The organism is Acetobacterium bakii, assembly GCF_001263355.1.
Lineage (GTDB): Bacteria > Bacillota > Clostridia > Eubacteriales > Eubacteriaceae > Acetobacterium > Acetobacterium bakii.
In genome coordinates this window covers 115344-173014 of record NZ_LGYO01000033.1, presented here as the reverse complement: position 1 = coordinate 173014, position 57671 = coordinate 115344, and the positions used below count along the sequence as shown (strand labels likewise).

Genomic DNA, 57671 nt, shown 5'->3' with positions numbered 1-57671 from the left:
TGTCGGCTCGATTGTCTTCGATTTCCGTCTTTCTATCCTGTCGGTGCTGATGATGGGGATGGTCTGTGTTTTAGGAGCCGGGGGTTATGTGTTTTTAAGTTTCTTTATCTCGGGTTTATGCAAATCCGAAGCCCAGGCCAGCATCGCCACGAATTTAATCACCCTGCCCTTCCTGCTCTGCAGCTCGGCGTTTTATTCCCTGGAGAGCGCTCCGCAATGGGTCCAGCTCATCAGCGCGTTCAACCCCTTCCAATGGTTTGTAAACGGCCTGCGCACCGGCTTTTTAATGGATGTAACCGGCTGGCTGGCCAGCATTGGGGTGCTGCTGCTGATCCTGCTGATCACCCTGTTTTTGGCGGTTAAATCCTTTGGCTTCAGCGAAGCCTGATTTGCTGGCGGCCGTTGTTGGTGCAGAACCGTCCCGGGGACAATGGTAATATCAGCAGTCGGATGCACAACCCGGGGTTGCTGGCGATTGATAATCGCCCCTTGAACCAAAATTCACAGAGAACGACAAGCACCCAATTGAGAATAACAAGCATCATACAAGGGGCGGGTAGTACCCGCTCGCAACCTAAAGACGATATCCATCGCCTGCATTAAACCCAGCGACCATAGCATTGGCATTTACTTACCTCAATGCCATGATTGATCACATTTCCTTTTGATATTTGTTTATTAAATAAATACCAATGAAATGATAAATAAGAAACACGATAACCACTGCCAGGGTAACCCATAACGGTGCGGATATCAGAATGGTGATATAGGCAATGGCCATAATCAACCACTGGGTTATGTCCCCGGCCTTAGCCTTTGCCCGATTACGAATCATGGTGTTTCGTTCATCGTGAAAATCGATTTGAGACTGCTTTTCAAGGGCGGGATTATTAAGTTCCAGCTGCTTCATGACCAGATTTGCTAAACTCATCCCAATCAAACCAGCACCGATTCCGAGTAAGCTGCCGACGACGGGCTTCATCATGGCATCATTAAAAATAATGCTGATGCCAATGCAGCAAATACCAATAGTCAGCAGAACAATATAAAACGAGCGATTTTTCAACATGGTTTTTCCTCCTCATAAATAAATATTTCTTCAATGGTCTTATCAAAAAAGAGGGCAATTTTAAAGGCTAACAGGATCGATGGATTATATCGTCCGTTTTCCAGAGAGCCAATCGTTTGCCTGGATACCTCCAAAGCGGTTGCCAGTTCTTCCTGCTTGATGCCCCGTTGCTTGCGTATTTCTTCCAGCTTGTTTTTCACAGTATTACCTCGCTATCAAAAGAATGGAAAGTGCACTTTCCATAAATAAGATATCATGATTCGCGAATCATGTCAAGCTAACTTTCCATTCAAAAAAAACAGAGCAGCTCACGAATGTGCGCTGCTCTGTTTTTATGACTTGTAATTTTTTTCGGAATATTTACACTAAAGCTCATCATTTTATGGTTTAATGAGCTTAGTATTATATAAAGACCCTCATTTTTTCAATCAATCTAAGGAGTTTTACAATGGAGTCTCAGATCAAAATCATTCCCGGAAAAAGCTTCAGCCATGCCTTAACCCCGGATCTGTCCCCGGACGCGGTCCAGGCGGTGCTGGCCTTTCATCAATCCCTGCCGATGTATGAGCAAACCCCGTTAATCGCCCTCCCCTGTCTGGCGCAGAAACTGGGGATCGGCGGTGTTTTTGTCAAGGATGAATCCCGGCGTTTTGGGCTCAACGCTTTCAAAGCGCTGGGAGCCGTCTATGCCATGGCCAAAATCATTGCGGGACTTATTGATGCCGATGGCGAGCAGCTTAATTTTGCCGATCTCACCGCGGATGCGGTTCGGCATCAGACCAGGGAGCTGGTCTTTATCACTGCCACCGACGGCAACCACGGCAAAGCGGTGGCCTGGGCCGCCTCGATTTTCGGGTGCCAGGCCATTGTTTACATGCCCCAGGGCTCCCGGGCCTGCCGGGCCGAGGCCATCCGGGCGGTCAATCACACCCCGGTCGAAATCACCGATTTAAACTATGACGACACGGTGCGCCTGGCCTGGGAGACGGCCCAAAAAAACGGCTATCAGCTGATCCAGGACACGGGCTTTGCTGGCTATGAAGATGTGCCCAACCATATCACCCAGGGCTATACCACCATGGTCTGGGAGGCCCTTTCCCAATTATCGGATTTTGGCAAAAAAAAACCCAGCCATGTTTTTCTCCAGGCTGGGGTGGGTTCTATGGCCGGTGGTGTCCTCGGCTATCTGAGTCATTATTATCCGCACGATCCGCCCGTCACCGTCATTGTCGAACCGTCCACCGTGGCCTGTATCTATCAATCCGTGGCAATTGGCAATGGCCAGCCTCAAGCCATTGACGGCAACCCGGTCACCATTATGGCCGGCTTAAACTGCGGTGAGCCCAACCCGCTGACCTGGCCGATTTTAAGGGACTTCGCCGCCTTTTATGCCAGCTGCCCGGATAGGATCACCGAACTGGGGATGCAAACCCTTGGCAAACCCCTGGGCACCGATACAAAAATCATCTCCGGAGAATCCGGGGCGGTCGGGCTGGGGCTGCTGATGGCGTTGTGTGAGGATGAAAATCTCGCCGCCCTGAAACAGGAGCTGCAGCTTGACCAGTTTTCGACAGTTCTGCTTTTCAGCACCGAGGGTGACACGGATCCCGAGGGCTATGCTGCGATTGTAGAGAAACCGGAGTGAAAATTGATCGGGATTTTGTTGATAAAACCGTCCATGGCAATTGGCATGCGTTGGCTGGTTGCCCGAGGATGTGGGGTGTACAACCCGAGGTTGCGGGCGATTGATAATCGCCCCGAACCGGAACAAGCGTATGATTTTAAGCAAAGGTTAGTTTAATCCCGTCGGGGCGGGTATTAACCGACTGCATCCTATCATAAATAGTTTTGCGCCGTCGTTGCAATGTGAATGACGGCAAATATTACAGTTGGGATGAGCGCCGGATAATTTCCAAGATACAGGCCCACCCCGATGAAATAAATGGAGGGCAAAACGGCCATGCCTACCAGCAGCATTGGGGTAATGGCGGTGGAAAAATAAATAACCCAGGAAAGCAGATAACCGATGAAACAGATCACGGCTATTCCCCCAATCCATTTTTTCTGTGGTGACGCTTTCGCTTCTTTATTAATCAGCATGATCAGCATGGCAATCATCAGAACCTGGCAGACGCTGCCAAGCAAACCAATGACAGGGATCGCCGCATCATTGTCCTGAAGGGTCGTTGTTACCGGAGGCATGACCGCCCAGAAAATACTTGGCAGCATGGGCAGCAGTACGGCCATCAGTCCGGCGAGCGAAAAGCCTATTTTATAATTCTTTAGTATCATGGCGCTCCTTCTTTTTCAGTTTTTTCAGTCATTATTCTTCAACTCATCAATATAATCGCTGCTCCAATCACAATATAAGTGCTGCTGCCGGATGCCAAGCTCAAGCATTTTTAGTATATATTTGTGATTATGCATGTCTTCCAATCCCTGGAACGACTTCATAAACATCTCATAGGATTCCAGCCGCTCTCGGTTCTGCTGATGGAATTTCTCAAGATGATGGATGACATCCGCTTGGTTGCTGTCATTGGCAAGAAAGAATTTAAGGAAGGCTTCGCTTCGTACCGTGTCTTTTTCGCACTCCTCGGTCATCCAGTCATTAAACACCTGACGGCCTTTTTCGGTAATGGTATATCTGAATTTGACCCGATTACCGGACTGCTGATCCTCCCGGGCATCCAAAAGCCCATCATTTTGCATGGCATTCAGTTCGGGATAAATCTGTCCATAGCTTTCCTGCCAGAAAAATGACATTCTCCTGTCAATGCAGTTTTTAATTTCATATCCGGTCATGGCTTCATCTCTCAGTAAACCAAGGATGACGTAGCGTGTCTTTTTTTTCATTCTGGCTAGCTTACCTTTCCCGGGCAATCAGTTTTTGAATTTTTTCGATACTTTTATCGGTGCCTGGATCTTTCACAGTCAGGGGATTAACAAACTGAAAAGTTTCCACAATGACATTATCCTTTAAATATTCCTTCATCTTGGCAAAACATTTGTCCGCTCCACCGCCGGCATGGGTGGCGATCAGAATAATCTGTTTTCCTCTGATGCTGTAATCCTTAAGAAATGTATGAATGGGTGGTGCAAATGTTCCGGCCCAGACCGGGCCGCCGATGATCAGGGTATCGTATTTTTCCCAATCAATGGTCTCATTGACTAGTTTTGGTTTTTCCCCGAAGGTGGCACTTTTTCCGGCCCAAAAATACTTGCTGATCCTGCCGGTCGGGTACTCTTTTTGGGGAATGAGCCGGTATAAATCGGCAGTATGGGCACTACCAATTTTTTGTGCAATGCTGTCCATGTTTCCTTCCAGCGAATAATAGATAATGGCTGTTTTCATTTTTCGATTCTCCTTTTGAATATTTTTAGTATCTTTTAGATATATAGTACCATGTTTTTTTTATTTGTCAATGCGTGATTTTAAATAAAAAAAGCAGCGACATTGGCGTCGCTGCTTTTGGGGTTGTAGATAAAAACTTTCTGGGTAATTGGCATAAGTCGGGCATTTTCCCGTGGACCTTTGTGTATGTCCCAGGGTTGCGGGCGATTGATAATCGGCACGAAAAATCTTGAATACATGATTTAAAATGAAACAAACGAAAATTTTATATTTTTTCCCTATTCCTTCACTGATTAGCAGTAATTATTCAAGATACCGATCTTTCAATACTGTCAGGTCGTCATCAGTCAGTCCGATGGCATCTTTTAAGAAGCTGTCCATTGATCCGTATTTTTCATCGACGCTATCGAACATTTTTTCCATATAGCTTGAATTAACACCAACCAGGGCATAAACATCTTCAATGGTATTGGCATCAGCGGTTCTTTTTTTAGTTTCACTGATCAGATAATCAATGTCTTTCGCATAAAAATCATTGGTCAGAGCAAAATCTTCCATAATCGTCGCCTGGTCAACACCAAGAGCAGAAAGCAGTAATACGGCGGCGACACCGGTACGATCCTTGCCACCATTACAGTGAAACAGAAACGCACCGTCTTCATGGGCGAGTAATTTTTCGAAAAATTCGCGGTATCCCTTTTGCCCGTAAGTATCCGTTACAAGCCCTGAGTACATGGTCTCACTGAAGATTCCATTTTCTGCCGTTGCGATTGCATCAGCAATCGGATCGCCGGTACTCACATAGGATATCGTTGTTAAATAGGCCGGACTACTCTCATTAACAATGGAAATTTGTTCCGCAGTGGTGCCGGCAATGACAGGATCCAGAGCGCCTTTAATTTCAGCGGTTGTCCGCAAATCGATGATTTCCGTCAGGTGATACGTTTCAGTTAATCTGGCAATATCTTCGGTAACCGCTCCTGATAATTTCCCCGTCCTCAGTAAAACGCCATCTTTGATTTTTTTTCCGTCAGTTGTTACATAGCCGCCCAATTGACGGGCGTTGCCAACCCCGGTTAATCCGATGGTCTGACTTTCCGAGGTTACAGTATTTTCTATCTGCTTACTTTCGCCGGTATCTCCGGCCTCTTCTTCACCAGTGTTAGCACCACATCCGGCCAATGCCGGGGCACATGCCAAAGCCACTATACATAATCCCAAAAGAACAATTCGCTTATTTCTTTTCATTGTCATTTCTCCTCATTTATCTTAAATTTTAAAGCGTTCGCCCACTCGCCTGGGTTACCAAAGCGTATCTGAGCAGGTGAAGTTTAACCGCGCACTTTAGGTTTTGACAAACGCAGCATTTGTTTAATTCATATCAATTTCAATTGATGCATAGCCCTAAAAACGACAAGGCATTCCCCAATCACTACCCGACTGATCCGGGGATGTTCCCTTTTAATATCAGCAATCAGTCCGTCATCCGTTTCCCGTAGAACCGCGTCGCCACTCTTATAAAGAAAAAGGGAGATCGCTTTAAAATCGTCGATGCCGTCTTTATTTTTTAGAAGCCACTGGTAAACCAGATCGATATGGATGATCAACCTGTGGTGTGTGCTGATAAAGGCCTGCAGGTTATCAACGCTGTCAGGGTCATCGGAAGCCATCAGTTTGTCTTCGATCAGGGTGGTGGTCAGCATCAGATTCATAATCTTGAGTTTGAAGGCAGCGGTGTAATTGGCCGAGTTTTTGATATCTTCAAAGAAATTGACGATGATCTCATCATACATATCAAGCAGATCTTTTCGGGCATCTTTCTCAGTGTAGGGCAGCACAAATTTGCTCAACAGCATCACCAGAATGCCCCCAATGATCACATAAACAATGCGATCAAAGCTTAGATTGGTGGCATTGTCGATTAACGCCAGTGAACTGATGGCGGTGATGGTCGTAAAGATCATTGAATAAACGTACTGATTCATAAAGACAATCGTCAGAAACAGCGAGATGATCATCACGAGCAGGCCCGCATTCTGTAGATGCAGGATCGAAAAGATCACAACCACGATTGCGCCACCGATTATGGTGCCGACGATCCGCAATCCGGTTTTTTTGCGGGATATTTCATAAAAAGGATAGGTTAGCGACGAAATGGTAAATAGCAGCCAGCTGCCGTGTGCGAGCTGAAAGTAGCTGACTAAAAAAGCGCAGATCGTGATGGCAAAAGCCAGCCGGAAGGCATAGGAGAGGCTTAATGCATCGATTGAAAGCTTGACCCGATACCCTTTTACGACCTGATAATGACTGGCTGGATCGCGGCTCTTGGCGAGTCGGTATTTTGCCTGGGGATCCGGCTGACCGGAAGCCTCCAGGCCATCCTTTACAAATTCCAGCTGGCTGATTACACCAAGAACCGCCAGTTCAGCGGTTGACTCGTTCCCGTATTTTTCAAAAAAAGCAGCGAACCCGATATCGGCAGGGTCCGGTCGATTTTTTTCTTCAAAATAAGCACCGATTTGTTTCAGTAAAAGGCCCAATTCATCCAGCAGGGCATCGTTGTCCGAAACATCCGCAAGCTGGGGCAGGAGATCGTTGATCTGTTCAAAAGCGATGGCCAGATCGAGGTTTTTTTCGCTTTCTCCGGTGAAATAATAATGATCGATCCGGGCGTCGTAAAGGATCCACTTGAGCTGACTGACGGCCGCCCTGATTGCCTCATCGACGGGTTTCGTGTCTTCCCCGTTTTTGATGCCGGCAGTTTTAAGACCGAGGTTTTTTAAAATCTCCAGAAAAATTTTTCGACTCTGCACTGCCACCCGATTCCGATTGACCCGCCATTGAATGACCATGATGATGACCGCCCCGGTAACCAGCGCCGCCAGCCGCAGCGGCAGGGCTTCTAAGCTGACCGGAGACACAATCAGAAAGACGTACTGCATACTGAAGGGCGTCGAGATCGGTGAGCTGATGGTATAGCTTAAGGCGGCAGCAATGGTGAACAGGCTGATGAAATTGATGGGGATGGCCAGAAAGAGATTGAGCGAGGATACATAGGCAACCAGCCCCATGATGACATTAAACAGGATCAGTTTGATGGTAGTTTTGACCGGAGTGGCGGTCAGATCTCTTGACAGATACATCAGCACCGCCAGCACGGTGCTAATGCCAATGGTCACATTATCACTGCCGAACAGGAAGCCAAAGAGTCCAACAAACAGAATGATGATAAAAAACAGCATCATCGGTTTCCCTATTTTTTTAAGCATTTGTATTACCTCGCCAATCCCGGAATATTTATGGGTTTGCTTTCTTTGATGTATTTTGATTTTTGTATTAAGTTTCCCGGCACTAGGGGATCATAAATGGGGAAATAGCGTCAGTTTCAAGCAAACGCATCTGTTCACTGTTTGCCTCGATTTCATCCCCGGGCAGTGGTTTATAGTAGTAATATCCCTGGATTTCATCACAGCCTTCATCTTTGAGAAACTTTAGCTGCGCCTCGGTTTCCACCCCTTCGGCAATGATTTTAAGCCTCAGTCTTTTAGCCAGGTGAATCATTACCGCAATGATGGATTCATCTTTGCGGCTGACGCCAATGCGCTGAATAAACTGCATATCGATTTTTAGTCGATCCACCGGCAGGTCTTTTAACCGGCTCAGGGATGAATATTCGGTGCCGAAATCGTCGATGCTGATGGACACCCCCAGCTTTTTCAGGGCATGAAGGCTTTCCACTATATAACCGGATTCTTTCATGGCGATACCTTCGGTGATTTCAAGTTCCAGATACCGGGGTTCCATACCTGTTTTTTCCAGACAGCCTTTAACCATCTCAAGCACATTGCCGTTGCGAAACTGTTCCACCGACAGGTTAACCGCCATTTGCACCGGCTTAAGCCCGCGGTCCTGCCAGGCCTTATTTTGGGCACAGGCGTTTAGGAGCACCCATTCACCAATGGTGTTGATGAGTCCAGTCTGCTCTGCAATGGGAATAAACTCGACTGGAGAAATGGGCCCCAGATCCGGGTGATTCCACCGGAGCAATGCTTCAAAACCGATAATTGACTGCGTTTTGAGACAGACCTGGGGCTGATATTTGAGATGCAGCTCATTTCTTTCCAGAGCCCGGTGCAGGCAGTTGGAAAGGGTCATTTTCTTTAGCACCTCATCTTTCATTTCCGTTGAACAGAAGGCGACCTGACCCTTGCCGTTTTTCTTGGCAGCATACATAGCCAGATCCGCATTTTTTATAAGCACATTGACATTTTCGCCGTCTTCGGGATAAATGGCAATACCTCCGCTGGCGGTGACATAAAATTCCTGGTCTTCGACGATGGCGGGTTCCTGAAAGACGCCCATGATTTTTTTGACGATATTTTTCAGATCTGCTCTCGAGGATAGCTGGGGCACCATGATCAGAAACTCATCTCCACCGAACCGTGCCGCGGTGTCGTCTTTTCTAATACAGCCCAATAGTCGCTTTCCAATGTCGTTGAGTAAATAGTCTCCCCAATCATGTCCTAGCGTGTCATTGACTTCCTTGAGGCCGTCGATATCAATAAAAATCACGCCTAGAAATTTCCCGGTGAGTTTTGCTAATTCAACAGCCTGTTCCAGCCGGTTGGTAAAAAGAACCCGGTTGGGCAGGCCGGTGAGGGCATCGTAATAGGCCAGATAATTTATTTCTTTTTCGGTTTCCACTTTTGCAATGGCTTCAGCCAGAATATTGGAAAGCACCTTCAATAATTCATGATCGTCCACCTGCCAGTTCTTGCTGCTGATAACCTGATCAAATCCAATACACCCGATGATGCTGTCTTTGCTGCGAATGGGAATACAAATCAGCGACTGGACGTTTCGGGTTATGAGCAGGTCCCTTTCCATCAAGGCTTCGGGCCCCAGACACTCCGGTGACTTTATATATACAATGCAGTTGTTAAGCAACTGGTTCATAAGCCAGGTCAGGGATGAACTCTGGAATTTTCCGGGATTCCCGACAATTGGCTCTGCACCTTCCCCCAGCCACTGATGCGTCAGACCAATGCTTTTTTTATCGTCGGAAAACATGAAGACAAACCCCTGATCGGCATTGGTCTGAGTGCTGCTCATTCGCAGCATATCCGTTACTTTCTCATCAAAGTTGGCACTGGTTACGGCAACAAAGCTGGTGGAAATGCTTGACAGCATCTTCTGGAACCCGATTTGTTGATCATTTTCTTTTATTCGGACGATATAGACTTTATTGATATAGGCTGCCAACATAATGGCCATGGTATAAATGCAAAGTCTGGCCATATAATCCAGGGCCCCCACATGAATCGTCTGCTCTGGCTCACTTATATACACAAAAATACCGGTAAGTGTTGTCACCACTGCGATAACCACAAACATTTTAGGACGATTGAATATAATCGTCATTATGAAAAAAATCAGGGGCATCGGCCACAAAATATTAGTCATTTGAGTCCCGGTAAAGCTGCTTAAGCTAATGGGAATGGTAACCACCAGAACCAATGTCAATACCCAATCCTGATGTGGGACTGACAAGCTCATATATGGCAGGCTGTAAACAATGAGGCCCATTAAAACATAGATGGTGCTGAGCAACATGTCCGTCCAGAGCTCGGTGGTATAAAAAAAACACTGGCAGAGGATAACAATACTCATAATGAAATAAACGATGGCACAATATCGAATGAATGTTCGATGTGAATAATCGCTTAGAATCTCGGTGGAGCTCCATATTTTTTTTGAAGCTTCGGCTGTCATCAGACCATATTTTTTTATATTATAAGCAAATGTCAGTACCGGAATTAAAATAATCATTGGGGCCAGTGATGGGATTTTAATACTCAGATAGCTGTTCGCCAATTTTTCCGACAGTGTCCCAAATATCAAAGCCACAGCAAATCCCCAAAACAGCCATAAGGCCTGTTTTTTCTGATCCCTTTCATCGGCTGTTTTATACCATTTGAAAATTAGAAAAAGTGTCAGCAGGGAAAAGCTGATATAGTAACTATTAAAAACCATGCCCCAAAAATTATTTACCGAAATATTCCCCCACCCCGCTGCAGAATGGATTAAATTGTATTGCTGATTGGCTAGATTTCCGTAAAGTCCAAAAACAAGAACGGTGACCGCAGCCGGTAAATAAAGGGCAAAATAAATCCATTTAGACCTTAATACCTGATCCTCTTTGGTCAAAATTAAAGTAAAATGCAGAATTAAACTAAAGGCCACACCCCAGCCAAATGAAGCGAACCGGCGCCACATGAGCACGTCCTCATAATTATTTAATGAATTGGACAGCGCCAGTCCAAACGCCCAAATTGAAAAGCTCAGGCACATAAAGAAAAAAACCTGATTTAATCGGGCTTCTCTATTAAGAGTCAGACAATAGAGCCCCTGAAAAATATAAAGGATAAAGGTCAGATAAAATAAAATTGAAACGATATTCTGCAGCATCATTTATCCTCCTGTAGTTTTGGCTGATTGCGAAAGTTTGGTGAGCTTTGCAATCTGGTTACATAAGACAATTTTTCCACTTTACGGCGGACAGTCTTAGGACTGTTCGCCTAAACGTTACAAAATTGTTTATGAAACCAGACAACAAAGCAAGTAACTTTTGTGCATATAACAATCAAAATTGCTTATTCCGATGGCTATTTTCTTTTTTCACGCAGTATAAATAATCTCTTCAATCTCGGCGATGGACAGCGGCTTATAGTAGTAATACCCCTGGACTTCATCACAGTTTTCAAGTCTCAGAAAGTCAAGCTGGGCCACGGTCTCCACGCCTTCGGCAATGACTTTGAGCCCCAGTCGTTTGGCCAGATAGATCATGACCGCAATGATGGAGTCGTCTTTGGCGCTGACCCCGATGCGTTGAATAAACTGCATATCGATTTTTAGCCGATCCACGGGCATGTCTTTTAAACGGCTCAGGGATGAATACTCAGTGCCGAAATCATCGATGCTGATGGATACCCCCAACTTTTTTAAAGCCTCCAGGCTTTTTTCAACATACCGGGACTCTTTCATAGCAATGCTTTCGGTTATTTCCAGTTCCAAATATCGGGATTCCAGTCCTGTTTTTTCCAGACATTCTTTAACCATTTTTTCCACATTGCTACTGCGAAACTGTTCCACCGTCAGATTAACCGCCATCCGTACCGGCTTAAAACCGCGGTCCTGCCAGGCCTTGTTTTGGACACAGGCACTCGTGAGCACCCATTCACCAATGGTGTTAATGAGTCCGGTCTGTTCTGCAAGGGGAATAAAAACAGCCGGGGAAATAGCTCCCAGTCTTGGGTGGTTCCACCGCAGTAATGCTTCGAAACCAATAATCGATTGACTTTTGATGCAGACCTGGGGCTGATACTCGAGATGCAGCTCGTTCCTTTCCAGCGCCTGATACAGGCTATTGGTAAGGATCAATTTTTCCAATACTTCATCTTTCATTTCCGCTGAACAAAAAGCAACCTGACCCTTTCCCTTTTTCTTGGCGACATACAAGGCCAGATCTGCATTTTTTATGAGACTGTTCACATTTTCTCCGTCTTCGGGAAAAACGGCTATGCCGCCGCTGGCGGTGATATAAAATTCCTGGTTATTTACGGTGATGGGTTCCAGAAAAACCGTCATGATTTTTCTGGTGACATCTTCCAGATCTGTTCTTTGTGATAATTGGGGCACCATGATCAAAAACTCATCCCCGCCGAACCGTGCGACGGTGTCGTATTTTCGGATACAACCTGCTAGGCGCTTTCCAATATGTTTGAGTAAATAATCCCCCCAATCATGGCCCAGTGCATCATTAACCTCCTTGAAACCATCGATGTCAATAAAGATCACTCCCAGGTATTTCTCGTTATGTTTAGCCAATTTTATGGCCTGTTCCAGACGATTGCTGAAAAGAACCCGGTTGGGTAAACCGGTCAGAGCATCGTAATAAGCCAAATAGTTCATTTCATTCTCTGTTTCCACTTTTGCAATGGCATCGGCCAGGATATTGGAAAGAACTTTCAGTAATTCAAAATCATCAATCCGCCAGGCTTTGCTCCGGCTGATTTGCTCAAAGCCTATCAACCCGATGATTTTGTCCTTGCTGGGGACGGGAAGATAAATCAGCGACTGGATACCGCGATTAAAAAGCAGTGCTCTTTCAGCCTCTGCTTCCTGAGGCAAAGTAGTGAGGGCCTTAATATAAACAATGTGATTGTTGAGAAGCTGGTCGGTACTCCAGTTAAGCACCGAACTTTCGGATTTTTGATATTCTCCCATAATGAGATCGATGCCTTCAGCCAGCCATTCATGGGTAAAACAGATGCCTTTCGGATCATTAGAAAACATTGAAATATAGGCCCGGTCGGCGTTGATGTAACTCCCGCTTTTTTTGAGTAAATCATTAACCTTATTGTCAAAATCATTGAGGGTCATTGCCACAAAATCTGATGATATCTCCAATATCAGCTTTTGAAATTCTTCCTGTTTTTGATTTTCTTCAAGTCTGGTGCCATAGATTTTTTTGATCAATACCGTGAGACTAATTGCGATTCCATAAAATAATAAACGCAAACTATATTCCGCGGGCCCAATCAATACATCAAAACCAGGCATTCTTACCCAAAAAATAATTCCCATCAGCAGGCTTAAAATGGCAATACTATAAAACATGCGTTTATTATTGAATATAACGGTTATCATAATAACCAACAATGGAATCGGCCAGATAATATTACTGAAGGAACCATTAAAATAAAGAAGCATCAGCACCGGTAATACAATGACCACCAAAACCACCAGTAAGCTTTTCTGGGTCTTTACCGACTTCACAAGATAGGGGATTACAATACAGAAAGCCCCGGTCAGAACCAAGACAAGGCTTAGCAAAATACCGGTTACCCGTTCATCTGACTGGACGATCCTAATGAGAAAGTTAATCATACTGCCTGCTGCCAGTACGACTCCAGTATATTTAAAGAACTTTGTTCGACTGTCATAACTGAGGATGACACCTTCGCCTGACTCACTTTTTTTGTCTTTTGGAAGCATTAATCCATATTTATGAATGATATAAAAAATTGTTGCAGTAGGAATCATAATCACAACCGGTGCCAGTGATGGGATCCTATAGGTCAGAAAGCGATTGGCTAAAAGATCGGTAAAGCTTCCCAAAACCAGAGAGGCAGAAAATGAGAGCAACAGGTACAACGCCTTTTTTTTATTACGATCGCTGCCGCTTTTTCGATACCATCGCAGAAGCAGAATAATCGAAGCCAGGGAAAAGCCCAGGTAATAGAGATAAAACAGCATATCCAACCAATTATTAAACCCAATCATTGCCCAGCCTGCAACGGTACGAACCAGCAGAATCTGTTGCGTGGCGGTGTTGTGGTAAAGGCCAAAAATAAAAACCATAATGACAGATGGCAAATAAAGGGTCAGCAGCAGAATCGGGCGTTTCTCTTTCCGGCTCCAGTTTGATTCGGTTAACACAATTATAAAATGAAGGATAAGACTATAGGCTACACCCCAACCCAGGACGGAAATCCGCCGCCAAAACAGCACCTCTGAATAGGAAACCGCTGAGTTGCCCATTGCAAATGAAAATGCCCAGACAGAAAAACAAACGCAAAGAAGCGAGAACACCTGATTGAGTCTCGCTTCTTTATTTAAGGTTAAACTATACACTCCAAACATAATATAAATGACAAATGAAACATACAGTATAAATGACAATAAATTTTGCAGCATCATTTGCCTCCGATGACTATTTTTTGATTAATACATCGTTGTATATTCTGATTCTCATTGTAAAAAATCCGTATCGATGGACTTCCTGCCAAAGATTCGAACCATTTATTTTAATTATCTTTCTTTGAAATCAATAATCAAATTGGAATATAGGCATTATACTATTTGCTATATAAGAAATCAATTGCTTATTTTGCTTAACTTAGGTATTTTTAAAAATTGCAGACTATTAAATTAAAGTATTTTAACTAAAAATTCCATTATTTAATTGGGCTATCCCCTAGTATTTTAGAAAAACCCAGCAGCTTAAATATTTTTAGCCTGCTGCGCTAAGAATAAGCATCCAGAAAGGTTCCTGCACACCGAATTATAGTGTGACTTAATGCGTATTGTGTTTGACATTAGGAAAGCAAATAAGTTATAATTGAATCCATAACAATGCAGCCATTTCATGTGTATTTTTTAGCAATTCGATGAAGAAAGGCAGACTGACGATGCGTATTTTAAGAAGTCCAGTGTTTTTGTTTTCAACCATGGGGTTGATCTTTATGAATGCAGGTTTGTATTTTATTAAACCTGATGGATTGACGGTACTCCTGGTTAATTTTTTGGCCAGCGTTGCAATCCTTTACACCGCTTTGAGTTTTATGACTAAAGCCAAAATATCTCCTCCCCCGGAAGCAGTGTCTAACTCTGATACCGGCCAGCTTCTAAATCTGTTCACCAGTATGGATTGCAATATCCAGGACATCCGGGCACGTGCCCAGGACGATGCAGCATTATTAAATCAGGTGACCTTGATTTCCGAGAAAGAAGACGCCATCACTCTGGGCATACAGGGATTTTCAGAAACATCCAACGCCCTTAAAACCAATCTCACGGCCCTTGAAGAACATTCCACCGCCTCCGTAGACATCCTCATTGAAAACAAAACCACCATGGACAGCATTTTAAATCTACTGTTATCCCTTTCCGAAACTGAAAAAGCTTCAATACCAACCGACAATGCAAACGATGACGCTGACAGCATGAACAGTGAGCTCTTTGCCCTGCTGGAAACCATGGACTTTGACATTAAGCGACTGAGCTGGCATTCCGAAGAAAACGTCAAAGTGTTTAGCCGGATTGTGACCCAGGCCGATGAGGTCGCTTCCTTCAGCCAGCAGAACGCCGCCAGCACTGAGGAAATAAGTGCGGAAATCAATGAGTTTACACAGGTTTCCGACAAACTTAAAACTACAATTGTCCGAATTGAAGAAAGTTCCACCCAATCCATTGACATGCTCAATGAAAACCGAAACACCATCGGTGGCATCTCGACTCTGCTTCTGGATTTAATCGACGGCGTTAATCAGGCCTCCGGCACCAATGCCGAGCTGGATCAGTCATCTCAGCAGATCAGTACCTATGTGGACTACATCAAGGAAATTTCCCGACAAACCAATCTGCTGGCTTTAAACGCCAGCATCGAGGCCGCCCGGGCAGGCTCTGCCGGCAAGGGATTTTCGGTAATCGCCGAGGAAATTCGCCGGCTTTCCCAAAACACCGATAAATTTGTGACCCAAATCGAAGCGATTGTCGATCAGATTGTAGATCAGGTGCAGCAGTCCAACCAGGCCATTGACAGCTGTGTGGTAAAAACCAATGATATTGAGGGGGCGGCAAAAAAATCCGGAGATGTGATTCTTGAAATCCAGGATATTCTGGTTCATTTAAATGATTCCATCACTGAAATCAAGGAAATCGCAACCTTTCAGGTCACTGCCTCCCATGAAATCCAGTCAGCCATTTCCAATGTGGCGGATGCGGTGGAAAGCACTCATCACGTCACCAACGAAACTATTAACACCCTGGTCACCCAAAAAGACAAAAACATGGAGCTGCTGAACTACTGCACCAAGCTTTCGGAAATGGCCACCAGCGTTCAGAAACTCACCGCCCAGCATAAAAGCAAAGACGAAGTCATCTTCGGTGTCAATCCCTTCACCTCACCGGAAAATATTAAAACCATGTATGTTCCCATTCTCAATGCGGTGTTTAAATCCATTGGTTGTAAGGTGCGAACTATGATTGTCAAGGATTATGACGCCCTGAGCAATGGTATGAAAGACGGCATCATCGATGTGGCCTGGTTCTCCCCCTTTGCCTATGTCACCGCCCATAACAAAATCGGCATTGAACCGTTGGTTTCGCCAAAAGTCAACGGCAAGGTATCCTACAACGGATGCATTATCACCCGCCAGGACAGCGGCATTCACAGTCTGGACGATTTAAAAGGTCGAAGCTTTGCCTATGTGGATGAGGGCAGTGCCTCGGGGTATCTGTATTCACGACATCTCATCAAATCCGAAGGCATGAATCCCGACAAGCTGTTCAGCCGAAACGCTTTTATGGGCAGCCATGATGCAGTGATCAAAGCGGTGTTGTCCCGCGAATACGACGCCGGCGCCACCTACAATGAAGCCATGGAAGATGCGGCTAAAAACGGCATAAACATGGACAACTTCCGGATCATTGCCAAAACTCCGGACATCCCCAAAGATGCCATTGCCATTAACCCCAGTCTTTCCCAGGAATTCAGCGACACTTTGAAGAACGCCTTCATCGACTATGTTAAAACCAAAAATATCAACTCTCCGGTGGACGGCTTCGTTGAAAGCAACGACGCCAAATACGACGTCATCCGCGAAGTCATGTAATAGCTGTTCGTTGACAAACCCCGCTGCGGACATTTATTTATCGTTGTGTGCTTCAATTCGTACAGTCTGTCGACTGTTCGCCTTGATGCACACAACAAGATAAAATAAAAATCCGCAACGAGGTTTGTCTCATTACTTTATCGCAATCTCAAACGTCAGTTCAATCCTGTAGGGGCAGATAGTACCCACCCGCAACGTAAATGACAAAACAAAAAAGTAAATTTATAGGTACGGTTTGACACATTACGTGCCGCTAAAAAACAAAAGTAAGTCCTACATTTCAATCCGGGCGACGATTCTGTATTCCTTGTTGTCGGATTCATCTCTGATAAAACGCCAGATGGACGGAAAACTCATCTCTTTGGCTAATCCATGAAGGTTAAACATCATGATACCTGCATCCGTATAATTTTCCTCATTTTCAGGATTAATCACTGCCAGTTCGGCATAGCCGTCCTGGAGGATCAGTCGGCATGGCTGGGAGTTTTGAAATGAGGGTGAATTTCTTACATAGTACAAGATGTCTAAAACCCCCCGTTTCTCCATTTCCGAAAATGGCGCAACGGTTCCCCATTTTTTCAGATAAATGGTGTCAACCACCGAAAGCCGGTCTTCATCTATTTGGATAACAGCGATGCCATAGGGATCCTGATCATATTTGGACAGCCGATTGATAATCGCCTTAAATCGTTCGTTTTTCTTTATTTTTTTCAAGGGCTTTCCCAAAGCCAGCAGATGCTTGATGGTCCCGGGTTGATCTTTTATGAGTTTCACTTTCTGTTCCGGAGTGGTATTCAAAAGGGATATCCAGCAGCTGCCAATATTCATTTCATAGAGCTTTTTGACGATGCCCTGCATATAGAATGCCCCTAAAAACTCGATTTCATGATCAACCTTGTCAATCCGAAGACCGATGTAATGGGGACTTTTAATCATCAGGCCGCCATACCCCCCGAATCCCTGTAATTCCCTGTAGACCGCGGCGCCATTTTCCATCAGTATAAAGGAAAAGCCCATTTTTTTGCCAACCAGCTCATTTAATTCGTTTAAATAGGTTTTAATAGAACTGATGTCCTCTATTTCCAGGCTTTCATCCACGTATTCCCTGGTTGAGTGACTATTAATTGTAAAGTCTCTGAATTTCATTACGTTATTCCTCTCTTACTATTAGTTTATTTGGCAATTGCAAAACTCAAAAGCATTCTAAAGCTCACAGCACTTTTCCCAATCACCTAATTGTTTCTATATATATTTAGTACCCCCTATTATATAGATTAAACCACTTTTTTATCCATTTTCCAATCTGCAAAATATTCGGATGTTCATAAAAAACATGCCTTAAAAGCATAGTAAGTTGCTGTAAAAAATGTTACACTATTGGAAACCTTTACCTGATTTTAAAAATTGAAAGGAAATGAAGATGAAGAAGAGAACAAAAGGCGGACCATTATGGAAAATTGTTGTGTTTGGATTGCTGACGATGTTGCTGTTTCCAACCGGATTATTAGCCCAGGACGGACAACTGGCGACCTCAGTATCAATTGCAGCCACTCCCCCGACGGTAGAGTTCAATAGCTCCAGTACTGAACTGGACAGGATGGTTTACAAGGCCCTGAGCATTGTGGTTGTTGACGGAAACGGCAATAAGATTGACTTTACTCCCAATGATATCACCCTGGACTATACCCACCAGGTTGGCATCCAGAAAATAACCGTCACCTATGAAGGTTCGGATCAGTATCTGGGCAGTGCGGCAACCGGCACCATTACCATCACCGATACCGCCAAGAAAGAGGCTCGGCTGGTATTAAAGGCCAATCCCCCATCAGTTGGTTATTCAGCGGATATCCCTACCCTTGACAAATCCGTCTATGACGATTTGGCAATTTCGGTTGTGGACGAAAACGCCAACAAGATCACCTTTGCGCCCAGTGATATTGCCCTGGCCTATAACCATGCGGTGGGCTCACAGACTGTTGCCGTAACCTATAAGGGAAACGATCAGTACAATACCACCCTGGCCAATGCCAAAGTGGAAATCACCGGAAAACAAGATACTAAGATTTCTCTGGCAGCCACGCCCCCACCGGTTGCCTACACCAGTGATTCCGCAAAACTGGATTTGGCGGTGTATCAGGCACTGAGCATTGTGGTGGTGGATGCCGGAAACAATAAAATCAACTTTACCGCCTCAGACATTGAACTGAGCTACAACCGGGCGGTTGGCAAACAGGATGTCACCGTGAAATACAAGGGCAATGACCAGTATTCACCAAGCACCGCCACCGGCCATGTGGAAATCACTGGCAAGGTGGACCCACCTGCCCCAACCAAAGAGAATACCACAATAACACTGGCAAAATCTCCAGCTCCTGTGGAGTACAACCCGGATCCCGGAAAATTGGATACATTGGTGTACAATGCTCTTCAAATCCAGGTGGTGGACAGCAAGAACAATAAAATTACCTTTGTAACCACGGATATTGAGCTGAGCTACAATCGTGTGGCCGGAGATCAGCCGGTTACGGTTAAATTCAAAGGGAATGATAAATACAACCCCAGTGAAGCCACCCAAACCATAAAAATCACCCAGAAAGAAGATTGCTCCCTGGTGATTAACGCCAATCCACCCACGGTTGAATACAATGTAAATGAAAAGGCTCTAGATGATGCGGTATACAAAGATCTTGCCATTACCATTGTGAATGAAAACAACACGGTCATTAAGTTTACCCCGGACGACATTACTCTGGATTACCAGAAGGAAGTCGGCGAACAGGAAGTTGTTGTGAAATATAAGGGAAATGACAACTATAAAAGTGCTGTGGCAACCACCCGTATTGTGATTGTCGCTCCGACTCAGTCTAACTCCCTGGGAATCCCCGCAATCATCGGAATTGTTTTAGCCGTTGCAGCAGTTGCCGGTGTCATCGGATTTGTTATCTATCGGAAAAAGCACAGGGGTTGACGGAAAACCGTCCGAGGGACAATGGTAAATCGTTGTCTGCTGCAAGATCGTACAGGCTAAGGCCTGTTCGCCTTGATGCCGACAACTGATGTTACGATTGTCCCCGGGACTCACGTTTCTGTTTTGCCACCACTTGAGTCCGAAGACAAACTGTCCCAGGGCAATGGTAAATCGTTGTCTGCTGCAAGATCGTACAGGCTAAAGCCTGTTCGCCTTGATGCCGACAACTGATGTTACGATTGTCCCCAGGACTTATGTTTCTGTTCTATCTAAGGGGTAACTTGTTTATACAAATTTCCAGAGGGAGTTAAATGAAAAAAATCATTATTTATTACTTTAGTGGTACCGGAAACACCTGGTGGCTTGCCACCGGACTTCAGGCCCAATTAAAATTAAAAGGCCATTCCGTTGACTGTTATTCCATTGAAACTCTGGCCATCGAAGATCTGACCCAGCAGGCTGCTGCTGCCGACCACATTATTCTGGGGTTCCCTGTTTATGGCTCAACCGCCCCCGGACCGATGCTGGATTTCATTAACCTGTTCCCGGATTCTCATACAACCCAGGGCATCAGCATTTTTGCCACCCAGGCCCTGGCCTCCGGAGATACCGCCTATGAAATTGGTTTGAAATTTATCCGGAAGGGTTACGATTTAAAACAGACCCGACATTTTAGAATGATGAACAACCTGCACCTGCCGAAATTCAGATTCTACAAACCTAAAAACGATGCCCGTGTCGATAAGCTGCTTGAGCAGAACCGCCCCCTGGTTTCAAAATTCGCTGCGGCAATCAGCGCTGATTGCACCCATATTATTGGAAACAATCCTCTGGGTCATTTATTGGGCAATTTACAGCGAAAACATATTGACCGATTAATTGCTTCGGCTAGCAAAGAATTAAAAACGGATGCGTCCCGCTGTACCTTATGCGGTACCTGCCAGAGAATCTGCCCCACTGGAAACATTGAGCTGTCCGGGGACAGTGTCCGCTTTTATGATCAATGCGCCCTGTGTCTGCGCTGTTATTCCCAATGTCCCACCGCTGCGATTTTGCTGGGTGAAGGGTCCGAAGACGAAAAAAAATTTCCCCGTTACAAAGGTCCGGGAAAAGATTTTAATGTTGATTTGTTAATCCAAAAGAAATAGCAGCTATAACCGCCACGGGGACAATGGTAAATCGTTGTCTGCTGCAAGATCGTACAGGCTAAAGCCTGTTCGCCTTGATGCAGACAACTGATGTTACGATTGTCCCCGTGGCTTACTTTTTCTTTTTTCCCGTCCCTACGGTATTAAGCTAACGTATGCTTAAAATCGTAAGCTTGTCCCGGGAATTATTATTTCTATTATGCCACCAAACCCGTCATCAACCCAAAGCAGCCACTATTGTTTTTAAACAATAGTGGCTGCTTTTTTTGAAAGTTATTTATATTTGAGTGCGAATTTTTGGAGCTTCTATAATTTTTCTTCGGTGGGTTGTTCATTCATCCCGGCAATTTCGTTATTGTCAGTATCCACAGCGGCAAGTTCGGCATTATCGGATGCATCATTTTCTTGTATTTCTGTTAATTCTGCAACATTGATTTCAAGTGCGCCGACATTGATTTCTTCATTATTCGATTGATTCATGTAATTGGATACCTTTTGATAAATCGTACCCATGCAGATGAGAATCAAGGCTATTCCGCCATAAACACCGATGGCTTGAAATACACCGGGCAACAATTGGGAAGGCAGCAATTGCGCACTGACCTGAGCAGCATCGTACCCCGCGGCAACAGCCTGGGTATAGGTATCACTATAATATTTAACAGTGGTAATTAATAGTGCAACACCCATAATGGCAACAATAATGCCACCGATATAAAGGGCAATGGATAGGGAATTTTTTTTGTTCTCAGTTTTCATTTTGGACATTCTCCGTTTCTGCCTTTTTAGGCAAATGATTGATATAATTTTTAATGAAAAGTAACGTTGGGGCTGTCGACGGATTAATTGTAGCATTCCAAACCTGATAATTAGCTTAACATTAAGAATATTTAAGAATTTTTTATTAAGTAATTACGCAGGTAACCTGACCGTTGCGTTCAGTTTTCGCAATTGCCTGAATTTCTAACTATTGCAGTTCCGGTTTATTTATCGTCGCACATAACTGAGTTCAATCAGCCCATCGGTATTTTTTGTTCCTGTCAACCTTAGTTTAAGCTCCGGGTTTTGGCTTCGAAACAACGGAATCCCGTCGCCTAAAATGGTGGGAATGATGGTGATGATGTACCGATCGATGAGATCGGCCTTAATAAACTGATCAATCAGTTTGCTCCCACCCACAAGCCAGATATCCCGACCTTTCTGCTTTTTGAGATCTTTGATGAATTCGGTAATTTCTCCTGATATAAATGAAACATTACTGTCGCTTTCCAGGTTTCCAGTAGTTGCCACATAGCACTTTTTTCCCTCATAAACCCAAACATCCGGGGATAGCTCATGAATCACTTGTTCGTAAGTGATCCTTCCCATAATAACGGTATCGATGGTATCATAAAAATCCTGGTAACCATAATCCATATCCGCATCCTCACTTTCACCCATTAGCCAGTCCACGGTGCCATTGGTTTTTGCAATATAACCATCCAAGCTTTCTGCAATATAGAGGACAATATTTCTGCTCATATGCGTACCTCTCTTCCTTTCTGTTATTTTGATCAGTATATCAAGGAATCCGGGAAATATCAATTTTCAAATATGAGTGTCACAAGGGACCAGGTTGTTGATTGAAAGATGATTTTATTTTTTAGGTTTTATTTGTCCTAAAATTATAGTATAATATTAAAAAAGAGGTGGATAAAATGCAAATTAATACCAAAAATTTAGTATCGATTTCTGAAGCCAATCAGAATTTCTCTAAGGTTGCTCGTTTAGTTGATGAAAATGGTGCCGCAATTATTTTGAAAAATAATGTTCCTCGCTATGTTTTGATTGAATTCAGTCAATTTGAGGAAGAAGAATTAATTGGGGATGAAACTGTCCAGTCAATTGCAAAAAGCATTCTTCTTCGTCATAAAGAAGCCTTTATGGAACTGGCAAAATGAAACGGCTGACTTATCATCTGGTCATATTAATATAAATGAATTGCTCACCTGGATAATTGAGCATAGCTAGATATCCAGCAATTGCACAAAAGATAAAAAACGCTTAACAATCAGTGATTGTTAAGCGTTTTTTATTTAATCGGCCGTGAGCCTGGCCATTATGAATGTTAAGCCGCTTGGTTACTAAAATTCACTACAGCAATCTTAGTCAGTTTATTTTTCAATTTATCAAAAATTTCTTCGATTTTTTGCGCAATATCAGCTGAAAAAGATTCTACTCCACATTGGGAGCATCGATGGCAGGGTACGTTTTTTATAATCACAACACAGTTTTCAAGATCGGCCATATAAGTGGTTGTGCCATCAACCATATCGTCTTGACAAAAAAAACAATTCATATTAAGTCTCCTTTCGTATTCTTATATAGATAATTTATATGATATAAATTTTAATTATTGGATACATTATATAACAATCCCTTGTAAAATTCATTAAGAAAAGTCACACAATCTAGTATCCATTATATATTTTTTATCTAAAAAAAGATATGAAATACGTAAATATTTTGGTGCTGGGTTCCATGGCATCATATGCGTAGTTTCTCAACGGTTGATTTTATCAACTTAAATCAACTCCAAATCCATTGCCAAGTCATTGCTAACTTCGTATAATGGTAACAGATAAGAAATACCAATGAGGTGAAAAAATGAAAGAAATCAATATTGCATCCGCACTGTCCCAAAAACGCCATGAGAAAGGGATCACCCAGGAAGAGCTGGCCTCCTACATAGGGGTTTCCAAGGCTTCGGTTTCCAAGTGGGAAACCGGCCAGAGCTATCCGGACATTACCTTTCTGCCCCAGCTGGCGGCGTATTTTAATATCAGCATCGATGATCTCATGGGCTATGCGCCCCAGATGACCAAGGATGATATCAGGGCTTTGTATCATCGGCTGGCGGCTGAATTTGCCAGTCAGCCCTTTGCCGAGGTTTTGTCCGAGTGCCGATTCATTATTAAAAAATACTATTCCTGCTTTCCCCTGCTGCTGCAGATGAGCGGACTGCTGATGAATCACCATATGCTGGCAGCTGACAAAGACACAGGCATGGCCATTTTAAAAGAAGCGGCACAGCTCTGCCGCCGGGTGACCGACGAAAGCGATGATGTCCGGCTGTCCCGGGATGGGGTATCCTTTGAGGCCACCTGTTATCTGATGCTCGGTGAGCCGGAGAAAGTTTTTGATTTAATCGGCGATGACATCTGTCCCATTCCCCAGGACACCGAGATGATGGCTAAGGCTTATCAGATGATGGGAAATACGGTCAAAGCAAGGGAAGTGATGCAGGTCAGCATGTACCAGCATCTGCTGTATCTCCTGGGAACCTCCATCTCCTATTTAATGATCAATGGGGATCAGTTGGGCAAGGCCCAGGAAATATTAAAGCGAAGCTTTGGTTTGGCCCAGCTCTATGACCTTGAAAAGCTCCATCCCAATGCCATGCTGCAGCTGTACTACGCCGCCGCCCATATTTACGGCATGAACCGGCTAGGTGAAAAGGCGCTGGAAATGCTGAACCGCTACACCGATTTATGTGTTTCCGACTTTTTCCCCTATACCCTTCACGGCGATGCCTATTTCGATGCCATCGATGGTTGGTTTAAGGACTTTGATTTAGGGGATGCTGCGCCTCGCAGCGAAAAGATCATCCGGGAGAGCATGCTGCAGGGCATTACCGCCAATCCGGTGTTTTCAATTTTGGCAGACGATCCGCTTTATAAAAACATCATTAAAAAATTAACCGAAAATTTAGGAGGAAATCAATGAAACGTTTAGTTATTTTTCTGGGACTCGCTTTTGGACTCACCTGGGCCGTGGAATTTGCCTTAATGGCCAATGGGGGCTTGTCCAATCCCTATGCCATTCTGGTTTTAACCGGGGTTATGCTGATCCCCGCTCTTTGTGTGGTCATTACCCGGCTGATTACCAAAGAGGGCTTTAAAAACTTTGGTTTAAAACCCCACTTCAAGGGGAACATCCGCTATTATCTAATGGCCTGGTTTGTTCCGCCGCTGCTGATTTTTCTGGGGGCTTTGCTCTATTTTCTGATTTTCCCAGCCAATTTTGATCCGACCATGTCCGTCATGGCGGCTCAATATCAGGCCCAGGGCCTGGATGCTACCACCCAAATGATGACCGGGATCCTGATAAGCCAGCTGCTCATCGGCCTGCTGGTGGGTCCGGTGCTCAACATCATCACTACCCTGGGCGAGGAAATCGGCTGGCGTGGTTATCTGCTTCCCAAACTGATGGAAATGGTCAGCGCCCGAAAAGCCATTTTAATTTCCGGCGTGATCTGGGGTTTATGGCACGCCCCGATTATTGCCCAAGGACATAATTACGGATTGGGCTATTGGCTTGCCCCCTGGGGCGGTATTCTGGCCATGGTTGTTTTCTCTTTCTTTGCCGGTTCGTTTCTGTCCTATCTCACCATCAAAACCAACAGCGTCTTGCCGGCGGCCATTGGCCATGGCGCCATGAACGGTTTTGCCGCCTTTTCGGTCTTTTTTACCATTGGCCAAACCAGTCCCTTTGTTGGCCCGCTGCCGGTTGGCATCATCGGCGGCATCGGCTTTATCGTGGTGGGATCGATCTGCTTCTACTTAGCGGGGCGTGAACCCTCACCGGTGACAGCGAATGATAATCATGTTTCTTTTAAGACTGTTTCCTGATCTTACTGATGCATTTCTTCGCCATCATGCATACAAAATGATACAATAAAAATCTGCCAAAAGCTTTGCCGACACTTAAAAAGCTCGAAACCCATGGTCAAAAACCATGGGTTTCGAGCTTTTGTTAATCAGAACTTTTATGCAACTTCTCTGACCGGCTATCTTTTCACCTTAGTTCTGAGTAGTTCATCCAGTCCAAAATGTTTCTGCAGCGCATCATGGATCGCTTCATCCCCATCAAGCTCGGTGACCGTTTCCACGTCATTGGCAACAATCTTTAACTGACTGTCAAACACGGTAATACGGCCATCCTCGGTGGGCATGGTGCAGACCAGTGACTGAACAAACAGTGAGGACGGGTGTGTTGAGGTATAATGATTGGCGATGGCATAATCGGAAGAGCAACATTTTTCCGGAGTAAAAGCATAAACCGGCTGAAACCCATCTTTTATCTTATATTCAAGCACATAGCCATAGGTGGGATCAACCGTGATGCGGTGGCTTCGGCCAAAATGTTCCTGTTCCATCCCCGCTTTGATGAGAATGGGAGCCAGTGGTCCGTTTCCCCCGAAACCCACGTCACAAAGCCATAAGTCACCGTCAATTTCCACTAGCATTACCTGGTGGGTTTTTCCTGATTGTTCAAAGCCGTTTCTCCAGACTCTGGCAAAAAGATTACTCACCGAAAAGCCCAGCGTTTCCAGCACATAGGAAAAGAGCCCGTTCATTTCGAAACAATAGCCGCCTCTTCTGTTGGTGACAATTTTTTCAAATACATCATTGATATCAAGTGAAATCGGTTTTTTATTAAAGGCATCGATGTTTTCAAAGGGTATGTTCATAACATGCTTCGTCTGCAGTTCCGTTAATGTTTCAATGGAAGCATCCCTGCCGCCAGTGTAACCGATGCGTTTAAAGTACGCTTCAATGTCAAATAATTCGTTGCTCATATATTTCTCCATTTTCTTGATTGCCAGCTTTTCATCACACTGTTGCTTGCATTTTTACAGTATCTTACCATCAACTGATGGCAATTTCAAGGTGTTCTTGCTAAGTTAAAATGATAAGCTTATGATGCCCCTCTTATTTCATCACCAGAATTAAAACTAAAATGTCTTAAAATTAACGCACTTTTAATCTGGAATTAAAGACGAAACTCGAAATTTTTCATATAATCACAGTAAAATAGCCAGGAGGAATAGTGGGATGAAACAGTTGAATTTTTGCATTGATATTGACGGCACGGTTACCGAAGCCTATGACTGGATTCCAAGGGCAAATGACTATTTCAAAACAAGCATTGCGCCGGAAATGGTCAATGACTATGAAATTCATAAGGCTCTGGGGGTTGAAAGTGAATTATATGATGAATTTTACGGACTTTATGGGGAAATAATGCACGAAGAAGCAAGAATCAGAAGGGGCGTGAAAAAGGTTCTGGATATGCTGTACCAAAAACACAACATCCACTTCGTCACTGCCCGGGAAGCGAAAATGAAACCAGTGACTGAAAAATGGCTGGCCCATCATAAGCTGCCCATGGACAGTCTGTCCCTACTGGGATCCCATAATAAAGTCTCAAAAGCCATGGCATTATCCTGTGATCTGTTCATCGAGGATCGCTACGAAAATGCCGTCCAGCTGGCCGGCTATGGTTTTAATGTGCTACTCATTGACTGTAATTACAATCAGGGCTATTCATATCCGGGCATTACTCGGGTAAATGACTGGCTGGAAATAAACGATCATCTTGAGAACTTTCTGCTTAGCTCTCGCTTCTCGCAAATTGCCGTCTAAAAAATACTTCAATATTCAGAAAAGCAAATATCTCCGGGCAACCGTAGCCGACATCGCCGTGGGCAGTGTCCTGAAGATAACCTACAAATTAAATTCTGAAGAAATTGATTCCATCCAGATCATGAGCATGGCTCAGCCTGGGGGAACCCAGCCAACTGCGGCGGTAACCGTCTGAGCCCCTTTACCCCATAGAAAAGCAATCACTGGACGGTTAACCGTCCAGCGATTGCTTTTTCTTTCAAATTATTTCCCGCTGTTTATCACCTGTGAAGCGCTTAAACTAAACTGTTTTTATGAATGACGATTTTGATGTCGTTATAGCTAAAGCTTTCCGGCAGGGCCAGCTTAATCGGCTTCAGTGCGTCCAGGCCTACGCTTTCAATGGCCGCGAGGATCTGGGTTTCCTTTTCTGGATCAACAAAATCCGACCAGTCCACGTTTTTCCCCTGCTGGTCACAGCGCATTAAATGGCTGATGATGGTGCTCAGGGTCAGTCCTCTTGCGGCTGCGATTTCATCCAGGGGCTGGCCCTGAATAAAGGCTTCGTAGGTCTTTTCATAGGTGCCGCCCCGGGGTTCTTTTTCCACCGGTGTCGCTTCCCGGGGACTGCTGTCCGCTTCCGGTCGCGGTCTAATTTCGATGGGGTTCTCATCCGCAAAGATCTGAATTTCCTGGATAAAAAGATCCCCGTAGTTTTCGAATTTGGCCTGGCCGACACCGTTGATTTTCAGGAAGTCTTCCTTGTTTAAAGGAAAATAAGCGGCCATTTCCTTGAGGCTGGCATCGTGAAAAATCATAAACGGCGGCAGTTCTTTTTCCTGGGACAGGCTGTAACGTAAGGCCTTGAGCTGTAAAAACAAAGCTTCGTCACAGTCGATAACCGCTTTGCCGGTGACCTTGCTCTTGCTTTTAACCGCCTTCATTTCCACCAGATGCTTTTTATGAAAGACTTTTTCCTGGCCCTTTAAGACCTTGGTGGACGCGGCGGTGAGCTTCAATACCGGAAAGTCGTCAGCGGTAACCAGTACATAGCCCTTGGCCACCAGGGTCATGATGATTTCCCGGAGGCTTTCCAGGGTATGCTCCTTCAAGAGGCCATAGGTTGAAAGCTGATCAAGGTTCATGTCCATGATTTTTTTATTGCGTGATCCCCGCAGCACCGAAATCACCATGTTCAGCCCAAAGCGACTGTTCATCCGGTAAATACAGGACAGGATCTTCTGGGCTTCCAGGGTAATATCCATCATTTCCGACTGATCCAGACAGTTCCCGCAGTTCCCGCAATTATCCTCGATGGCGGTTTCGCCGAAATACTCCAGAATTTTCTTGCGCAAACATTCGTTGGTGTGGCAGTAGTCGACCAGGTACTGTAGGTTTTCAAATAACAGCTTTTCCCGTTCCGGAGACGTCTGGTTCATTTGGATCAGCCGTTTCTGCTTGACGATATCCGCCGGCGAATACAAAATGGTGCAGTGGCTGATTTCGCCGTCACGGCCTCCACGGCCGGCTTCCTGATAATAGGCCTCCATGTTCTGGGGCATGTTGTAATGGATGATAAAGCGCACGTCCGGCTTGTTGATGCCCATGCCGAAGGCATTGGTGGCCACCATAATATTGATTTTGTCATGAATGAAGTCATGCTGGTTCTGCTGCCGGGCCTCGGCGCCCATGCCGCCGTGATATGCGGCGGCTGAAAAGCCCTGAGCATTGAGCTTCTGGGCCAGGCCTTCGACGGTTTTCCGGGTGGCGCAGTAAATGATCCCGGAGGCGTTTTCGTAGTTTTTGCGGATGGCATCCCGGACATAGGTAAACTTGTCCCCGGTTTTAACCACCTGATAAATCAAATTGGGGCGGTCAAATCCGATGATGGACTCCACCGGATCCCGGAGCTTCAGCAACTCCTTGATTTCCTGGGTGACCTTGACCGTGGCGGTGGCGGTGTAGGCGGCCACCACCGGCCGGGGCGTCAGGGACTCGATAAAGTTGGGAATGGCTTGGTAATGGGGCCGGAAATCATGGCCCCACTGGCTGATGCAGTGGGCCTCATCCACGGCCACCATGGAAATATTAAGCTGGCGGGCCAGTTCGATAAAGGAATAGGCGCTGAGGCGTTCCGGGGCGATGTACACCAGTTTGTATTGGTTATCCCGGATGCCCGCCATCCGCTCTTCGTAGGTGTGATCGTCCAGGCTGCTGTTTAAAAAGGTGCTGGGAATGCCCATTTCCCCCAGGGCATCCACCTGATCCTTCATCAGCGAAATTAACGGCGAGATCACCAGGGTGACGCCTTCCATCTGGATGGCCGGAAGCTGATAGCACAGCGATTTCCCACCGCCGGTAGGCATAATCCCCAGGACATCCTCACCGCGTAACGCCGCGTTGACGATTTTTTCCTGGCCGTCTTTAAATGTATCGTAGCCAAAATACTGGCTTAGGTTTTGTTTCAGTGTCATATATTCTCCTCAGGACAATCCTAATAATGGATTGTCAGCTTCTATTATATGATAAAAGCCACGCAATGACAAGATTCGGACTCGGGAAAAGATGACCGACCTAAGAAACCAACCCTTTTCATAAATGACGTTTGCTATTCCATTTTTCTCAGCCGATCTACCAGCGATGCTTTATGAAACGCTCTTACTGAAGCACCGGATACAAACACTGGCACCAGCAATGTTACAAGGACATATCCCATAAAATACCAGCTTGGAAACCGATAGTGCATATATGTCGCACCAACGCTGCGCAGCAGATAAACCATCAGATAGCCTGCCCCAGTGCCCAGAATCAGCGTAATGACTAAGTTACCCAGAGCCAGGATTAATCCCTCTCCCTGTATCATCCTCATCAATTGCCGATTGCTCATGCCAATGGACTGAAGCATTGAAAACTCCTGCCGTCTCGAAACAATATTTGTTATCAATGTGTTGATGAGATTGATCAGGCTAAAGCCAATAATAAAAATTGAAAGTCCGAGAATCATCTTATTCAGGAGGGTAAATGATGTTTTATCCAAAATTAGCTGCTCGCTTAGGGTATCCATCGATCCGACAATTGTAAATTCTTTCTCCACTTCCTCAACGCCGTTGAAATAGCGGATGGTAACGATGTCTCCCATTTCAAATTTCCAGCCGAAAATTTCATCCGCTACGGTGTTGTTAGCAATCAGAATCTCATCTTTTGCAATCATCTCGTCATAGTCAAATGAGCCTTCCGCAAGAGCGTCTTTTACATTTTCCTGATTCTCCCTGGTAAACGGGGCAAGACTGTCCGTGGCATTGATTTCGTCCTTGTAATCATAGCTGATTTGGGTTTTATTAAAACTCAATACATCTTTTACGCCGTTAATTCCCTGGATGCTTGCGATGAGTTCATCATTCAGGGGATTGTTCATCTGAATGCCGACATTTCCGTTTTCTACCGTTTGCGTTGCGTTGTAGTCGTAATTTATAACAAATTCACCCCATTGATAAAAGCCCTGTCTTGAATAATCCTCCGGTGTCATCGATACGATAAAGGCAGCTCCGGTGAGTAATAAAACGCCGCCTACCCCCAGCGAGATCATGGTCAGCAGCGTTTTCTTGCGATTCCTCATGGCACTCATCACCGCAAGATTCAGGGGGGTCAGTTTTCTCAGGATCTTTTTGGATTCTTTTTCGCCATTCTGACGGTACTGTGAAAAACCCGATGCCTCAATGGCAGATACCGATGCGGCAAGCTTTGCCGGTTTTCGAATCGATACAAAAACGGTTATCAAATCGGCCAGAAAAATCACTAGGCTTAATATCAGGGTATGCTCCCAATTCCAGCCCTGGGGTTTAATGCAGTAGGCAATCAGCCAGGCGATTAAGAGACCGGATACCGCTCCGGCGATGCACAGGATAATGCCTTCGCGATTGACCAATGCTTTGATCTGTCTTTTTGTTGCCCCCAGCGTCCGCAGCTGCCCATACTGTTGGATTCGGCCAGCCACCGAAAGATAGAAAACGCTGTAGACAACCAACACGCTGACCAGCAGAATGCCGACGCCGACGCCGGCAATCACTAAGACATCGATTGCGGACATTGTTAACGAACTGGAAAAGTTATTATTCTCGTTAATGTTTTTCCGTTCAACCCCGGCATCAGCGCCGATTGTCCGAATAGTTTCGAGAAATGCCTGTTCAGACTGTTTTTCCGCTCCCTGAATTCGGCAAAGAGCCTGATAGGGAATATCCTTTAACTGCGACCCGGCTTCTGCGTATTCTTTTGAGAATAAAACAGGATAAACCTTTGTGACCTCGCCCCCTTCCAGAAATCCGGCAACCACAAACGCCTCTGATTCGCCATCCAGAAAAGTCAATGAAACAGTCTCTCCAATTGACGCCGACAAGCCCATCAAATTCATAAAGGATCGATTGACGGCAATCTCATGGATATTTTGAGGATAGGTTCCTTCACAAATTGAATTTGTCTGAATGGGTTCAGTGATTTCCTCATAATAAACGGGTCTGACCATCCCGCCGTTTATTTCAAATCCCTGGCCTAATTTAGCCAGCGTCAGAAAATCAATCTTTTTTGTGTTTTCCAGTGCTTTTATCTGGGGATCAGCTAAATTTTCATAGATGACATGCTGCATCACCGAAATTTCTTTGTTTCGTTCAACAACCGTTCCTGAATAGGCCAGCGTCATTACACCCAACAGGCCAACCGACAGTGCAATAGTCAGCAGGATGAATATGTTTCTCGTTTTGCTTGTTCTTAAACTCCGTGCGGCGAGATGACCAATGATTCGCTTATTGTTATTCTTGATTTTTTCCCGACGCTTCATCCTTCACATATCCTTCCGTCTTCAATGCGGATAATACGATCTGCCAGCTGGGCAATTTCATTGTTATGGGTAATCATCACCAGGGTCTGCCCGAATTTTTTGATACTCATTTTTAAAAGTCCCAATACTTCCTGGCTGGTTTTGCTGTCCAGATTTCCGGTGGGTTCATCAGCCAGAATAATCGCCGGCTTCGACGCCAACGCCCTGGCAATGGCCACCCGTTGCTGCTGTCCCCCTGAAAGGCCATTGGTAAACCGGGTTTCCGTTCCCTTCAGATGAAGAAGATCAATGATTCCATGAACATATTTTCGATCCGGCTTGTTCCCGTCCAGCTCCAGAGGCAGCACAATATTCTCATAAACATTCAGCATGGGCACAAGATTATAGTTCTGAAACACAAAACCGATTTGCCGCCGTCTGAAAATTGTCAGCTGCTCTTCTTTCATTTTTGAAAGCTCTTTGCCGTTGATCATCACACTTCCTTCGGTGGGAATATCCAAACCGCCCAGCATGTGGAGCAACGTGGATTTCCCGCTTCCTGAAGTCCCGACAATAGCCAGTAATTCGCCTTTATCAACTGACAGATCGACGCCATCCAGGGCCTTCACACAGTTATCGCCGTTGCCGTAATATTTTTTTACGTTTTTTGTTTCTAATATTTTCATTTGCCTTCATCTCCCTTTTTCTTCGTATCTGTAATCGCGAAAGCAAGCTGAGCTATGCGTTTCCCAATTGCCTATTCACAGTATAGCAACACAAACTAACAGAAATATAACCGACTTTCGCAATGGCAATAAAAAAAACGCCCATTCCAACGCTGCTGTTCGGATTGTGCGTTTTCAATTAAAATGCATTTGGCAAAAATACCGAAAAAGTTGATCCTTTGCCGATGACGGATTGCACCATGATGTAGCCATTCTGTTTCTGTATGATTTCACGGGCAAGATAAAGGCCGATTCCGATGCCTTCAATCGCCTGACTTGATTCCTCGCGATAAAACCGCTGGAATATTTTTCCGTAGTGAGCTTCGGGTATTCCCCTGCCCTGGTCGCTGATGTTTATCTTGGTATACATTTCCCATTTTTCAACACTAACCCGAATTCGGCTGTTTTGGGGTGAATATTTTACCGCATTTTCCATGACATTGAATAATGCCTCTGCAGTCCACTTCGGATCGTGGTTTAAGAGACACTGATCCTGACAGAACACTTCAATTGGGATGTTCTTTTTATCCGCAGGCACCGTTATTCCCGATACTGCGGCCGCCAGGGTGTTGAATAAATTTTTTTCTTCCTTTTTCAGCTGAATCAGCCCTGCTTCCAAACGTGACGTTTTCACCATTGACGTTAATAAAAAATCCAGTTTGTCAAGCTGGCTTCCCATTGTTTTCAGGAGTTCGGTTCTCTTGGCATCCGGCAAATCCCGATGCTGGATTGTCTCATGGAGCATTTTTAGATTGGTCATGGGTGTTTTTACCTGATGGGAAATATCGGAAATCAGGCTCTGCAGGGACATTTTCTCTTTAGCAGATTTTTTCCTCTCGGCAGCCAGTATTTCGGCAATGCGCACAATTTTTTGATTGATCCGGGCCATCAGGGTTTCTTCCAGAAAGTTTAAATTATTAATACTTTCGTAACTTTTGTTAAACAGCAAATCCAGATTTTGGTTGATTTCCTCAAAAAAGTCAGCCACAATTCTTTCGGTTCTGCTCATCTGCAAATATAACAGCCAAAGTAAAAAAAGACAAACCAAAACAGAAACTGCGGTTAATACGGGATTATGAAAACACAGAAATAAATAAGACCAGTACCCGATGCAGCATATGGCGGCCGCGAGGAAAATCATCTTATTCTTCATTGGGTTCTCCAATCCATTGATAGCCCATTCCATAAATTGTTTTAATATACTTCATCTCCTTTGAATCTATTTTTGTCCTAATTCGGCTGATCATCATGGTCAAGGCATTTTCATCAACAAAATTTTCGTTGCTGTCCCAAAGTTTTTCCAACAATACCTGTCGCGTCAAAACCATATGACAATTTTTAAGCAGCACGTCTATCATATTGTATTCACTGGTGCTGAGCTCAATCTCTTTTTCCCTGAGGCTAGCTTTTCGTCGGGCAAAGTCAATCACAAGATGGCCATCATCATAGATGTGTTTTCCAATGCCGCCTTTTGTATTTTTTGTGAGCACTGCTATTTTTTTTAAGAAAACACTGATATGAAATGGTTTGGTAATGTAGTCTTCTGCGCCCAATTCAAAACCTTTAAGCATATCGCTTTCCAGGTCATTGGCGGTTAAAAAAACAATGTGGGTCTTAATTGTTTTGCACCATTTTTTGCATAAATCGAATCCGTTACCATCCGGAAGATTCACATCCAAAACGATCAGCTGGAATTTGTTTTGCGCTAATGCTCGGTCTGCCTCTTTAAAATTATAAGCGGAAGAAACGTCATAGCCTTCTGAACTAAGATTATAACCTAATGTTTGATTCATCACTTTATCGTCTTCTACAATCAATATCTTCACACTTACTCACGTCCTTTTTTCCATTTAGGTTTACTTTGCCTATCAAATCAGGGATTGTTATTCACTATTATATGATAAATGCCGGGCAATGACAAGATTGTGAGACAATGCAACTTATTGGTGATCATTGAGAAATTTTGGGACTCCTGTCTGTGTTATTGAAAAAAGCATGGGTATAATTTATTATATATAATTGCGAAAGTGACGTAAGCATTGCAACAAATTTACACGAAACAATTTTTACACTCTAGGGCGACAGTCCGATGAACTGTTCGCATTGACGTTACAAAATTATTTGTATAAAATGACATCAAAGCAATCATTATTCGATTATTTTAATTTTCGCAATCATCTAAAATATCGTTTATTAAGGAGATTTAAAAATGAAAACAGATCATTATCTTAGCAAAGATGCAGCATTTGAATTGGAAATATCCGATTTGATTGAAAAAATAGCAACGACCATTGCAACCGGCGATCAATTGATTGATGTCAGGGTCCATCATTCCCCCTTGCACTATCATCCCTGGCTGCCTGAATTACGCGATAAATTCAGTCTTGAACGGGAATATCTTTTAGCCGAACAATTCATTTTAAACAGAGCCGTCGTCATCTATACCAGACGTGGCACCCTTGGTTTTTCAGGCAGCGGTTTTTTAGAAAATGCCTTGAATGGCCATACAGAACTTCTGAAAAAGGACATCGAGGAACATGGGGTTGATCTGAAATTCACTGCGAATCATGGGTTGACCGACTTTAAAATTAAGCTAGAAGGTATTACAGTCATTAATCTCATGAAGATTCTGTGAAACATGGGTTGTTTTTAGATTGTCACGATAATAACATATTTTCTTCACACAACCGACACATTTCATTTAACCGTTTGTGATAGACTTAAAATATCAATGGCTTTCATCTAATTCAATCGCTTAAAATCAGTGCATGAGTTATTGATTGGTCATGTTTCATATTTTATTTTGAAAGGGGTCCTATTCATGAGTGTTTCATCTATTTCATCCGCAACCAGCACCAGTAGCACTACCTCGCAAACCAATGTTAAAAAACTGGAGGATCAAATTAAAACCCTTCAGGGAAAAATCACAAAAATCAATGCTGGCACCGGCGATGCCGAGACCAAACAAACCCAGGTTCAAGTGATTGAAGCTCAAATTCAACAATTGCAGGCACAGCTTGATCAAATTCAAAAACAGGCTGCCGTAAAACAAGCTGCTCAAACGGATAACCAACAAACTCCTGCCGTTCAGGAACCTCCCAGCACTAATATTTTAGACACATATGCTTAATGCAATACTCAAAAAACCCTTCCAGGGATTACCTGGAAGGGTTTTTTTCTTTATTAAATACAATCTACAGATCAATTTTTTCAAACCGGGCTGCAGATCTGAGGTAGGCCAACACGGTCACCAGTGTAAAGACCACCATCCCGAAGATCAGCACCGCCAGCTGCTGGGGCAGATAGCTGGGATCCAGGGTGTCCAGGGCGATTTTCAGGGCTGGTGTGAGCTGAATGACTGCCTCGGCAGCACCGACAAAGATGGCCATGGCCCCGCAGGCAAAAACATAGGGCAACCCCAGCTTGAAAGCGGTTTTATAAAACATGGTCAGAAAAATCAGGTTGAAAATGGCAAACATGATAAAGACAAGGCCGAACAAGGCTGCATTGGCTTCCATTCCCGCCTGATTTGCGGCGGGGTTCAGGCTGTTTCGCAGCACGGCAAAGGGTATGGAAACCACAATCTGGGCCAGCTCGATAATGACGATGATCCCAAATCTGGCCTTGACTGCTGCCCTTTTGGGAATCGGCAGCAGGGTTGTAAAATACACATCGTTGTTGGCCTGTCCACCCACAAAAATAAAAAAGATTCCCAGGGTCTGGTAGAAAAAGGCGACGTAGTATGGGTAATTGGGAATCAGCAGCATGAACCCCATCAAAAGGAATAGATAACAGGTGGGATGGATGGCAAGTTTAAACTCTTTGTAAATTAAATCCTTCATGCTATGCCTTCCTTTCCATGTGAACCATGATGGCTTCCAAATCCGCCGGGGAACATTTGATGCCCGGCGCCATTTTCAAATCCCGAGTGTTGATCATTCCCGAAAATTCGCCGCGGCGTTGATGAAAACCCATAATCACAGACTTCAACTCCTCGGTGAGGCGGTCCAGCGGTCCTTCTACCAGCCGGTAGGAATCTACGAAGCTGTCTCGGTCCTCGCTGAAAAGAATCGCGCCGTTTTTAATGTAAGTGATGTCATCAGCGCATTTGTCCAGATCCGAAGTGATGTGGGTGGAGAAAAGAATGCTGGCCTGGTTGCCATCCACCACATCCTCAAAAATAGTCAGGATTTCATCCCGGGACACCGGATCCAGCCCGCTGGTAGGCTCATCCAGAATCAGGATTTCGGCATAGTGGGACAGCGCCAGGGCAAGGCTGTATTTCACCTGCATGCCCTGGGACAGCTCCTTGATTTTCTTATTGGGGTCCAGTGCAAACATTTTGAGATAATTCTCATAGGCTTTTTCGTCCCACTGGTCATAAAACCGCTTATACACCCCGGTGATGGTGCCCAGTTTTTTCTGGAGATAATAATCCACGCCGCCAAAGGCAAAGGAAATCCGCTGTTTGATTTCAGCTTCCCGGGTTTGCAAATCCATGCCGAAGTATTGAACCGATCCGCTGTCCGCGTGAACCAGGTTCACCATGGCTTTCAGGGTGGTGGTTTTCCCGGCGCCGTTTCGTCCGATAAACCCCATAATGGTCCCGGCTTTAAGGGTGAAGGACACATCCCTGAGCTTAAATGCCTCATAGCTTTTATTTAAATTTTGAACCGACAGAATGTCTCTTCCATTTTCCATAATATCCTCCATAAGATAAACCGTTTCCAGTTCCATGATAAATTTTGCCCGTTAATCATTTTATGGTTTCAGTTTATCGTCTAAAGGTTTAGAAAAGGTTAAGCGCGGCAACGAAAGTGTGAATAAAGCGATAAAAAAATAAAAAAGCTAAGCGGACGATCATCCCAAATTGCGGTTTAACAGTTCACCGAATCAGGCTTATCAATCGAGCTTTCAACAATGCGCTGTAATATTTTTGCAGCAGCAAAAGTCAAACCCATAACCCCGACATAGATTAAAATTAAATTAAAACTCAGTTTGTCATAAAGCTGGCCGAAAATAACCTGGCCAACGGGCATAAAGGCCATGGATAAAGCTGCGGTCAGGGCCATGGTCTTCCCCATTATGGTTTGGGGAACCTGCAGCTGAATGAACGTCAAGGCTTGAATATTAACATTGGCTACGAGAAACATGAGAATAAAGCCAAAGCATGTGAATAACACATAAGCGGTTAAATGCATTGAGCTCTTGCCTAGTAACCAGGGCGTAAGGCACAGACCCATTCCTAAAATAGCAATTCCCATTAACACAAAGAAGCGATGAAGCTTTTCAAAAGGATTGTATTTGGCAATCAACGTCGACAGAATGGCTCCCAAAATCATGCCAATACCGAGAATGCCTTCAGAGAAGCCGTACATTTCATCGGTTACCCCTAAAATAATCTTCTCCACATAGGGAACCCCAACCGTGTAGAGAGGTGTCATAAAAAGGTTGAGCCCGGCGGCGAAAAAAAGGATGGTTAACACTATCGGTTTATCCTCATACAGAAATTTCAAGGTTTCCTTGATATCCGTGATGTAGGTTGTCATTGCCGATCCGGTCATTTTAATTTTTTCATAGGGAATGGTTAAAAATAATTCCATCACAGCCGATGCAAAAAAACTGATCATGTTTATCATCAGAACAACCTTAAGCCCAAAGAAACCGTATAGAAATCCTGCGGCAATGGGTCCCAGGAGCATGGTCAGGGCACTGATCTGGCTCACCATGCTGTTGCCGGCGGTATAATGCTCTTTGGCAATCACACTGGGGATACTTGCCCGAACGGTTGGCTCGTAAATGCTGCTAATGGTGGACAAAACAAACATCAAAATCGCAATCCACAGGATTTGATTGTCATTTCCATAGATGAAAACAGCAAAACCGCCAATGATGATACTGCAGCAAAAATCCAGGATTACCATGATTCGCCCCTTATCCATCCGATCGGCAATGGCCCCGCCAATAGGCGCCAGGATAATGGTGGGAAGGATTGCCAGAGATATAATCAAGGCGAACAAAGACGCGGATCCGGTAAGCTCCAGAATGTACAGAGAGAAAGCAAACCGTTGGATGGCATTGCCGAACATGCTGATTAACTGACCGATGGTGATAATGGTGAAGTTCTTATTGAATAATGTTTTCTCTTTCACGTGACCTCCTAAAATTAAGTGAACTTTAGTTCATTTATACTTAAAAGTATAAATCACAAAATAGCATCTGTCAATAAATAATGAACTAAAGTTCATTATTTATTGACATCTCTTCCTTACCCTCCATATTAATAAAAATTATTTGGAATATCCAGAAAGGTTTTAAAATAAATATTGTTGTTCCCAACTGGTCTGTTGTTACAGTCAGCCTTTTTTATTTTTTAAGCAACCATTTTTAGTGCATACCAATAATTAATCGATTTAGATTATTTATCTATTGACATATTTTATCTATGGATGTATTATGTCTACAGAATTAAAATAAAGGATGTGAAAAAATGAAAGTAACCAGTGGTGTAGAACAGGCCGTCTGCATTTTGTTAATGCTGGCTTCACAAAAAGACGGATTACCTTTAAAAAGCGTTACCCTAAGCACCCGGCTTCAGGTATCCGATTCTTATCTAAAAAAAGTTTTACGGAAGTTAGTAATTGGTGGGCTGATTAATTCAAATGCATCGAAAACCGGTGGTTTTACCCTTGCAAAACCCGATGATTCGATTACTCTATTAGACGTTTTCGAGGCTATTGAAGGTTCGGATCCCTTTTTTGTTCCTTCCAGTCTGGTTGAGAAAGTTTTCTTAATGCCGGAAACAATTGAAAAAAAGAAAAATACTGTGATCACGATTCTTACTGAAGCTGAGACCTTATTTAAAAATCGCCTGATTGAATGCTCTCTCAGACAACTAAGGTATTATGACGAAAGTAATAATCTTGGAACCGTTGACTGGAATGCAATTGTCGAAAACAGTGCTTGTATAAAAGGAGGTACCAGCCATGCTGAAAAATGAATTCCAAAATCTTAAAGACAATAAATTTTTAATTGTGCTGATCATTGTCCTTTCCCTTGTTCCAACCTTGTATACAACGATTTTTTTATCCTCTGTTTGGGATCCCTATTCCAAACTCAGCCAATTACCGGTGGCTCTTGTCAACGAAGATAAAGCTTACAGCTACGAGAACAATACCCTTAACATTGGAGCGGAATTAACCAAAACTCTTAAAGATGAACAGCCCCTTGACTTTCAGTCTGTTGATTCTCAAACCGCCCAGAATGGTTTGAAAAACGGCGACTATTATATGGTCGTTACCGTCCCTGAAGATTTTTCCAAGAATGCCTCTACGCTGATGGATTCCGACCCACAACCCATGGTGCTTGCCTATGAAATCAATCCTGGTGAAAATTTATTTGCCTCCAAAATTGGTGTCACCGCTGCGACTGCCATTAAAAACAGTGTTTCTGATAAAGTCACTCGAACCTATACAGAAGTCATTTTCAATCAACTGTCGGCTTTAAAAACCGGTATGAAGCAGGCAGCCGATGGGGCAACAGCTATCAATGACGGATCAGAACAGCTAGAAAACGGCAATCAACAGATTACTGCAAATCTCACGAAATTATCTGACAGCTCGCTTACATTCAGCGACGGCGCCAAAACCTTTTCAGTTGGTCTTTCTCAATATACCGCTGGGGTGGGACAGCTCAATCAGGGACTCCAGCAGCTCAACAGTCAGCTGCCAACCCTGACCAGCGGTATCAGTCAGATTCAGTCCGGTACAAGCCAGCTGAACACAGGAATTGGCCAGTATACTGCCGGTGTCGCAAGGCTCGCGAACGGCGGTCAGGAACTATCCGCTTTCAGTGACAGCCTCAATGCCGGCATTATCTCAGAAGCCAATGGCATCAACCAGATTAAAGCCGTTAATGATCAACTGCTGACGTCCCTGGCACAAAATCCGCTCCAGGCTGGGACCACGGATTTTTCAGGTATCAACGACAGTGCCATCGCTATCCAGACAAACACAGCCAGCATCCAAAACGATCTTGGTTCATTGGATGCTGTCATTGAAACCCTTAAAACTTCTGAAGATCCCCAGACACAGACCCAGGCAAATACTTTAGCAAGCCTTCGAAGCAGTCTTGCCGACAGCAGTAATTCCATTGATGATTCTGTGAGCACTATTCAGGAACAAAGCAATTCAAGCCCTGAGACGGCTGCGACTGGAAATACTCAACAGCTTATTCAGACTCTGACCGCGATGAATCAAGGTTTGGAACAGCTCCAACAGGGAATGAACGATGAAAATGCCGGTCTGATTTCAGGAGCCGAGCAATATACCAACGGTGTAAACAGCGTTGCCGCCGGTTTGCAGGCACTAAATGATCAGTCTGAAACACTGATGTCGGGTTCAGGCGAACTGACAGGCGCCATGAACCAGCTGAATAACCAAATCCCTCTCCTGACCAGCGGAGTTGTGAAACTGGCTGATGGTTCTTCTTTGCTTAGTGCAAGCTCTAACCAGCTAATCTCCGGAGCCAGTCAGCTGGCAAATGGGGCCCAGCAAATCAGCAGTGGCTCTTCTCAGCTGGCGACCGGTTCGCAAACCCTGGGAAACGGAATTGTTGCTCTTAAAGATGGTAGTCAGTTACTGGCCGGAAAAATGTCTGATGGCGCTGAAGCCCTTGCAGCGGTCAACACCGATGACGACAACATCGAAATGTTTGTGTCTCCCACAACCGCTGATGAAGAAAGTTTTTCAACGGTAAATAACAACGGTACCAGTATGGCGCCTTATATCATCTCGGTAGCGCTTTATCTGGGTGCCATGGCATTCTGTCTCTTCTATCCCTTGTACGATAAAAAGGACAAACCGAAAAATGGCATAAAATACTGGCTGAGCAAATCCTTTATCTTGTTCACGGTGAGCACGCTGCAATCCATAATAGCCATCACTGCATTGATGGCCATCAACCGACTTTCGCCCATTAATGTGGCAGCCTCCTTTTTTATTGCCTGGATCACTTCCCTGTGCTTTATGTCGTTCACCAGTTTTTTGAAAGTCACCTTAGATGAAGCAGGCAGCTTCATCGCATTGATCTTTCTCATCCTGCAGTTAAGCGGTTCCGGCGGCGTTTATCCGATTGAACTGTCTAACAGTTTTTTCCAGATAATACATCCATACCTGCCCATGACTTACACGATTGAGGCACTCAAACAGACGCTTTCCATTGGCGACATCGGTAGCGGCATTGGTCAATACATTTTCGTATTACTTTGCATCATTATGGTCTTTGCCCTGTTAACCGGTCTGAGCTATGTCTATCGAACAAAGAAAGATCTAACTCAAAGCGGTGCTCAATTAAAAAGTCAATCGAATCTTTATTAATCCAAAATCTTGAAAACCCGAAAGCCCAGAAGCCTGTTAGCAGGTTTCTGGGCTTCTATTTTTCTTTTCCTCTATTTTACTTGATCCGTCAATAAATAATGAATTTTAGTTCATTATTTATTTTGAGACTTGCAAAATAAGCTGTTTCATACTATGCTTTAGATGAAGTTTTAGAGAGTACACAGGAGTTGAAAATGGAAAAAGAGAAAAAAATTCAGGAACGAACGGTTATCAACCGTCAGAAAATAATTGTGGCTGCCAAAGAACTGTTTAATACCAAAGGATACTTCAACACCAACACCAAAGAGATTGCCAAACTAGCAGGGGTTTCAACCGGCAGCTTCTATAACTATTTTCCTGACAAGCTGGAAGTTTTTCAGGAAATTATGACCATCCATATTAATAAAAATTATTCAGATTTAGCTGAATTGATCAAGAAGCTTGATGAGCGGCCGGAACTAGCCAGAGATAGTCTGTCTGACTATATTCGGACTGGCATGGCCGCCGCCTACAAAAGCATGGTTTTGTTTCAGAATTATGAAAGCATCGCTATGACTAAACCGGAATTAAGAGATCGGGTAAATGACGTTTCGAATAAAATCATGACTGCTCTTTACACCTTCTGTAAAGAAAGTCCCCATGTGAAAAAACGGATTTCTCCTTTAGTGATGTCGCAAATGTCCTATTTTCTAGTTCAGGGTATTTCCGAATATTTGGCAAAACTTCCTGAAGATGTCGATAAAAGTGACTATGAAGAACAATTGGTAGAAATCGCACACTGGTATTTGTTCGGTAACTAAAAATCAGCCGACCCTATACTAATACTAACTCTTGAAAATATCTGATCAAAATATGGCGAACAAGAAATTAACGAGGCTAAGAAGCCTGCTTATCTATCAGGCATCAAAGCAACAGTTTTCTTTGTCACCAATCAATCATTTATTCTATTATTTTAACTATTTTATAAGCAGCAAGCAGACCTAAAACAACAACGCAATACACAACCATGTTCACTGTAAAAAGCGTGTTTTTGCCAAACCACGCAATCACAATAAAAACAGCCATGACCCCTCCGCCGGCTAATCCGCCGAGCATAAACCTTTTGGGTTTGCTTAAATGTTTTTCTTTTTTGGGATTCAGAGCCGTTTTACAAATGATCTCAACAAATATAAAGGCAGCGATAATATTAATCCCAAATAACAGAATAGATGAGGCAGTAATTGGCATTTGAAAATTCAAGGGCTGACCAGAGATGATAGCGCCCAGGAGATTAATGATTTCTTTAGATAAAATGAGGTTGATTCCTCCCAGAATAGCGGCACATAAAAAAAAGGTTTCACAGAAATCCAGGATCCGCTCTTTTCGGGTCCTTTTTGGCAGATTTTCGATCACCTCGTCGCAAAATGTTTTATAATCTTCACCGATCACCGATTGAATGCTTTCCCCGCGATCTTGGGCGGATAAAACCATTTCCAGCAAATCCCTTCTGACGATTTCCTGATAATAATCTGATATATTTGCTACTCGCAGATAACAAACGATGTCCGTCATTATACTTGAGCTCTCTTCATTTATTTCTTTATCCAGTTCATTATTGCTTTTATTCAGCATTTTCACATTCATTGATTTTCCGTCTCCTTTTCTGCAAATACTCGATTAACCCCAGTTTCAAGTTCCTGCCAGTTTTCTAAAAATGCATGGAGTTCCTTTTTGCCTGATGCTGTTATGGAAAAATACTTTCGTTTGGGTCCACAGGAAGACTCCCGATACTGAGCACAAATTAAATCATTCTTTTCAAGACGAAGCAAAACTGGATAGATCGTTCCCTCAGCAATGGGAGAAAAACCATATTCCAGTAATTTCTGAGCTATTTCATACCCATAGGTTTCATTCCGACTGATTATCTTTAGAATACAGCCTTCAAGTATACCTTTTAACATTTGTGATGGGATCATTAATATGCCGCCTCTTTTCTAGTTGCTACTAAGCATTGCAAAGTACCGTAGCTATAGTGTAATGCCTAGTAGCCAGGATGTCAAGCGGTTAATTTGAAAAAGCCCAACGATGTAAGGGCATTTCCTTAAACCAATACCCTTGCCGCAAGTCACGGCTGCCGAGGTTTGTAAAAACTGGTCCAAAAGGAATAAAACCCTTGACTCTTTTTCTAATGCATTTTATAATTAAACCCATGGTTCAATTATTAAAACGGAGGTTTACTGTGGGCAGACGAAAAAAAGAATTAACGGAGTTTCACCGGGACAGTATTATCCAGGTGGCAGAAACACTTTTTGAAAAAAATGGTATTGAAAAAACCACCATGAATGACATTGCCCGGGAAGCGGACTACAGCAAGGCGACCTTGTATGTGTATTTTAAAAATAAAGAAGAAATTGTCAATTGCATTATCCTGAACAGTATGAAGATGCTGTACGATCGCATTCAAATTGCCATTCACAATGACAATGATCTGTATGGAAAATATTACGGAATCTGCAATGAATTAACCGTCTATTGTGACGACTATCCCTTGTATTTTGAAACAGTGCTCCAGGAAATCAATGTGGATTTTGAAGACCAAAACACACCACCGGTTTTTAAAGATATTTTTGATATTGGGGAACAGATCAACGAAGAGCTTGGGGCTTTTTTTCAGGACGGCATGGACCGGGGTATTTTTCGTCCGGATCTTCAAATCCCCCAGGTGGTCTTTATTTTCTGGTCCAGTCTATCCGGGATCATTCATATGGCATTTAAGAAACAAAAATATATTGAACAAGCTATGGGGGTCACAAAACAAGCTTTCTTAAAATACAGTTTTGACACCCTGCTTCGTTCAATTCTAACGGAGGAAAAAAAGAATGCATAAAATAAAACGGCCTATAATTTTTATTCTAATTTCAGCTGCCATCATTGGAATTCTGGCTTTTGCATGTTATTTAAATGATGTCAGCAATTATAAAAAAGCGGTTGCTGACATCACTTACGCCGACATTGATATAGCCAATATCCCCGATGGTGTTTATGACGGCGCCTATGATGTTGGCTATATATCGGCCAAAGTTGAAGTTTTAATCAATAACGGCACCATCGAAAAAATCAACCTGATTGAACACAAAAATGAAAAGGGCTCTGCTGCCGAAGTGATTACCGATAACATCATACAGGAACAGAAAATCGATGTGGATGCCATTTCAGGTGCAACGAATTCAAGCCGGGTGATTAAAAAAGCGGTTGAAAATGCACTGATCCAAAAATAACTCCGTTTTAGGGGGCTTCGCTAAGCTTATATAATCGGCCCTGATAATCAACGATCAAAAGTTCATTTTGATCATCCAGTCCGAAGGATGAAATACTCAGATCCGTGTCCAGGAGTTCATAATTATGAGGGCTTCTGTTCTGGTCCAGCCAGAGTCCCCAGATCTTACCGGATCCAAAATCTCCGTAAACATAGGTGCCCACTAAACTGGGGTTCTCATTTCCGTAATACACATAACCTCCGGTAATGGACTGCCCCTGGGCGCGGTCGTATTCCCACACCGGCATAGTCAGGGTATCTTTGTTCACATCCGGATTCGGGGCGTAGTCAAGGGATCCTTCCATAAGATTCCAGCCAAAGTTGCCGCCATTTTCAATGATGTCGATTTCTTCCCTCTTCCCCTGCCCGACATCTGCCGCAATCAACAGTTCCCGACACGGATCAAAACTGAACCGCCAGGGGTTTCGCAGACCCAGGGCATAAATTTCCGGGGCATAACCTTCGCTGTTATTATAGAAGGGATTGTCCGATGGGATGCCATAAGGAGTATCATTCTGGGGCTGGTCCACATCAATTCGCAGAATTTTTCCCAGCAGTACCCCGGGATTCTGGGCGTTGTTCTGGGGGTCACCGGCAGAACCGCCGTCACCGGTGGCAATGTAGAGATAGCCGTCGGGACCAAAGGCCAGCTGTCCGCCATTATGATTGGGATACGGCTGGGAAAAGGATAACAGCACCACTTCACTGCTGGGATCCGCAACGCCCTCATTATTAGGATCCAGGCTGTATCGGGCGATGACACTGCTATTTTCATTGGTGTAATTCACATAAAAATAGTGATTCTCGACAAAGTTCGGGTGAAAGGCCAGCCCGAGCAGGCCTTTTTCACTTCCCCCGGTATCAATGCGGTCACTTAAATCCAAAAACACCTCCGCAGCTTCGACAGCGGTATTATCCGGGAAGACTTTAATTTTGCCGGTGCGCTCCACCACAAAAATTCTGTTGGAATTATCCCCGGCGCCGGTTGCGTAAAGGGGCTGTTCGAATGATAAATTCGGATAGGCCGGGACCAGGCTATAGTTCAGCGGCTGAAACGGGGTATCATAAATGGACCCATCTTGGAATTTTTCGCATATTGTTTCAGGTGCTGTCTGGTCCGCCACTGTCGCCGCCGGTGCATCGGACTCCAACGATTCAGAGCTGTTTGGAACAGGAGTACAGCCCACTAAAAATACCGCCATGATTAAAATCATCAGCTTCTTCATTATTCCAATTCTCCTTTTCCCGGGATATAATAAGACCCCAACCGCTTTCTTACAGATCCACGCTATTCTTACCGATCTATTTACCCTTTTTCACCATTATCAAACCCCAGATGATGAGCGGACATTTCATCATTCAGCCACCTAAATAATTAAATTATTTGACAAAAACAAAAGATTAGTTCAGACTAAAACTAACGAACAGAATTTTTATGGAAACACGATGCAAATATTGACAAAAGTTATGAGAAAATGATTAAGGGCTATATTTTAATTTTAAATGGTTATAATAAATAAAACAGGTAATTGCAAAAGTACCGTGAGTTTTTCAATCAGTTTCGCACGAAACAATTTTTACACAGCAGGTTGTACAGTTCGATGAACTGTTCGCCTGCACGTTACAAAATCGTTTGTGGAAATTGCTCGTTAAACTGCAATTGTTAGATCTTTATGAATTTCACAATTACCGAAAATTAAAAGATTGGAGAAAAAAATGGGAAAATTATTATATCAGGGCCACGGCAGCTATCGGATTGTATCCGACAAGGGGACTGTTATCTACGTGGATCCCTACGCCGGGGAAGGTTACTATCTGCCTGCCGACATTGTGCTGGTGAGCCATGAGCATGCCGACCATAATCAATTAATCCTAATACACCAAAAAAAAGACTGTGTGGTCCTGCGACCGGAAAATATTTTCGTTGACGGTGTTTACGGCAGCCGGACGATTGAGGATATTGCCATTCAGGCGGTGCCAGCCTACAATGATAAGCACGATCGCAGCAAGTGCGTTGGCTATATCATTGAAGTAGATGGCGTCAAAGTCTATGCCTCCGGGGATACTTCCTGCACCGACTATATGAAGCATGTTTTATCCCGAGAAAAAATTGATTATGCCTTATTACCCATCGATGGGATTTTTAACATGAATCCGAAAGAAGCCTCTGCCTGCGCGGAAGTTCTGGGTGCTGCCCACACCATCCCCATTCATATGGAACCCGGGGCTCTGTTTGATCGAAAAAAAGCGGAAAGCTTTGTAACAAAGAGCAGACTCATCATGGAACCCAAAGAAGAAATTGAACTGTAAAATCATTTGGAGGTAGAAAAATTAATCATATCATCAAAGAGAAATCGTTTTATATAAATGTGGCAGCCATTGCCATTCCAATCACCTTACAAAGCCTGATCACCATCGGCGTGAACATGACCGACACCATGATGGTGGGGTCGCTGGGGGAAATGCAGCTGTCCGCGGCTTCCCTGGCCAATCAGTTCATTATGATTTTCCAGATCTGCTGTATGGGTATCGGTATGGGCGCGTCGGTGCTCACCTCCCGGTTCTGGGGGATGCAGGATTTAGTTTCACTGCGAAAATCCGTTTCCATTATGCTGCGGATCTGTATTCTGTTCAGCCTTGTTTTTTCCCTGGCGACCTTTCTGGCCCCGGAAGCGATTATGGGCATCTACACCACCGATCCGACGATTATTCAATACGGCGCCCAGTATTTTAAATGGTCGGTGCCTTGCTATGCCTTGCTGGGGTTGTCCCTAACTTCCACCATTGTGCTGCGCAGCGTGGGCCAGGTAAAACTTCCCTTATTTTCATCCATTGGAGCCTTTTTAATCAATATTTTCTTCAACTATCTGTTTATTTTCGGAAATTTCGGGGCTCCTCAAATGGGCATTGAAGGTTCTGCCCTGTCGACGCTTATTGCCAGAGTCTTTGAGTTTACGTTTATCTGCGGGTATTTGTTTGTTATTGATCAAAAAATCCGCTTTCGTATTAAGCATTTATTTATGCAATGTCGGGATATTTCCAAAGAATATTTCCGGGTTGCTATTCCGGTACTGGTCAGCGACGCTCTGCTGGCCTTTGGAAACAGCGCCGTGGCCATGGTCATCGGCCGGCTGGGGGTCAGCTTTGTTTCAGCCAATGCCATCACCATGGTCACCCAGCAGCTCAGCACCGTCTTTATCCAGGGCACGGCCAATGCCAGTGCTATCATAACCGGTCACACTCTGGGCCGGGGGGATCAGAAAAGAGCCCAGCAGCAGGGGGTGACCTTTCTGTACCTCGGCGTGGCCATCGGGGTTCTGGGCGCCGTGATCATCTGGCTCATCAGCAGTCCCATGATCAGCTTCTACAACATTTCCGAAGAAACCCGACAGCTGACCTATCAGCTGATGTTGGCGGTGGGTTTTATCGTTATTTTTCAATCCACCAACAGCATCCTGACCAAAGGAGTGCTGCGGGGCGGCGGTGATACCCAGTTTCTGATGGTGGCGGACATTATCTTTTTATGGGTTGCCTCCATTCCCCTGGGCGCATTGGCGGGGTTGGTCTGGCATCTGCCGGCCTTTTGGATCTACACCCTGCTGAAAGTGGACCAGATTATTAAATGCGGCTGGTGCATCTATCGGCTCTGGAGTAAAAAGTGGATTAAGAAAATCGTACCCTATCCACTACCTGAAAATCGCGGATAATAATTGAATAAATCCTAAAAAATTTAAATGCGTAACGCGGCAACTTAGGATCTCAGTCCCTGTACGCTATCCCTCGCCTGGTTGATGCCATCAACCAGAAATTTACTAAGGATCCTGGGTGGTTGATTTAAAATGATTTATCAAAGGCACCAGTGAAACTTTTTTCACATACTGAAATTCTTCATCAATTATCTTGATTTTGAGCTCAATTAAGTGTTACAATATGACTCATATCCAATGATCTAAAAACTTAATTTTTGACTTTAAATTAATACAACGGAAGATCGTTGAACATCGCTTGATGGAGGTGGCATTTTGAATTCAAAAAAGAATTGGTACACGCATATCATTATCTATTTGTGGATCGCCGTTGGGGTCTCTTCAACAGTGACTCTGATCAACATCAATTTTACTGATCTGGATGCCAATACCTACTTTTTAAAACGTTTCTTGCTGCCACTGCTTCTTGAAATAGCAATCGTTTTGATTCTTAAACGGCTGATCAGATCCAACGGTGATGCCACCGGTTACTGCATCATCATAGGAACCCAGGCCATTGTGGCTATTTTGATCATCATTCATTATTCGGTTTTTATGGTGATGCTACCTCTATTTCTGTTTCCGATTCTAATTTCGATATTTTTGCTCAATCAACGGATTATTCAGTTTTCTTCAATTTTAACCCTGAGTCTATTTATGGGTATGCGCCTTTGGTTCCCCCCTTTTTCGGTTATGTCTGCCACTGAATTCACCACGTTTTCAGCTATTGTGGTGTGTTCTTACTTTCTGGCCCGGGAGTTGACCAAGCGTTTTTCCGCAGTCTACAGCGATATGGTTGTCTCGGTCGAAAAAGAAAAGGAAATGCTGTATCAAAACATCTACATGGAAAAACTCACAAAAATGGATTTAGCCACTAATTTGTACAATCATAAAACCTTTCATGAATATCTGGATGAACTTGTTCATCAGTGCCAGAATCAATCCTTTGATTTATCCCTGGGACTTATGGATTTGGATCTTTTCAAAGGAATTAACGACCGCCATGGCCATGGCAATGGCGATGTGGTCATTGCCAAGGCAGCATCCATCATCCTCGATAATCTGGAAGCCAACGATTTTGCCGCCCGTTACGGCGGCGAGGAATTTGCGGTTATTTTTACGGAAAAATCGCCGGATGCCTGCCTTGCGATTCTGGAACGGATCCGACAGGATCTGGAGGCCGCGGTTTTTAAAACCATGCCCGACGAGGTGGTTACCATGAGCATTGGCTTTGCCCCTCTCACCCCCGCCATGACTAAAACCGATTTTTTCGAAGCCGCTGATACACTTTTGTATATGGCCAAAGAAAACGGCCGCAACCAGATTCAATGTGCAACCTGATGCCGACTTTATCAGCTTTTGGTGTCAAACTGTCCCGGGGACAATGGCAAATCGTTGTGTGCTACAGGATCGTACAGTCGAAGCCTGTTCGCCCTGATGCCCACAACTGATGTTGCGATTGTCCCCGGGACTTTTTATAACTTAAAAAACCAGAATCAGCTTTTAGGCGATTCTGGTTTTTAAGTTGCATGCAGTAACCTGGCCAATCACAACCGTTCCACATTCACCTGATTGCGACCTTTTTCTTTAGAAAGGTAAAGGGCGCTGTCTGCAGCGGCAATCAGGTCATCGGGCAACCGAACGATCCGGGAAAAGGTTGTTACAACGCCAATGCTCAAAGTGACAACATTCGAGCACAGTGAATTAATGTTGGGAATGCTCATTTCTTCCACGCTGGCCCGTAATTTTTCAGCAAGAGAGGCACCGCCCTCATCAGTGGTATTGGGGAGAATCAGAATAAACTCGTCGCCGCCATAACGGGCCAGAAAATCTCCGGAACGCTTCAAATTCTTTTTAAGTACAGATACGACGATTTTAAGACATTGATCCCCTAGTAGATGTCCATAGGTGTCATTATACTCCTTGTAATGGTCAATATCGATGATCATCAGAGAAAGAGGTTTTTTCTCTCGTTCCGCCCGGCTGATTTCCTGAAGCAGTACCTGGTCAAAATACCGACGGTTTGGAATTCCGGTCAACCCATCAAAAAACGACATTTTCTTCAGCTTTTCATTTTTGATAATCCCGATGCAAAAGATAACAACCGTTGCCAATACCGCAATTGCCAATACAATGAGGATAAAAATATTAAATGCGATGATTTTCCCTGCGGTTGCTTCAAGAGCCTCATTTTCGTCATTGGCAAGAGATACCACCTGATCGATAGCGTAACGATGTTCCAAGTATAAGGGATCCAGTTTAAGAGCTAACAGATCATTTGCTTTTTCCTGCTCCCCGCTTTTGATTAAAGGTATTAATTCGTTCTCAAATACATCGAAAAATTCCATTGCCGGCCTATACGCATTTTCGGCCATATTTTTTTTTAGCTTCCCCTCGGGCAAACGACTCGACCAGGTCTCATGACTGGCAACATAATCTTTTTTCAGCTGTGCCTCCCGGCTAATGAGTTCCTCAATTTTAACGGTGTCTGTTTCCTTTGCCAATTGCAGGGTTACAAGGTAGGATTCAATTATATATCCTGGCGGTGGCAGCACATCCGCCACCAGCTCTTTTCCCAGTATTATTTCATCATACAGTTCGCCATTGATTTTAATATTTGTAATTGTTTTATAACCAATCATGGCAAATAAAATAAAACCTGTTATAAAAATGGCAATTAAGATCATAAGCCTTCTGTTACTTCTTAAGATATCATACAAAGTTGCGTTGTCTCCCATTCTGATCAAAGTGACAATTAAAGCCATCCAGTCAAGGATGTTTGTATTTTATATTAAGTATAATGAGTATTGGCTTCGATTACAAGCATTATTCTTAGACCCACTTTTTCAGGCTCTGACGCATATTCACTGATTACCGGGTTCGCTGTGATCTCTTCGCAATAAAATAATTTTATTCCTATTCAAAAGTTTTCAATTTCAATTATTAATCAGAGATATTCTCATTTCTATCCTTTTTCACGGAATTATGCTAAAATAAAAGAAAAAACGGGAGAATGCTATGAAACGACATGATTATATTACTTGGGAAGAATATTTTATGGGGATCGCCCTATTATCGGCACGACGCAGTAAAGACCCGAATACTCAGGTTGGCGCTTGCATTGTCAACGAAAACAACATCATTCTATCCACCGGCTACAACGGCATGCCTAAAGGATGCAGTGATGATGACCTGCCCTGGGATCGTGACGGGGATTTTCAGGACACCAAATATGCCTATGTCTGTCATGCCGAGTTAAATGCCATCTTAAATTCCGATGGACGATCCCTAGCGGATGCCATCCTTTATGTAAGCTTATTCCCCTGCAACGAATGTGCCAAGGCCATTATTCAGGCCGGGATTAAAAAAGTAATTTATCAGGAAGATAAATACCCCGACTGCGATGCCTCTGAAGTATCTCGAAAGCTCTTTAAAATGGCCGGCATCACCCTGGAAAAATTCCAGAGCACACTGTTTGAAAATGGTCTAACCCTTTTCTAACGATGATTTCAGAAATACGCTTTTGGATCAACAAACCTCGTTGCGGACATTTATTTATCGTTGTGTGCTGCAACCACGAGAAACGCGCTTCGCTTATTTCTCGTGGTTCGCAAGCAGTCGCCAACTACAAGCGAGCTTGTGATTGGCTCGTTGCCACCCGCAATTCGGACAGTCTAGCGACTGTTCGCCTTGATGCCCACAACATGATAAAATAAAAATCCGCAACGAGGTTTGTCAAATTACTTTTTTTCAATCTCAAACACCAAGGGAATCTTTCGTTTCAACTGTCGATAAAACAAAAAAGTAAGTCCCGGGGATGTTTTTAGATCTAATCTGTAATAACGTCATCTTTTTAACCTGAAAGCTCCGACCATTTCCCGGAGTATTTCGGCCTGGCCGGACAGCTCTTCACTGGCGGCGGCGCTTTCTTCCGCGGTGGCGGCATTGGTTTGAACGACTTTGGAAACCTGTTCGATGCCCTGGTTAATCTGGGTGATTTCCATTGCCTGATCATTGGATGCCTGGGCAATGGTTCCGACCAAAGTGGTTATTTTTTCGATTTCATCCAGGATTTCTTTTAAACTGACTGCGGTTTCATCAGCGATTTTGGTGCCCATTGCCACCTTTTCAATGGAGCCTTCAATAAGAATTGACGTTTCCTTAACAGCCTTGGCACTTCGAACCGCCAGATTTCTGACTTCCTGGGCAACAACCGCAAAACCTTTGCCATGCTGTCCTGCTCGGGCGGCTTCGACTGCCGCGTTCAGAGCCAGAATATTGGTCTGGAAGGCGATATCGTCGATCACCTTGATAACCTTGGAAATGCTGCTTGAGGAATCGTTAATTTCCACCATGGCCGACACCATTTTTCCCATTTGAAGATTCCCGGTTGCCGCATTTTTACGGACCGCAATGGAACGTTCATTAGCGGCCCCGGCCCGGATGGCATTTTGACTGGTTTCATCGGCCACTTCGGCAATGGAAGCGGTGAGTTCTTCAATGGCACTGGCCTGTTCGGTGCTCCCCTGAGACAAAGCCTGACCGCCATCAGATATTTGTCTGGCGCCAACCTCAACCTGAGCTGCAGTTACATCAATATCCCTAAGCGTCGTGCTGAGATTTGTGGTAATGTCATTGAGTGCTGTTTTGATGTCCCGGAAATCGCCTAAATAATCGGATGTGATGGCCTGATCCAGATTGCCTTCACCCATCGCTTTCAAAGTCAGGGTGATGTCATCCACATAGCGTTTTAAGAACCCAATGGTCTGGTTCATATCCTCTTTTATTTGGCCGTGCTGGCCTTTAAACGCCCCTTCCATGCTGATGTTTAAATTCCCCTGGGCTAATTCTTTTAGCGCCCTTTTGGTTTCTATGATAGGTTCGATCACCGCGTCCAGGGTTTGGTTAAAGCCTTCAATGACCCGGGCATATTCCCCGCTGAATTTACTGCTGTTCCCGCGATGATTCAAATCCCCTTCAATGGCCAGTGCCGCCATGGTCTCGCCTTCGTCCACCAGCATAACGATGTTCTCCATCATCTCCACCAGGGTGGGAATTAACCGATCATTATCGCTGCGTTTTCCGCTTTTTTTCAATTCTTCCAAATCACTGAGATTCCCTTCCTTGATATGCCCGGCGATTTTCATGATGGTCAGTAGCAACCTGCGAATCCCGTTAATGGATTCACCGATTTCGGCATAAATTCCCAGGTAGTTTCCCTCAATGCACTGGGTAAAATCATTCTGATTCATGAGACCCAATACATGATTGCCTTCTTCCAAAGCAGCCAACCCGTCGATACAGGCATTAATGCTATTTTTAAAGGCGTTAAAATCTCCATAATAGGTTTCTGTTATTTTTTGAGGAATGATCCCGTTTCCGATTTTATTCACACAGTCCGCCGCAATATTCAGCGGTCCAACCATGGCATCCAGGGTATCATTAAACCCAACCAGAATTTCTTTGAATCCGCCTTTGAAACCATCTGCGTTTCCCCGGACCGCCAGATTTCCCGCCACCGCCGCGTGAGAAAGCATATTGGCTTCATCAATGAGGTTGCGAATGGTTTCAATGGTCTTTTTTAAAGCCGGAGTGATTTCATCAAGATCATCTTTGGGCTCTATCTCTGTGGATAAATTTCCATCGGCGATTTCATGCATGGTTCCGATCACCACATGCTGAAGATCCTCGGCAAAATCATCCATGGCCGTGGCCATTTCGCCGATTTCATCTTTGCTATCAAGGTTTAGTCGCAACCCCAAGTGTCCCAGACTCATTTCCTTAATCATATGATTGATTTTCGCAACCGGTTTGGTAATCATCGAGGCCATAAAAAGACCCAGCAGCAGTGCTGCCGCGACCCCCAGCACCAGCAGCACCAGGGTTAGAATCGTAGATGTGCCAGCGATGGCCGCGTTACCCTTGGCGGTTTCCTTAACAATTTCCAGTTTCAGCTCAAGCATCCTTTGGTAATTGCTTTGAATTGCGGTTTGGATTTTTTTTATATCCGTGCCTTTTGCCATCAGCATCGCTTCCGGCTGATTTCCCTGACGGACCAATTCAACTATTTTTATGGTCATCAGGTCAAACTGATCCTTTAATAAATAGGTTTCGTCGGCAATCTGAATGCCTTCCGGGGAAGTCAGGGTAGTTTGAAACTTTTTCAGATTAGCATCGAATGTGGAATTCTGCTTTAATATTTCTTTTTCGGCTGCATCGATTTCATCCGATGTTGTTGCCTGGGTCACTTCCTGAACGTTCCCCAGAATACCCTGGAAGGCATCCGCAATGGCCACAAGCTCGCCCAGTGGCATGGCCATTTTTTCATACAGATAGACATCCCGGGCGCTGATTTTTTGAATGCCCACAACCCCCATTGTCCCGATGCCCCCGGCAATCACCGCAATGATTAAATACCCCAGGATTAATTTTTTCCCAATTTTTAAATTATAAAACCACTTCATTCCATTTCTCCTTGATTTACCTATGTTTGTCTATTTTTTTGCTTCTTTTGCACCTTTGTTGACTTCTTCAATGGTCTAAAGATTAACATATTTTTCACAATCCAGTGTTAAATCCTTAGTAGTATTGGATTAAGAACATGTTAATTCAACTTAAATTCCCTGAATTCTGTAAATGTAACGATTCGATATATTTATGATTATTTATTAACCGGCACACCAAAAAGACTAGCGCAGCTTAATTTAAAATGTTAAAATAATGAGCACAGTTTTATTTAAGCAATACTTCGGGGTGAAATAGATGAGACAAATGATCAGACGGTTTTATGTAATTGGGATTGTTGTTGCCGTAACAATATCCCTGGGAATGTTTATTCAGTTTAAATATTTCGAAAAAAGCATCAATACCGAAACACAGCGAAATATCATCCTGGAACGCAATGTAATTGCCGGTGATATCGGTTCAAAATTGGGCAATCGAGGACAGGTGATGACGGATGCCGAGCTTTATCTTGCCAGTGAAACCGATACCGAACATATCCTTGATTTTTTAAAAAACCTTTCCGCAGGAAATACGTCCTTCAGTTCCATTTATTTTGGCACCCCTGACAATGTTATAGTCAACAGTAGCGGCTTTGTCCCACCGGAATCCTTTGACCTGAGAACTCGCCCCTGGTACATCAAAGCTGTGGCAGCAGATCGGCTTATTTTTACTGAACCTTTTATGAATGCCACAAAAGATCAGCTCATCATAACTGTAGCCTGTCCTGTTTATAATGAAAATCATGAATTTCTAGGGGTTGTTGCCGGGGATATTACCATGCAGGGGATTGTTGAGCTGGTTATGAATCAAAAAAGTTCTGATACCAAATACTCTTTTTTAATTGATGGCAAGGGGAATATTCTGGCCCATCCTGATTATGACTACGCAGCAACCGCAACCCTCGTGAATATACAGGATATTTCTGAAAATTTATCGGTTTCCATGCTTCAGCACAGTACTGGTACCACACCCATAACCCTTGATGGTACTGAAGGTTATTTGGCTTATCAACCCATTGAGGGAACCGACTGGACCCTGGGAAGCTTTATCCAAACCGACGATTATCTCCAAAAAGATCAGCAGGCGCTGTTGATCTTTTTGCTGACCTTAATCTCTTCTGGCTTTATTTTTACGGTTCTCCTATTTCAACAAAAGAAACATATCATTGGCCCGATTTTAGAACTGGATACGGACATTCAGGCTATTTCCATTGAAAATGATATGTCTTATCGTCTGAAAGCCGAGGATGACGTCTTTGAAGGTTTGAGAAAATCCGTTAATCTTGTCCTTAAAAAAACTCAGGATTATTTTAATGAATTGGAAACCAGCAAACTAGCTCTGGTCACCAGCGAAGAACGAAATCGAGCCATTGTCAATGCGCTGCCTGATATTCTTTTTATTCTGGATACCAACGGGGTTTTTCTAGACTTTCATGTCAATAATGAATCCTTGCTCCTACTCAAAAAAGAAGATTTTATGGGAAAAGCAATCGAAAATGTGTTCCCGGCTGAAATTGCCACCAAAGGAAATATGGCTATTTCCCAAGCCCTGGAAACAGGACGCCTGCAGATGTTTGAATATGATTTGGATCTCCCGGATGGCAGACATTGCTTTGAAGTGCGGATGGTCAAAAGCAGTCATCATGAGGTGGTGGCCATCGTTCGTGATATCACGGAAGAAAAAAACAATCAGATTTATATCGAATATCTCAGTTACCACGATCAGCTAACCGGTCTCTATAACCGCCGTTTCTATGAAGAAGAGCTTAAA

General features: G+C 44.1%; 50 protein-coding genes (2 of these 50 cut by a window edge). 22 read left to right on the top strand and 28 right to left on the bottom strand.

The annotated features are described in order from the left end of the window. A protein-coding gene (locus AKG39_RS13410) for an ABC transporter permease (protein ID WP_050740911.1) crosses the window boundary here: on the top strand, window positions 1-388 show its 3' portion. Its footprint begins 329 nt before the window's first position; only the last 388 of its 717 coding nucleotides appear in the window; its start codon lies off the left edge, out of view; its stop codon occupies window positions 386-388. 264 nt (window positions 389-652) lie between these two features. Here the strand turns inward: AKG39_RS13410 and AKG39_RS13405 are convergent, their stop codons facing one another. Continuing rightward, window positions 653-1069 carry a DUF2178 domain-containing protein gene (locus AKG39_RS13405; RefSeq protein WP_050740910.1) on the bottom strand — a complete coding sequence of 139 codons (417 nt, stop codon included), beginning with the start codon at window positions 1067-1069 and terminating at the stop codon, window positions 653-655. Further along, window positions 1063-1269 carry a helix-turn-helix transcriptional regulator gene (locus AKG39_RS13400; RefSeq protein ID WP_050740909.1) on the bottom strand — a complete coding sequence of 69 codons (207 nt, stop codon included), beginning with the start codon at window positions 1267-1269 and terminating at the stop codon, window positions 1063-1065. The genes AKG39_RS13405 and AKG39_RS13400 overlap by 7 nt, the downstream gene beginning before the upstream one ends. A gap of 248 nt (window positions 1270-1517) precedes the next feature. Between AKG39_RS13400 and AKG39_RS13395 the strand changes: the two genes are divergently transcribed. Beyond that, window positions 1518-2714, top strand: coding sequence for a diaminopropionate ammonia-lyase (locus AKG39_RS13395; protein WP_050740908.1), 1197 nt, complete (start codon window positions 1518-1520; stop codon window positions 2712-2714). Window positions 2715-2905: 191 nt separating this feature from the next. Here AKG39_RS13395 and AKG39_RS13390 read toward each other — a convergent pair whose 3' ends face one another. From AKG39_RS13390 to AKG39_RS13360, 8 genes are all read right to left on the bottom strand, one after another. Next, window positions 2906-3361: a hypothetical protein gene (locus AKG39_RS13390; protein ID WP_050740907.1), complete on the bottom strand. Its 456-nt coding sequence runs from the start codon at window positions 3359-3361 to the stop codon at window positions 2906-2908. 24 nt (window positions 3362-3385) lie between these two features. Further along, window positions 3386-3925, bottom strand: coding sequence for a PadR family transcriptional regulator (locus AKG39_RS13385; RefSeq protein WP_050740906.1), 540 nt, complete (start codon window positions 3923-3925; stop codon window positions 3386-3388). Window positions 3926-3935: 10 nt separating this feature from the next. Further along, entirely contained in the window at window positions 3936-4424 is a 489-nt protein-coding gene (locus AKG39_RS13380) for a flavodoxin family protein (RefSeq protein ID WP_050740905.1), read from the bottom strand. A gap of 80 nt (window positions 4425-4504) precedes the next feature. Further along, complete coding sequence (locus AKG39_RS20110) at window positions 4505-4663, bottom strand: hypothetical protein (RefSeq protein ID WP_160316195.1); 159 nt, start codon at window positions 4661-4663, stop codon at window positions 4505-4507. Between the two features lie 64 nt (window positions 4664-4727). Beyond that, window positions 4728-5672: a tyrosine-protein phosphatase gene (locus AKG39_RS13375; protein ID WP_050740904.1), complete on the bottom strand. Its 945-nt coding sequence runs from the start codon at window positions 5670-5672 to the stop codon at window positions 4728-4730. A 128-nt stretch (window positions 5673-5800) separates the two neighbouring features. Further along, entirely contained in the window at window positions 5801-7693 is a 1893-nt protein-coding gene (locus tag AKG39_RS13370; protein WP_050740903.1) for an FUSC family protein, read from the bottom strand. Between the two features lie 82 nt (window positions 7694-7775). Beyond that, window positions 7776-10892 (bottom strand): EAL domain-containing protein, encoded by a 3117-nt coding sequence (locus tag AKG39_RS13365; protein WP_050740902.1) that lies wholly within the window; start codon window positions 10890-10892, stop codon window positions 7776-7778. A 210-nt stretch (window positions 10893-11102) separates the two neighbouring features. Next, a complete protein-coding gene (locus tag AKG39_RS13360) occupies window positions 11103-14183 on the bottom strand; it encodes an EAL domain-containing protein (RefSeq protein ID WP_050740901.1) in 3081 nt (1026 codons plus the stop codon). A gap of 473 nt (window positions 14184-14656) precedes the next feature. Here AKG39_RS13360 and phnD point away from each other — a divergent pair, with 473 nt between their 5' ends. Then, window positions 14657-16882, top strand: coding sequence for a phosphate/phosphite/phosphonate ABC transporter substrate-binding protein (gene phnD, locus AKG39_RS13355; protein WP_083439553.1), 2226 nt, complete (start codon window positions 14657-14659; stop codon window positions 16880-16882). A 273-nt stretch (window positions 16883-17155) separates the two neighbouring features. Here the strand turns inward: phnD and AKG39_RS13350 are convergent, their stop codons facing one another. Next, a complete protein-coding gene (locus tag AKG39_RS13350) occupies window positions 17156-18028 on the bottom strand; it encodes a nitroreductase family protein (protein WP_050740899.1) in 873 nt (290 codons plus the stop codon). Window positions 18029-18302: 274 nt separating this feature from the next. On the opposite strand from AKG39_RS13350, the gene AKG39_RS13345 reads away from it, so the two are divergent. Together AKG39_RS13345 and AKG39_RS13340 are read left to right on the top strand one after the other, a co-directional pair. Beyond that, the gene (locus tag AKG39_RS13345; RefSeq protein ID WP_050740898.1) at window positions 18303-19850 is read left to right on the top strand and encodes a hypothetical protein; all 1548 of its coding nucleotides are present in this window, start codon (window positions 18303-18305) and stop codon (window positions 19848-19850) included. A gap of 311 nt (window positions 19851-20161) precedes the next feature. Beyond that, window positions 20162-20998, top strand: coding sequence for an EFR1 family ferrodoxin (locus AKG39_RS13340; RefSeq protein ID WP_050740897.1), 837 nt, complete (start codon window positions 20162-20164; stop codon window positions 20996-20998). A gap of 306 nt (window positions 20999-21304) precedes the next feature. Here the strand turns inward: AKG39_RS13340 and AKG39_RS13335 are convergent, their stop codons facing one another. Both AKG39_RS13335 and AKG39_RS13330 read right to left on the bottom strand, forming a co-directional pair. Beyond that, window positions 21305-21757, bottom strand: coding sequence for a hypothetical protein (locus AKG39_RS13335; protein ID WP_050740896.1), 453 nt, complete (start codon window positions 21755-21757; stop codon window positions 21305-21307). Between the two features lie 228 nt (window positions 21758-21985). Beyond that, complete coding sequence (locus AKG39_RS13330) at window positions 21986-22519, bottom strand: dihydrofolate reductase family protein (RefSeq protein ID WP_050740895.1); 534 nt, start codon at window positions 22517-22519, stop codon at window positions 21986-21988. Between the two features lie 176 nt (window positions 22520-22695). Between AKG39_RS13330 and AKG39_RS13325 the strand changes: the two genes are divergently transcribed. After that, on the top strand, window positions 22696-22938 hold the full coding sequence (locus tag AKG39_RS13325; protein WP_050740894.1) for a type II toxin-antitoxin system Phd/YefM family antitoxin: 243 nt from the start codon (window positions 22696-22698) through the stop codon (window positions 22936-22938). 167 nt (window positions 22939-23105) lie between these two features. Here the strand turns inward: AKG39_RS13325 and AKG39_RS13320 are convergent, their stop codons facing one another. Further along, window positions 23106-23336: a type II toxin-antitoxin system MqsA family antitoxin gene (locus tag AKG39_RS13320; protein ID WP_050740893.1), complete on the bottom strand. Its 231-nt coding sequence runs from the start codon at window positions 23334-23336 to the stop codon at window positions 23106-23108. Window positions 23337-23644: 308 nt separating this feature from the next. On the opposite strand from AKG39_RS13320, the gene AKG39_RS13315 reads away from it, so the two are divergent. Both AKG39_RS13315 and AKG39_RS13310 read left to right on the top strand, forming a co-directional pair. Next, a complete protein-coding gene (locus AKG39_RS13315; protein WP_050740892.1) occupies window positions 23645-24763 on the top strand; it encodes a helix-turn-helix domain-containing protein in 1119 nt (372 codons plus the stop codon). After that, complete coding sequence (locus AKG39_RS13310; RefSeq protein WP_050740891.1) at window positions 24760-25668, top strand: CPBP family intramembrane glutamic endopeptidase; 909 nt, start codon at window positions 24760-24762, stop codon at window positions 25666-25668. Before AKG39_RS13315 ends, AKG39_RS13310 begins: the two co-directional genes overlap by 4 nt. Before the next feature lie 158 nt (window positions 25669-25826). Here AKG39_RS13310 and AKG39_RS13305 read toward each other — a convergent pair whose 3' ends face one another. Beyond that, the gene (locus AKG39_RS13305) at window positions 25827-26618 is read right to left on the bottom strand and encodes an arylamine N-acetyltransferase family protein (RefSeq protein ID WP_050740890.1); all 792 of its coding nucleotides are present in this window, start codon (window positions 26616-26618) and stop codon (window positions 25827-25829) included. Between the two features lie 256 nt (window positions 26619-26874). Between AKG39_RS13305 and AKG39_RS13300 the strand changes: the two genes are divergently transcribed. Both AKG39_RS13300 and AKG39_RS13295 read left to right on the top strand, forming a co-directional pair. Further along, on the top strand, window positions 26875-27465 hold the full coding sequence (locus tag AKG39_RS13300) for a 5' nucleotidase, NT5C type (RefSeq protein ID WP_050740889.1): 591 nt from the start codon (window positions 26875-26877) through the stop codon (window positions 27463-27465). Then, complete coding sequence (locus tag AKG39_RS13295; protein WP_050740888.1) at window positions 27455-27640, top strand: hypothetical protein; 186 nt, start codon at window positions 27455-27457, stop codon at window positions 27638-27640. The genes AKG39_RS13300 and AKG39_RS13295 overlap by 11 nt, the downstream gene beginning before the upstream one ends. A 100-nt stretch (window positions 27641-27740) precedes the next feature. Here the strand turns inward: AKG39_RS13295 and recQ are convergent, their stop codons facing one another. The 5 genes from recQ to AKG39_RS13270 all read right to left on the bottom strand — a co-directional run bounded on the left by recQ (window position 27741) and on the right by AKG39_RS13270 (window position 34805). Next, a complete protein-coding gene (gene recQ, locus AKG39_RS13290) occupies window positions 27741-29918 on the bottom strand; it encodes a DNA helicase RecQ (RefSeq protein ID WP_050740887.1) in 2178 nt (725 codons plus the stop codon). 134 nt (window positions 29919-30052) lie between these two features. Then, window positions 30053-32275, bottom strand: coding sequence for an ABC transporter permease (locus AKG39_RS13285; RefSeq protein WP_050740886.1), 2223 nt, complete (start codon window positions 32273-32275; stop codon window positions 30053-30055). Beyond that, window positions 32272-32940 carry an ABC transporter ATP-binding protein gene (locus tag AKG39_RS13280; RefSeq protein ID WP_050740885.1) on the bottom strand — a complete coding sequence of 223 codons (669 nt, stop codon included), beginning with the start codon at window positions 32938-32940 and terminating at the stop codon, window positions 32272-32274. The genes AKG39_RS13285 and AKG39_RS13280 overlap by 4 nt, the downstream gene beginning before the upstream one ends. A 178-nt stretch (window positions 32941-33118) precedes the next feature. Beyond that, window positions 33119-34132, bottom strand: coding sequence for a sensor histidine kinase (locus AKG39_RS13275; protein WP_050740884.1), 1014 nt, complete (start codon window positions 34130-34132; stop codon window positions 33119-33121). Further along, window positions 34122-34805, bottom strand: a complete 684-nt coding sequence (locus AKG39_RS13270) for a response regulator transcription factor (protein ID WP_050740883.1) — start codon at window positions 34803-34805, stop codon at window positions 34122-34124. Before AKG39_RS13270 ends, AKG39_RS13275 begins: the two co-directional genes overlap by 11 nt. Before the next feature lie 383 nt (window positions 34806-35188). On the opposite strand from AKG39_RS13270, the gene AKG39_RS13265 reads away from it, so the two are divergent. Beyond that, the gene (locus tag AKG39_RS13265) at window positions 35189-35614 is read left to right on the top strand and encodes a hypothetical protein (protein WP_050740882.1); all 426 of its coding nucleotides are present in this window, start codon (window positions 35189-35191) and stop codon (window positions 35612-35614) included. 186 nt (window positions 35615-35800) lie between these two features. Next, window positions 35801-36109: a FlxA-like family protein gene (locus AKG39_RS13260; RefSeq protein WP_050740881.1), complete on the top strand. Its 309-nt coding sequence runs from the start codon at window positions 35801-35803 to the stop codon at window positions 36107-36109. Window positions 36110-36173: 64 nt separating this feature from the next. Here the strand turns inward: AKG39_RS13260 and AKG39_RS13255 are convergent, their stop codons facing one another. The 3 genes from AKG39_RS13255 to AKG39_RS13245 all read right to left on the bottom strand — a co-directional run bounded on the left by AKG39_RS13255 (window position 36174) and on the right by AKG39_RS13245 (window position 39131). Then, on the bottom strand, window positions 36174-36821 hold the full coding sequence (locus tag AKG39_RS13255; protein ID WP_050740880.1) for an ABC-2 transporter permease: 648 nt from the start codon (window positions 36819-36821) through the stop codon (window positions 36174-36176). Between the two features lies 1 nt (window position 36822). Next, window positions 36823-37680: an ABC transporter ATP-binding protein gene (locus AKG39_RS13250; RefSeq protein WP_050740879.1), complete on the bottom strand. Its 858-nt coding sequence runs from the start codon at window positions 37678-37680 to the stop codon at window positions 36823-36825. A gap of 176 nt (window positions 37681-37856) precedes the next feature. Next, a complete protein-coding gene (locus AKG39_RS13245) occupies window positions 37857-39131 on the bottom strand; it encodes an MFS transporter (RefSeq protein ID WP_050740878.1) in 1275 nt (424 codons plus the stop codon). Window positions 39132-39469: 338 nt separating this feature from the next. Between AKG39_RS13245 and AKG39_RS13240 the strand changes: the two genes are divergently transcribed. From AKG39_RS13240 to AKG39_RS13230, 3 genes are all read left to right on the top strand, one after another. Next, entirely contained in the window at window positions 39470-39979 is a 510-nt protein-coding gene (locus tag AKG39_RS13240; RefSeq protein ID WP_050740877.1) for an Rrf2 family transcriptional regulator, read from the top strand. Next, window positions 39966-42356: a YhgE/Pip domain-containing protein gene (locus AKG39_RS13235; protein WP_050740876.1), complete on the top strand. Its 2391-nt coding sequence runs from the start codon at window positions 39966-39968 to the stop codon at window positions 42354-42356. The genes AKG39_RS13240 and AKG39_RS13235 overlap by 14 nt, the downstream gene beginning before the upstream one ends. Before the next feature lie 194 nt (window positions 42357-42550). Further along, window positions 42551-43156 carry a TetR/AcrR family transcriptional regulator gene (locus AKG39_RS13230; protein WP_050740875.1) on the top strand — a complete coding sequence of 202 codons (606 nt, stop codon included), beginning with the start codon at window positions 42551-42553 and terminating at the stop codon, window positions 43154-43156. A gap of 139 nt (window positions 43157-43295) precedes the next feature. Here the strand turns inward: AKG39_RS13230 and AKG39_RS13225 are convergent, their stop codons facing one another. Continuing rightward, window positions 43296-43979, bottom strand: coding sequence for a DUF1129 domain-containing protein (locus tag AKG39_RS13225; protein ID WP_050740874.1), 684 nt, complete (start codon window positions 43977-43979; stop codon window positions 43296-43298). Further along, window positions 43976-44311 carry a PadR family transcriptional regulator gene (locus AKG39_RS13220; protein ID WP_050740873.1) on the bottom strand — a complete coding sequence of 112 codons (336 nt, stop codon included), beginning with the start codon at window positions 44309-44311 and terminating at the stop codon, window positions 43976-43978. Before AKG39_RS13220 ends, AKG39_RS13225 begins: the two co-directional genes overlap by 4 nt. 263 nt (window positions 44312-44574) lie before the next feature. On the opposite strand from AKG39_RS13220, the gene AKG39_RS13215 reads away from it, so the two are divergent. Beyond that, on the top strand, window positions 44575-45222 hold the full coding sequence (locus tag AKG39_RS13215) for a TetR/AcrR family transcriptional regulator (protein WP_050740872.1): 648 nt from the start codon (window positions 44575-44577) through the stop codon (window positions 45220-45222). Beyond that, on the top strand, window positions 45215-45613 hold the full coding sequence (locus AKG39_RS13210; RefSeq protein ID WP_050740871.1) for an FMN-binding protein: 399 nt from the start codon (window positions 45215-45217) through the stop codon (window positions 45611-45613). Before AKG39_RS13215 ends, AKG39_RS13210 begins: the two co-directional genes overlap by 8 nt. 7 nt (window positions 45614-45620) lie before the next feature. Here the strand turns inward: AKG39_RS13210 and AKG39_RS13205 are convergent, their stop codons facing one another. Next, on the bottom strand, window positions 45621-46877 hold the full coding sequence (locus AKG39_RS13205) for a PQQ-dependent sugar dehydrogenase (protein ID WP_201780280.1): 1257 nt from the start codon (window positions 46875-46877) through the stop codon (window positions 45621-45623). A 490-nt stretch (window positions 46878-47367) separates the two neighbouring features. Between AKG39_RS13205 and AKG39_RS13200 the strand changes: the two genes are divergently transcribed. The 3 genes from AKG39_RS13200 to AKG39_RS13190 all read left to right on the top strand — a co-directional run bounded on the left by AKG39_RS13200 (window position 47368) and on the right by AKG39_RS13190 (window position 50738). After that, a complete protein-coding gene (locus tag AKG39_RS13200) occupies window positions 47368-47961 on the top strand; it encodes an MBL fold metallo-hydrolase (RefSeq protein ID WP_050740870.1) in 594 nt (197 codons plus the stop codon). Between the two features lie 59 nt (window positions 47962-48020). Continuing rightward, window positions 48021-49358, top strand: a complete 1338-nt coding sequence (locus tag AKG39_RS13195) for an MATE family efflux transporter (RefSeq protein ID WP_242852615.1) — start codon at window positions 48021-48023, stop codon at window positions 49356-49358. A gap of 315 nt (window positions 49359-49673) precedes the next feature. Then, window positions 49674-50738, top strand: a complete 1065-nt coding sequence (locus AKG39_RS13190) for a GGDEF domain-containing protein (protein ID WP_050740868.1) — start codon at window positions 49674-49676, stop codon at window positions 50736-50738. A 206-nt stretch (window positions 50739-50944) separates the two neighbouring features. Here the strand turns inward: AKG39_RS13190 and AKG39_RS13185 are convergent, their stop codons facing one another. Beyond that, complete coding sequence (locus tag AKG39_RS13185) at window positions 50945-52084, bottom strand: GGDEF domain-containing protein (RefSeq protein WP_050740867.1); 1140 nt, start codon at window positions 52082-52084, stop codon at window positions 50945-50947. 331 nt (window positions 52085-52415) lie between these two features. On the opposite strand from AKG39_RS13185, the gene AKG39_RS13180 reads away from it, so the two are divergent. Continuing rightward, complete coding sequence (locus AKG39_RS13180) at window positions 52416-52898, top strand: deoxycytidylate deaminase (protein WP_050740866.1); 483 nt, start codon at window positions 52416-52418, stop codon at window positions 52896-52898. A 344-nt stretch (window positions 52899-53242) separates the two neighbouring features. Here AKG39_RS13180 and AKG39_RS13175 read toward each other — a convergent pair whose 3' ends face one another. After that, the gene (locus AKG39_RS13175) at window positions 53243-55861 is read right to left on the bottom strand and encodes a methyl-accepting chemotaxis protein (RefSeq protein WP_050740865.1); all 2619 of its coding nucleotides are present in this window, start codon (window positions 55859-55861) and stop codon (window positions 53243-53245) included. A 298-nt stretch (window positions 55862-56159) separates the two neighbouring features. On the opposite strand from AKG39_RS13175, the gene AKG39_RS13170 reads away from it, so the two are divergent. Next, window positions 56160-57671: the 5' portion of an HD domain-containing phosphohydrolase gene (locus tag AKG39_RS13170; RefSeq protein WP_083439550.1), read on the top strand. It continues 984 nt past the right edge of the window; the window shows 1512 of its 2496 coding nt (coding positions 1-1512); the start codon lies at window positions 56160-56162; the stop codon falls past the right edge of the window.

Bases quoted from the DNA above. Each gene is read 5' to 3' on its own strand.
- AKG39_RS13200 (WP_050740870.1), top strand. From the start codon at position 47,368: ATGGGAAAATTATTATATCAGGGCCACGGCAGCTATCGGATTGTATCC.
- AKG39_RS13235 (WP_050740876.1), top strand. From the start codon at position 39,966: ATGCTGAAAAATGAATTCCAAAATCTTAAAGACAATAAATTTTTAATT.
- AKG39_RS13385 (WP_050740906.1), bottom strand. From the start codon at position 3,925: ATGAAAAAAAAGACACGCTACGTCATCCTTGGTTTACTGAGAGATGAA.
- AKG39_RS13390 (WP_050740907.1), bottom strand. From the start codon at position 3,361: ATGATACTAAAGAATTATAAAATAGGCTTTTCGCTCGCCGGACTGATG.
- AKG39_RS13320 (WP_050740893.1), bottom strand. From the start codon at position 23,336: ATGAATTGTTTTTTTTGTCAAGACGATATGGTTGATGGCACAACCACT.
- AKG39_RS13255 (WP_050740880.1), bottom strand. From the start codon at position 36,821: ATGAAGGATTTAATTTACAAAGAGTTTAAACTTGCCATCCATCCCACC.
- AKG39_RS13380 (WP_050740905.1), bottom strand. From the start codon at position 4,424: ATGAAAACAGCCATTATCTATTATTCGCTGGAAGGAAACATGGACAGC.
- AKG39_RS13330 (WP_050740895.1), bottom strand. From the start codon at position 22,519: ATGAGCAGAAATATTGTCCTCTATATTGCAGAAAGCTTGGATGGTTAT.
- AKG39_RS13205 (WP_201780280.1), bottom strand. From the start codon at position 46,877: ATGAAGAAGCTGATGATTTTAATCATGGCGGTATTTTTAGTGGGCTGT.
- AKG39_RS13310 (WP_050740891.1), top strand. From the start codon at position 24,760: ATGAAACGTTTAGTTATTTTTCTGGGACTCGCTTTTGGACTCACCTGG.
- recQ (WP_050740887.1), bottom strand. From the start codon at position 29,918: ATGACACTGAAACAAAACCTAAGCCAGTATTTTGGCTACGATACATTT.
- AKG39_RS13365 (WP_050740902.1), bottom strand. From the start codon at position 10,892: ATGCTGCAGAATATCGTTTCAATTTTATTTTATCTGACCTTTATCCTT.
- phnD (WP_083439553.1), top strand. From the start codon at position 14,657: ATGAAGAAAGGCAGACTGACGATGCGTATTTTAAGAAGTCCAGTGTTT.
- AKG39_RS13315 (WP_050740892.1), top strand. From the start codon at position 23,645: ATGAAAGAAATCAATATTGCATCCGCACTGTCCCAAAAACGCCATGAG.
- AKG39_RS13335 (WP_050740896.1), bottom strand. From the start codon at position 21,757: ATGAAAACTGAGAACAAAAAAAATTCCCTATCCATTGCCCTTTATATC.
- AKG39_RS13345 (WP_050740898.1), top strand. From the start codon at position 18,303: ATGAAGAAGAGAACAAAAGGCGGACCATTATGGAAAATTGTTGTGTTT.
- AKG39_RS13185 (WP_050740867.1), bottom strand. From the start codon at position 52,084: ATGATCTTAATTGCCATTTTTATAACAGGTTTTATTTTATTTGCCATG.
- AKG39_RS13240 (WP_050740877.1), top strand. From the start codon at position 39,470: ATGAAAGTAACCAGTGGTGTAGAACAGGCCGTCTGCATTTTGTTAATG.
- AKG39_RS13350 (WP_050740899.1), bottom strand. From the start codon at position 18,028: ATGAAATTCAGAGACTTTACAATTAATAGTCACTCAACCAGGGAATAC.
- AKG39_RS13360 (WP_050740901.1), bottom strand. From the start codon at position 14,183: ATGCTGCAAAATTTATTGTCATTTATACTGTATGTTTCATTTGTCATT.
- AKG39_RS13285 (WP_050740886.1), bottom strand. From the start codon at position 32,275: ATGAAGCGTCGGGAAAAAATCAAGAATAACAATAAGCGAATCATTGGT.
- AKG39_RS13180 (WP_050740866.1), top strand. From the start codon at position 52,416: ATGAAACGACATGATTATATTACTTGGGAAGAATATTTTATGGGGATC.
- AKG39_RS13210 (WP_050740871.1), top strand. From the start codon at position 45,215: ATGCATAAAATAAAACGGCCTATAATTTTTATTCTAATTTCAGCTGCC.
- AKG39_RS13325 (WP_050740894.1), top strand. From the start codon at position 22,696: ATGCAAATTAATACCAAAAATTTAGTATCGATTTCTGAAGCCAATCAG.
- AKG39_RS13265 (WP_050740882.1), top strand. From the start codon at position 35,189: ATGAAAACAGATCATTATCTTAGCAAAGATGCAGCATTTGAATTGGAA.
- AKG39_RS13370 (WP_050740903.1), bottom strand. From the start codon at position 7,693: ATGCTTAAAAAAATAGGGAAACCGATGATGCTGTTTTTTATCATCATT.
- AKG39_RS13260 (WP_050740881.1), top strand. From the start codon at position 35,801: ATGAGTGTTTCATCTATTTCATCCGCAACCAGCACCAGTAGCACTACC.
- AKG39_RS13175 (WP_050740865.1), bottom strand. From the start codon at position 55,861: ATGAAGTGGTTTTATAATTTAAAAATTGGGAAAAAATTAATCCTGGGG.
- AKG39_RS20110 (WP_160316195.1), bottom strand. From the start codon at position 4,663: ATGTATTCAAGATTTTTCGTGCCGATTATCAATCGCCCGCAACCCTGG.
- AKG39_RS13305 (WP_050740890.1), bottom strand. From the start codon at position 26,618: ATGAGCAACGAATTATTTGACATTGAAGCGTACTTTAAACGCATCGGT.
- AKG39_RS13300 (WP_050740889.1), top strand. From the start codon at position 26,875: ATGAAACAGTTGAATTTTTGCATTGATATTGACGGCACGGTTACCGAA.
- AKG39_RS13405 (WP_050740910.1), bottom strand. From the start codon at position 1,069: ATGTTGAAAAATCGCTCGTTTTATATTGTTCTGCTGACTATTGGTATT.
- AKG39_RS13280 (WP_050740885.1), bottom strand. From the start codon at position 32,940: ATGAAAATATTAGAAACAAAAAACGTAAAAAAATATTACGGCAACGGC.
- AKG39_RS13275 (WP_050740884.1), bottom strand. From the start codon at position 34,132: ATGAAGAATAAGATGATTTTCCTCGCGGCCGCCATATGCTGCATCGGG.
- AKG39_RS13340 (WP_050740897.1), top strand. From the start codon at position 20,162: ATGAAAAAAATCATTATTTATTACTTTAGTGGTACCGGAAACACCTGG.
- AKG39_RS13250 (WP_050740879.1), bottom strand. From the start codon at position 37,680: ATGGAAAATGGAAGAGACATTCTGTCGGTTCAAAATTTAAATAAAAGC.
- AKG39_RS13395 (WP_050740908.1), top strand. From the start codon at position 1,518: ATGGAGTCTCAGATCAAAATCATTCCCGGAAAAAGCTTCAGCCATGCC.
- AKG39_RS13220 (WP_050740873.1), bottom strand. From the start codon at position 44,311: ATGATCCCATCACAAATGTTAAAAGGTATACTTGAAGGCTGTATTCTA.
- AKG39_RS13230 (WP_050740875.1), top strand. From the start codon at position 42,551: ATGGAAAAAGAGAAAAAAATTCAGGAACGAACGGTTATCAACCGTCAG.
- AKG39_RS13375 (WP_050740904.1), bottom strand. From the start codon at position 5,672: ATGAAAAGAAATAAGCGAATTGTTCTTTTGGGATTATGTATAGTGGCT.
- AKG39_RS13225 (WP_050740874.1), bottom strand. From the start codon at position 43,979: ATGAATGTGAAAATGCTGAATAAAAGCAATAATGAACTGGATAAAGAA.